Source organism: Nostoc mirabile CHAB5784 (genome assembly GCF_020829645.1).
In the GTDB taxonomy this organism is placed as follows: Bacteria; Cyanobacteriota; Cyanobacteriia; order Cyanobacteriales; family Nostocaceae; genus Nostoc; species Nostoc mirabile.
This window is the reverse complement of record NZ_JAIVFS010000049.1, coordinates 1-57,249: the sequence shown is the minus strand read 5'-3', so window position 1 is coordinate 57,249 and position 57,249 is coordinate 1. Positions and strand designations below refer to the sequence as shown.

Genomic DNA, 57,249 nt, shown 5'->3' with positions numbered 1-57,249 from the left:
TCTGTAGGAATGTCATCATAGTTAAGGTAAAAACATTCTGGAGATAAGACAACGGTTTACGCACGCCCTTTAGCACGGTTAATTGAGCAATTGCAACGCCTACCGGGAGTTGGCCCCAAATCTGCCCAACGACTGGCTTTGCATATTTTGAAGCGACCAGAAGCAGAAGTAGAAGCTTTGGCACAAGCGCTGATTGAGGCAAAAAAACAGATAGGCTTGTGTTCTGTTTGCTTTCACTTATCTGCTGAACCTGTTTGTGAAATTTGCCGCAATGCCAACCGTGACAATAATACTATTTGTGTCGTAGCAGATCCTCGTGATGTGATTGCGCTAGAAAAAACCCGCGAATACAAAGGGAAATATCACGTTTTGGGTGGGGTGATTTCGCCAATTGATGGAATTGGCCCAGAACAGTTGACTATACTGGCTTTGCAGCGCCGGGTGAATCAGCAAAAACCTCAAGAAGTTATTCTGGCAATTAGTCCGAGTGTAGAAGGGGAGACAACAACCCTGTATATCGGTCAGCTACTGAAACCATTTACCAAGGTGACGCGGATTGCCTTTGGTTTGCCTGTAGGTGGTGATTTGGAGTACGCCGACGAAGTGACCCTGGCAAGGGCATTGGAAGGACGCAGAGAGTTAGATTAGGCTTAATTAAGGTTATAAATTTTAGATTTAAGCCTTCTCCACTCCCATGCACTGTTAGCATCCCCACTACTTCGGCTTCGCTCAGTACAAGTCCCCACTCCCCAGCTTATTGACAATGATAAAGTTTATATTCGTAGCCATCTATGCTAGGCATTGATTGAGTATCAGAGATAACGCATGTTTTGGCGGCTTCTGCTACGGGTGCGTGAAAGTTTACCAGCCACAAGTCAAAAGGTCGTAGTAATTTCTTTAAAGTATTTTCCAGAGCAATGGTGGAAGTATTCGGGTTTTTGTCTTGATGGGCAAGGAGAAATAGAGGTTTTTGGAGTGAATTTGCAAGTTTAATCTCCCTAGCAACTCCCATCATTTCCCCAGTGTGTACATAAGTTTTGTGGGTGGTGGCAATCAGTACTGGTACTGGGGATGTTTGTTGAATTAGTTGCACAAACAGGTCAGGGCGATAATATTTTTGATAGCCGAGATTGCAGATTACTGTAACTGCACTGAAAAATCCCATTAGCCAAATTAACATCACGGCTTTTTTACCGTTTATTCCCCATTTACCTATGCTTTTTATGCCATTTTTCCCTTGTTCTCTTTCCATCAATTCCTTGGGGGGATTCCAACAAACTGCGAGACTTGCGCCTAGTAAAACAATGATCGCGGGAAAGTAAACAAAGTTATATCTAGCACCCCTAGTCAGGTCAATACCCAAAAAGTACGTAAACATAAAGAATAAAGCGATCGCACTGATCACTATTCCCATAAACACCTGAATCATAATCCGGTTTTCTGGGTGCTGTAGTTGAATCTTGATCCCACGCAGCAAAATTGGTACTGCCCAAATAAAGAAAGTCAGCATCACCACTCCAGAAGGAATCACAACCAATAGCTGTGAAGATTCAACTGGTAACAAGGAAATCATTGCAATCAATGTTCCTAAAGCTTGAAAAATTGGGCTTAACCAATCTAGCCCAACGCGCGAACCTCGAATCCACTCGGTCAAATTATCACGATTTCTATTCTCTAACAAGATTGGTATCCAAATTAAACCCGCCACACAAGTACCTATAGCAACGGCATAGATGCGCCGCCAGGGAGGAGAGAAGAAAAGAGAAAATTTGCTGCTAGTTTGCAATTGAAGCCAACCAAGAAAAATCAAAACTACAGCTTCTGTGCAGAGGGTGAGGGTAAAGAAATAATGAGAAGCAATACCTAAACCATTAATTCCTATCCATAAAAGTGTTACCCATATAGGTAAAGGTGTACGGTTTTGAATATGACGTGTGGCAATTACTAAGCAGGTGAGGGAACCAGTTACCCATAAGATTGCCAAAGTGTAATGACGCGCTTCTTGTGCTAAAAATACGCCATAGGGTGATACTGCCATCATGGCAGCAGTCAAGTGCCCCACCAAGTTAGAGCGAAACGCTACTCTACCTAATACGTAAAAACACGGTATTGAGGCAGCACCGATTATAGCTGGTAGCGATCGCGCTGCAAACAGCGATACTAATCCTCCGTCGCTAGAAAATAATTTCATCCACAGGTAAGCCAGCACAAAATACAGTGGTGGATGGCTATCTTGTGTAGCTAAGTTATGAACCACATCACCAATACTAGCCGCCGGGTTTGGTTGCAGTGGTTGTAATAGGATATCAGGTGCGATCGCTTGATCTAGCGGTACTGATAAAAAAGTATTCCCCAAGCTAAACACCAAGGTGGCAAACTCATCAGTCCAAGGAGGCTTTGCAGTCAAGTTGGTTAGGCGCAAACTGATGCCAATGATCAACCACATTAAGTTCAGCAAAGGGTGAAGCCAGGAAGGAGGGAGGCGAACCTGCCAATTATCCCAATGCTTGGGTTGTGAGGTAGAACTTGCATCTACTATGGGCACAAAACGGGAAGCATAGACAGCTAGCAACGAGATAATTTTTCTGTAAAAATAAAATGCACCTTGGAAAAAAACTCTCATTGCCGGGCCTCACACGAATGGATTTGTAGATTTGACGTTTTAGATTTGAGTTCGTTCTAAAGTCTAAGAACAAAAATCAAAATCTCAAATCCCTCGTTGTGATTATTTCACATCAGTGACGCGCCAGCTAAGTTTCAAATTAATCCAGAAATTCCAGATGGTAACGACTGCGATCGCTATAAAGTTCGCAATATAACGGTTAGGAATAACAAAATTTAATACCAAATTTAATATCAGTACATTCAATACCAGTCCAGCAAGACAAATGGCGTTGAATTTCACAAACCGCTTCAGGCGTTGCTGCCATTGTTGCTGTCTGGCGCTGACATCCGCAAATGTCCAAGCGTCATTCCAGAAGAAATTATTTAAAATTGCAATTTCACCAGCAATAATTTTGCTGGGCGTCACTGGCCAAGCCAAGGTAGTCGGATCACTGAGCAAGTAAAGCACTGCCATATCTACAAATACCCCACTAAAGCCAACCAACCCAAAGCGCAGGAATCGACGAACTGGGAAATTGACTTTTCTACTCAATTGTCCTACCTGTCCTGTGGAGAACCGCAACCGTACCAAGTGGTGGATGTAATCTATATATTGCTTCCATGTCACCTTACTCTCACCCTCTTTGCGTTCGCAGAATACATACCCAACTTCGGCAACTTGGTCTACTTTTCCCCGCCCGATTACTTCTAGGAGAATTTTATATCCTACTGGATTAAGTGTTGCATTTGCGATCGCACTCCGGCGTACCATAAAATAACCACTCATGGGGTCGGAAACTCTGCCTAGCACCCCCGGCAAAATCACCAAGCCTAACATCTGAGCGCCACGAGACAACACACGCCTGACAACACTCCAGCTACTGACACCGCCTCCGTCCACATGGCGACTTGCTACTGCCAAATCTGCTCCCTGATCAACACTACGCAACAGTTGCGTCAGCACCTCTGGTGGATGCTGCAAATCTCCATCAATCACCCCCAACACACTCCCGGTAGCTGCTTGCCACCCACGAATCACTGCTGAGGATAGCCCCCGTTCCTGTTGGCGTCGCATCACCCGCAACTGCGGATATTCTGTGAGCAAGGATTGTGCTATTTCCCAAGTTCGGTCTGGGCTATCATCGTCTACCACAATCAATTCATAGTTTCCTGGAATAGATTCATCCAGTAACTGACTCAATATGCTGACCACATTCTTGATGTTGTCACGTTCTTTATAAGTAGGAATTACTAGGGAAAGATGGATAGATTCACTACTTATACCCACACTGTTAGGGGGCAACTCTAAAATTTTTAGTGGCCCAGTTGGTACTGTTAACAGCGAGTGGGATGAGTTTGTCTTCATAATTTCACATTACAGAACGAGGATGTGTAAAAATCGAGAGAAACAAAGCCGAACATCTGCTGGCTTGATTGACTGAACGCTTACGTCAAAATTTGATGAATACTTTTTTTAGAGTTAGCTATTTTGAAAAGTTTAGTAATTTACGCGCCTCAATTCAAAATATTTTTCTCAATTTAATCTAAACTTTACATTTAGCCACTTAAATTTATGGTATAATGTTATTAATTATATATTTTTATACAAACAATCAATACTGTACGATTAAGTTATCTACGTCAGCAAATATACAGTTTATCCAGACTAAGTGAAGACTTTTTAGTATTAGTAGGTCTAATTTACCAATCCGAAATCATTCGTGAGAAAATAGTAGCTGTAAGGTGGGTTACGGAGACTGTAACGCAGCATTTAAGGTTTTCGGCGCGTTAGGCTAACTACACGAGCTTCTAATTATTTGCACTTACTTACTAAGTACTGGTTCACAAAATCTTAAATTAATAAAATAGGAAATAAGTATACTATTTAGCAGCCATTGGATAGTAAATATCTCGAAAGTCACAGCATAAAATCCCCCAAGAGGGCATTGCAAAAAAGGTGATAATTTTGTTTGTTATTAATTTAATGCTTTTGTTTTATTGCTTGTATTGAGTAAATAAACCTCTATTGTACAGGGTAGATCATGCATATTCCTGATGGATTTGTTTCTCTTCCAGTGGCAGGGGCTACTGGTTTAGCGAGTGTAGCAGCACTCTTTATTGCCTTCGAGCGATCGCAAGAGGCTTTTGGTATCCGTCGTGCGCCCATACTGGGGCTAACCACCGCCTTTATCTTTGCCGCCCAGATGATCAATTTTCCGGTAGCAGGGGGTACTAGTGGTCACTTGTTGGGGGGAACCTTAGCTGCGATCGTTTTGGGCAGCCCTTGGGCAGGAGCGTTGTGTATCGCCACAGTTTTAATTATTCAAGCTGTGCTGTTTGCTGATGGTGGTATTACAGCCTTGGGAGCGAATATTTTGAACATGGGAGTAGTTGGTGTTTGGGTTGGCTGGGTTTTAACCCAAACTTTGCAGCGACTGTTTGGGGGATCTACAGGGCGCTTACCTTTGGCTGCTGGCATTGCAGCTGGCGTAAGTGTAGTGGTAGCTGCTATTGCTTGTGCCATTGAGTTAGCCCTTTCAGGAACTGCACCCGTAGCCATAGTTTTACCAGCTATGACTGGTGTGCATATTCTGATTGGCATTGGCGAAGGGATAATTACTGGGGGTGTGCTGACTTATTTAGCCACAGCCCGACCAGATTTATTACCAGGGGAACAGCAGGAGTTTCGCGGTTGGTCTGTACCCATTGTGACCATTTTCTTGATTGCAGGAGTACTGTCACTCTTTGCCTCAGCATGGCCTGATGGTTTGGAGAAAGTTGCCGAAAACACGGGCTTCATCGACTTAGCCGAGAAAGTACGGGTAATTGTGCCGACTCCCTTAGCTGACTATGGTATTGAGGGTTTAGGGCCAATTGGCACGAGTATCGCTGGGCTTGTAGGAGCTACCGTTTGCTTTGCTGTTGCTTTTGGAATTGCCAAGGTAGTGAAAGCGAAGAATGCTTAAACTTTCCTTACCGTTACGTTTGCAGTTGTCACTAGTGATTGTAGTGGGAGCAGCTTTATTAAACCATCATGCTTGGTATTGCTTAGGTGTATATGGCGCGATCGCACTTTTGTGGGCTTGGCTGTTGCGCGTACCCATTCGCCGCTTGGGAGGATTACTCGGTACAGAATTGATTTTTTTGTCATTGCTGGCATTGCCCTTGGGATGGGAACGAGCCAGTTTTTTGCTAGTTCGTTCTCTGATTTGTTTGGTTACTATGAATAGTTTTTTGTTAACCTTACCGCCCCACAGTTTCGGTATCGCCCTTAAAGGTTTACCTGTACCAGCACCTTTAAAAGAAAATTTGTTACTAGCAGGGCAATATATGGAAATCTTGCTCTCAGAAGTGACGAGGATGCAACGCAGCGCTCAATTACGCGGTTTGAATGGAACTGCGGCATGGCTGCGCTACGCCAGTGCTGCCATGATTGGAGCCTTGTATCTCCGTAGTCTAGACAGGGCAGAGCGAGTCTATGCAGCAATGGTAACTCGTGGTTACAACGGGCAATTGCCCATAGATTCTACTCTCAGACCAAAAGAGCGTTTTGCCATACTAGCAGCTTGGGCGATCGCTGCTTGTGTAACTCTTACTTCTTACAGAATTTAGTGCAGTTGTGAATATTGAGTTTGTGAATCTTGAAATCTTTAACTTCTAATCCCCAATCACCAACCCATAACCCCCACGCAGCCGTAGTTGAGGTTGAGAACCTGGTGTATGCCTATTCCCGCCAAGAGCCAGTATTGCAAGAAATTTCTTTTACGTTAAATCCGGGCGATCGCGTGGCATTGATGGGAGCAACTGGTTCTGGAAAAAGCACCTTGCTGGAGAACCTAATCGGCTTAAAACAACCGCAAACTGGGAAAATTACGATTAATGGCATCCCGGTAGAACCAAAAACTCTAGCCCAAGTACGCCGTCAAATCGGCTTTAGCTTCCAAGACGCCAACGACCAACTATTTATGCCCACCATCTTGGAAGATATCACCTTTGGGCCACGCAACTATGGAATGTCACCAGCTAAAGCTTGCGATCGCGCCCGGCAGTTATTAGGTGATTTTGGACTCGAAGCCTACGCCAATCGTTCCGCCCACGAACTCTCTGGTGGACAAAGACGCCTGGCCGCCCTAGCCTCAATTTTAGCCCTAGACCCGACAATTTTAATTTTGGATGAGCCGACTAACGGTCTTGATCCAGCATGGCGGCGACATTTAGCGCAAGTGTTGTTAAAGTTACCCGTGCAGGTGATGTTAATTGCTTCTCATGACCTACATTGGTTAGGCAGAGTTACTCAACGCGCTTTAGTACTATCTAATGGTCGCATTCAAATAGATAGCAATATTCAGCCACTTTTGCAAGATGGTGCTACTTTAGACCAGTTGGGTTTGCCGATCGGTTGGTAATTCCAGATGAGAATGGGGAGCAGTGAGCAGAGGGATGGAGTTCAAAAAGACTCATTAACGAGTATCAAAGGTGGATTCATCCAGTTCAAAGACTCATTAACGAGTATCAAAGGTGGATTCATCCAGTTCAAAGACTCATTAACGAGTATCAAAGGTGGATTCATCCAGTTCAAAGACTCATTAACGAGTATCAAAGGTGGATTCATCCAGTTCAAAGGCTCATTAACGAGTATCAAAGGTGGATGAACCGACTTTTCTAACTCCTGCCCGCCCAATGCCCCCTACCTTAGTTACCTTATTTATTCGTAATATTGGATACTATATTCTCGGTTTTTTTGTTGGGGTGTTAATGGCTGTTTCACATAAATATACTGTTCTTGCTTGTGTTAGCCTAAGCATTGCTTTATTCATTACTAGTTGCAGCGAAAATAAAGTCTCCCAGTGCCAGCGACTGATTCGAGTTGTGAATGCCGGAACTTCTCTGATTGATAAAAATAAAGCAACGCAAGTGATCACCAGCGTACAGTTATCTAAAGATTTAGAATTTGTGACTAAATCGATTAAGGAACTGAATTTAAAAGATCCTAAGCTGAAAGAATTTCAAAGCGGTTTTGTCAAGATTTTTCAAAATCTTAGTCAAGCGGTAGCCATTGCAGGTAAGGCGCTTGGTGCGACCAAAACAGCAGATGCCTCAGCATCTGGTAGAGAAAAAATCCAAAAGGCGAGAGATGAGATTGATTCAGCACTGACAACAGCTACAACACTTGGCAAGCAGTCGGATACGTTAGTCAATCAGATGAATAAATACTGTAGCCAGCCAGAATAATCTAATTTGGCGCATCGGTTATTCTCCTCATCTTCCCCACTTTCGCAACGATAGTTGATGGTGGCGCTTCCTCAACACCTACAACATACACATCTGGCTGGGTCTAATTCTCCATCACTTTCCTCAGCCTCCTGCCGACGCTCGCGGACTCGCTACCGCTGCGCTATCCTGCCTCCTGCCTTCTTCAATTAACATCGTTAGTTTTCAAGGGATTGCACCATTATTCTAGTCCTCTTGGCAAAAACTTTAGGATGCTTCTGGAACTCTAGCAGGGCAAAATGAAATCAATATAATAGCTAGGACAGGAGCAACATTCCCATAAAAAAAGTCTACAAAAAGGTATTCAGCAGCATTTTTGCCGCTCAGACTTTCTTTGTGTGGTAGATTTTACCCTGATGATTTTCTGGCTATACTAGTGATTTCAGCTGATTGATAAATTTATCCCCCAGTATGAAAGACATAAAACTCTAAATTTCAGACATATAAGTGTGCATTTCCTTTTAAGTGACACAAAAGCCTTGTTTGGTCTTGGAGTAAATAAATTTCCTTGGGGGTACAAAAATTTTATCAGTCAATCACTAAGGTTAACACTAACACTACAGAGTGAATCTAGATCAATCAAACGTCTTCTGAGTTAGCACCTATGAAAGAAGAATTGATAGCCAGAGTTGTGCAGGTCTTACGAATTAATATGAGTTGGATGACTTGGAATTTATTTCTGGCTTTTATACCTTTAGCTTTGAGTGTGTGGCTATTTCGCTTTAGGCGTGGTGGCTCTTGGCTTTGGTGGCTAGGATTCTTAGTTTTCTATGCTTTCTTACCGAATGCACCATATTTGTTGACTGATGTAATTCACCTGATAGACGATATCCGCACGATTCAATCGGTGTGGATGATTACTTTAGTACTCATTCCTGTGTATTTGCTAGTAATTATCGGTGGATTTGAAGCTTATGTAATATCGTTAATTAATTGGGGTTACTACTTACATCGCATCGGTAAGAGCCAATGGATTTGGCGCGTTGAGTTAATTACCCATTTTCTGTGCGCTATTGGTGTCTATTGGGGACGATTTTTGCGTTTTAACAGTTGGGATTTGATTACTCAACCCGATGCCTTGCTTACCAAAGGGGTAGAAGAAATTCTAGGGAAACAACCCCTAGTAATTATTGCTATCACCTTTGTGGTACTTGCAGGTTTGTACTGGATTATGAAACGAGTAACTTTAGGTCTTAGCCAACGAGATAGTAAAATAGGCGTAAACTCAGGACGCGCAAACTCTAACACGCCAAATATTTGATGCTTGTGGCGATTTTGGCTTTTAAAGTTGGGTTTTAATTAGTAATTCCCTTGATGAATATTGCCTATCAAAAGAAAGATGCAACTAAACCCTCCTTGAGGTGAAATAAATTCAGAAGCAAACGGTTGGACTTCAACCGCCACCATCTGAGAATAACGTCCTATCAGATCATTGAATATCGATGGTCTGCTCTGATGTATTTGGTCACGTTGATAGGAGGAATATAATATGCAATTAATCTCTAGAGAGGAAATAAAGACATTAATAGAACAGCCAAAAGGAAATTGTGTTTCCATTTATATGCCAACGCACCCAGCCGGGCCAGAAGTGCGACAAAACCCAATTCGCTTTAAAAATTTGGTCAGGGAAGCAGAGACTCGTTTAATTGATGCGGGTTTGAAACAGGAAGATGCGATCGCATTGTTGGAAAAATCCCAGGAAATTGATACCCAAGAGTTTTGGGAGCAAATAGGACAAGGGCTGGCGATTTTTATTTCTGGAAATATTTTTCGCTATTATACCCTGCCAATTGATTTTCAAGAGTTGGTCGTAGTTACAGACCGATTTCACATCAAGCCACTGCTACCAATTTTAAATGGCAATGGTCGTTTTTATATACTGGCTTTGAGCCAACAAGATGTCAGGTTCTTTGAAGGAACACGCTACAGCGTCAAAGAGGTAGAAGTAGAAAATCTCCCTAAAAGTCTAGATGAAGCTCTGCAAAGAGACGATACTGCTAAAGAAGGTCAGTTTCGCATCGGAACATCAAAAGGAGGAACCGCCAATTCTTTTTCACAGCCAGGTACGTTTCACGGACAGGGAAGCCCTGACAGGGATAAACACCAAGAAGACATTATACAATTCTTTCAAATTGTCGATCGCGGATTACACGAGAAACTGAATTTGCAAAAAGCGCCTTTGGTGCTGGCTGGGGTAGAATATCTCTTGCCTTTATATAGACAAGCAAATACTTACCAGCATTTAATGGATGAAGCTATCACTGGTAATCCAGAAATTCTCAGCGCCCAAGAGTTACATAACCAAGCTTGGCCGATTGTTGAGGCTGATTTCCAAAAGTCACAGCAAGCAGTTTTGGAGCAATTTCACGAATTGTTTGGTGGTGATACTGGTAAAGCATCTAACAACCTCCAAGAAATTGTCTCAGCAGCTTATTACCAACGAGTGGATTCATTACTAGTTGCAGTTGGTCAGCAACAGTGGGGTTTATTCGATCCAACCTCAGAAACGGTTTATTTGCACCCAGAAAAAGAAACTGGTGATGAGGATTTATTGGATTTTGTTGCTGCTCATACTTTATTAAACGGTGGCACGGTTTACGCTGTTCCCTTTGAACAGATTCCATATAGCACAGCCGTTGCGGCGATTTACCGATATTGAACATTTTGATGGTGTTGTATAAATTTGTAAGGTTTTCCAAATTTTTTATTTGCAAAATCAAAATGATGCTCCCACTTCAACACATGGCTGTTACGCCTAGAATCATTGAATCACTCGTGACATACTCCCACACTGAACGGAGTACCGTTACAGTGTGGGCTTCTCGCCAAATCCAGCTATTGCTTCGGATACTCGACGAGCTTTAAGAACGGAATGCCCTACCGCCCTATTTTTTATAATTATCGCCGCATTGTGATCACGGTCTAGACTGCACCCACACTGACAAGAATGCCAGCGTTCGTGTAGTTTTTTAGGAACTTTCGCACCACAATTAGAGCAATCTTGACTAGTGCCAGACGCAATAACTTGGATAACCAACAGACCAGCGTTCTCGGCTTTGTTTGTCAGTATCGACAGAAAGCTTGACCATCCAGCATCAAGTACAGACTTAGCCAATCGTGTTCGTGCGAGTCCTTTTACGTTTAAATCTTCTACTGCTACAACGTCGTACTTTTTCAACAAGTTGTTAGCCGTCTTGAAATGAAAGTCTTTACGTTTATCGGCAACTTTTTTGTGTTGCCTACCTAGTTGTTTAACTGCTTTTTGTCTACGCTTACTACCTTTCTTTCTGCGTGAAACACGTTTTTGAATGACTCGTAAGCGTTTTTGAGACTTCCGATAATGTTGAGGAATAGCAACTATTTCATTTTCAGAAGTTGTTAAAAATTCCTTTAAACCAACATCAATCCCAGTTATAGACTCTGGATTGAAATCGGGCTTAATTGTTGGAACTGTTGCATCTTCCAGGCTTAAAGTTATATAGTAACCATCGGTTTTTTTGGTAACGGAGGCTGTCTTTACTTTGAAGCCCGTGGGTATTGAACGATGCAAAATAACTTTAACCTTTCCAAACATCGGAAGATTAATTAAATTACCTTGCAAGCACCCCTCTTTTATTTGAGGATAAGTAAAAGTCCGGTAACGGTCACGAGCCTTAAATCTAGGTCTACCGCTACGTTTCCCGTTACTATCACCCTTTAAAAAACGGTCAAAAGTTACTTTAACTCTCTTGACGATATCCTGTAAAACTTGTGAGTAAATTTCACCATAATGGGGATGAGTTTTTTTGAGGTTAGGTAGTGTTTTCTTTTGGCTGTAATAATCAGGATTATCTTTCAACTCTGGGAGATGGCAAACACTCTTGACAAGCGTCAATAGAACAGCGATTGCGCTCATTCCAATCAAACCTATCAGCTAATAAATAATTATATTGAGCGCAGAGCATAGATAGCCATCTATCTATTTCTCTGGCTTGTTGTTTTGTCGGTCGTAGCTTGTACTGGTATGCTGTCCTCATTTGTCATCACCTCCTTGCTGAATCTATAATAACATTAATGTAACGTTATCGTACTGGCATTAATGAAAAATAAAACATTGAACTTAAGAATATCTGAGCGTAGGTTAAATAAGTTGCGACTGTACTCAGCCTGGAAAGACAAAACTATGACTCAAATACTTGAAGACTTCATTGACTCGTTGCCAACTCCAGAGATAGGCAATTCGTCATCGACCAACATTACTCAGTGAACTGCGTTCACTTTTTCTCGTTGGTCAATTCCTCATTGCCCGGAATTCATCCCAACACTGACTCTTCGAGTACAGTGTGGGGCTTCTTCCGCTTCAAGCTAACTAATGCAGTTTTCGTCGTGCAGCTGCTAAAATTAAGCGTTGTTCAGCACGAGCGATCGCCTGATAGGTTCGCTCCACTGCTTCCGGCTCAACGGAAATGGAAGTTATACCCCATTCCACTAACTTATCGATGATTTCTGGATAGAGGGCTGGTGCTTGACCGCAGATTGAACAAGATATACCGGCACTTTTAGCCATTTGGATCAGTTGAGCGATCGCACTCATAACTGCCGGATGACGTTCATTAAATACTTTTGCTAGCTGTCCTTGCTCTCGATCCACTCCGAGCAATAATTGGGTCAGATCATTTGTACCAATAGAAATTCCGGCTGCACCTGCTTTGACATATTCTGGCAGTAAAAATAGGACGCTTGGCACTTCTGCCATCATCCACAATTGAAACTGTGACACCTCAGTTAAAAGGGCTTGCTCAACTTTACGACGGCAAAAGACAAATTCTTCCACAGTCCGCACAAAAGGCAACAGTAGATTTACATTGCTGTAACCAGCTTGCTGGACACTCGCTAAAGCTTGCAGTTCCAACTCAAAGACTGCGGGATTTCGTAAATAGCTAAAAGTCCCACGTTTACCCAACATCGATTGTGTTGAAGATTGTAAATTATCACTCAATGATGGTAAATCCTGCGGCCAATCTAAAGAACGATAAAAAACTGGTCTTGGTGCAAAAGCACGGGCAAACTGGATAATCTGCTCAGACCATAGCTCTAACAATTCTGCTTGCTGCCCTCTTAAAATCCAACTATTAGGATGTTGCCCGGACAATATATTTAGTACCATCAATTCTGAGCGCAACAATCCCACTCCATCCACAGGGAAGCTTTGTACTTGTTCTATTAAACTGGACTGACTCAAGTTAACCAGCAGTTGGGTAGCAATCATAGGTAGATGAGAAGTAACAGGATGGGATGGGGAAATAGGGGGATGGAGAGGATTTTCTGCCACTTTCCTCTTCTCCATCTCTCCCGCTCTCCCACTTTCCCCTTCTCCTGTGATCCGATAAACTTCTCCTCTGTCGCCATCGAGTAGCAGTCGTTCGCCAGTTTGGATTAAGGTTGTAGCAGATGTGGCGTTAACTACTGCTGCGATACCTAATTCTCTGGCAAGAATGGCAGCGTGGCTGGTTAATCCGCCTTGTTCAGTAATAATACCACCAACTTGGTGCAGTAATGGTAACCAATCAGGTGCGATCGCTGTTATTACTAAAATCGCTCCCTTGGGTAATTGTTCGGGTTTGTGTTGCGGATTAATAATTACTAGGGCAGTCGCCACAACACGTCCTCCTGCCGCCCCTATTCCCCTGATGAAGTGTCTGTGGTTAATCACAGATTGGGGAGAACTAACTTGTGTTATGTAGAGCTTGCCAGATGTACTTTGCCCGGCGATAGTCCATTTAATGGTAAAGCTTTTACCCAGTTCACTCACCAGTTGAGTTCCCAGAGCAATTATTTGTTGTAAGTATTCTTCTTGTAAAGCGTACTCTTTTTGTTGGGCTTCCTGAATGAGGTAGGTACTTAGACAAGTGTGATCTGGTGTTAGGGCTGACTTGGGCACGGGTTGCGAAAAAGCTCCAGGTGCTGCATCATCCACACCATAAGCGAGCATTTTATTGCCCAACTGTTGCTCAAGCACAATCCCGGTTGCCTGTTGAATGTAGTAAACATCTGGCTGGACTTCGCCAAGAGCTATCGCAATTCCTAATCCCCAAGTAGCTTCAATTTCCCATCCAGAGGAGTTGGCTTTCAGCAAGCCACTGGCGATCGCATTCTCAACAGGTTGAACCAAAACGGCTAAACTGATTTGTTGCAGGTTAATTCCTGAGTGCTGCCAATATAGTAGACTTCTGGCACGAAATATCTGGCTCCAGGTAAGCTTTAGGGCAAAAGCGATCGCTTCTGGTTCGCACTGGCAAAACACCGACTCCAGCAAACCAGATATATTCTTCATACTTGGAGTAGCATTTGATACTGCTAAGGTAGGTCGAAGAATCAAACAGCCAGTTTGCCATTCTCTAGCTGCTTGGAAAATTGTACTCACCCAATCCTCTGGCACAGTCGCAGTGAGAATTTCTTGGCGCAAGCGACCAGCTACCTGCTGAAGTTGGCGCCAATTAGCTACATCTAGATGTAACGAAGAATGGGGTAAGTCAGCCACTAATGACTCTGAACTATTGAGATTTTCGAGAAATTCTCGCAAAATTTCTGCCGAAACGACAAAACCAGGCACCACCGGATAGCCACGCTGCATGATTCTGCTCAAGTAAAACGCTTTGTCACCTACTTTGGCGCGGTCTTGTAGTTTAATTTGATCTAGCCAGTAGAGTTTGTCCACTCAATTTGTTAGTTGTCAGTAATCTATTCATAGCCACAGCCATTTCCTCCTAGTACGTTATCAGCCGTAAATTCACTGACTCCCTACTAAAAGAGGAGTTTCCAGCATTTACGTTTAATTTGCCGACCTTATTAGTGGTTAATTGCCAGTTACACGATGTATTGCTGTAATTCAACTCCTTTGTAAATCAAATATTTTCCTTCATTTAGCCTCTCTTCCCTGAAATCGGGGGTTTAGTTGTTTGAGCGAGTTGTAGATGGCGGTATTATATTTAATTATTGAGTGTATGGGTTAAATCTAGCAATTTGAGATAGAATTTTATAGTTTAGTCATTTTAAATAGTTAAAAACCTATTTAATAAACTTAAAATTTATCTAGTTTGCCCAAATTATGATCATTGCCATAATTTAACAATGCAAACATTAATTTATTTTTGACCAAAATAATATCTTATTGCGAAATAATCCTAACAAGGCAAAATATTAAGTTTTACCTAAAAAAGTATTTCCGAATTGATAGAATCTAAATATGATATAGGCAATTAAATTGCACTCGTTGAATTAAACTCCATCAATAAAAGATTAAAATATTTCTGCACGATTTTTGTAAAAATATTAATAATTAACCTAGTACAGGTCGGCGGAAATAAACCTACCATTTCATTACAGCCAGAAAGCCCAAAATTAAATAATTCGTAATTCGTAATTCGTAATGACGCTCTCTACGAGACGCTGCGCGAACGCGGACTCGCTAACGCAACGCTTTCGTAAATTTTGTTTTGTAATGGGGATTTAACCCCAACACAAAACTTGCTTTTTTATTGAACCGGGGGACTTAAACCCACGGAACTAGTTAAAGTGTGTGTGACTTTTGACACTTAGACTTCGCTCAGTGTTAACTTTTGACTTCCACCTTGTGGTACTAAGCTAATGAGCATTTAAGTTGCATAAAAGCAGGGCTGTAGTCCCTACTACAAGCGAATCAACCTGGAAAAATGAATGACGATTAGCTTAGTAGATGTGGCGAAAGTGTGCCAACCTTTAACAATGGGATTTTCCTCGAAGTCTTGTTAATTTATATATATAGTACCTAGATTTATGCCGTGCTGTACTAATATATAAAATTCTCTACACCAGATTAAGCATTGTCAAACACTTACTATCTTGCAACTAATGATTGGCTAAATATCAGCTTCAGGCTGTGCCTTGCATTGCTTATTGGAGCAATTATCGGCTTAGAACGCCAAATTAGACGTAAACCAGCCGGTTTAAGAACTCACATGCTGGTGAGTTTAGGTTCAGCCGTGTTTACTCTGATAATTATGCAAACAGATGGGTCACAGTTCAGTCGTGATGCACTTAGCCGCGTGATTCAGGGGATTGCAGCCGGTGTAGGATTTCTCGGTGCTGGAGAAATTGTGCGCCAATCTTCTCAAGAATCACAGCGACTTGAAATTCACGGACTGACATCAGCAGCAGCTATTTGGGTTTCGGCTGCTTTGGGAATTGCTGCTGGCTGTGGTTTGTGGCAGTTAGTATTAATCGGAGGTTTGCTTACTTTTTTGGTTCTCACCGTTTTTAAAAGGTTAGAAAAACGTGATTAGTCACAAATGACTAATTTGGGATTATCTCTCCTGCTTTCACAAAAAGAATTTGGGAGGACTTCAACCACTGAGAATCAAAAGAACCCAAGTGAGTAGTAGTAATTAGGGTCTGAAAGCGGTCTTGAATGGCATCGAGTAATTGATTTTGGCGGGATAAATCTAGTTCGGCAAGAACATCATCAAGTAATAGCAATGGTGGCTCTTTGACGACTTCTTCAATTAATTGTAATTCTGCTAATTTTAAGGCTAGAACCAGCGTTCGTTGTTGACCTTGAGAACCGTATTGACGAGCGGGTGTCTGGTTAATAGTTAATTCTATTTCGTCTCGATGGGGGCCGACAAGAGTAGTACCTTGGTGCATTTCGGCGATCGCTCGTTGCTGGATTTTTGCTAAAAAAGCTTGCTGCACTTCTTCTTTCTGGTTATCCTCTAAAGGAATATTCGGCAGGTACTTGATTTGTAGAGCTTCTGTACTGCCGCTAATGCTGGCGTGCCAAGCCGTAGCAATGGGAGCTAATCTTTGGATGGCGCGATCGCGTCGTCTAATGACTCTGGTTCCTGTAGTAGCTAACTGTGCATCCCACAACACCAGTTCTGAATGTAGAGACGTTGCATCTAACGTCTCTACATGGCGTTTTAAAAAGGCATTGCGCTGGCGTAACACATGGTTATACTGCTGCAAAATGTGAGCATAAACTGGTTCGAGTTGAATTAAGAGTGTATCTAACCAGTTACGGCGACCTTCCGGGCCGCCGCGTACCAGTTCTAAATCGAGGCTAGAAAATTGGACTGCATTGAGAACGCCGAGAAAATCCATTTGACGGCGGATCGATTCACCATTGAGGGCAACGCTACGGCGACCATTGCGGCGCAGGGTTAAAGTCAGGTCACTAACGCCTGTTTGTCGCTCAAGGGTGGCATTAATTTGGGCTACGGCTTCCCCTTCTTGAACCAAATCGCGATCGCGGGTCATTCGGTGCGATCGCAATGTCGCCAGCAACTCCACCGCCTCTAACAAATTTGACTTTCCCTGAGCATTGTTACCTACCAAAATTGTTTTGGCAGCATTAAACTCAACGTTCTGGTCTTGATAATTACGAAATTGTCGTAGATTTAGAGTTTTCAGGTACATAAGGAACACAAGGAAAGGAGAAATACGAGAAAGGAAGGAATAGATACTCTAATTTCAATCAGGGTTATCTCGGTTGTTATTATGAAACTTCCATAAAATATTTTTTTCCTTGTGTTGGCAGTAGACCCTTGCAAGTGATTCCTTGTGTTGGCAGTAAACCCTTGCAAGTGAGAGCTATCACTACGAAGGTTAGACACGGTTATAGAAGTAAAATTGTAGAAGTTCAACACAAGGAAAATGACTGACACATCTGAATACTTCCCTAACCGAATAGACCGTATTGAACAAATAATCTTGGGGTTGGCTCAAAGACAAACTAGTACACAAGAACAATTAGACAATTTAACTATTAGACAAGTTAATACTCAAGCACAACTGGATGAACTAAGCCAGGAAATGAGAGAGCTTACCAGTAACGTTGACCGTGTTCTGGGTCGTAGTGCGATTTTGGACGATGTGTTACTTGAGTTACGTGATAGCCATGAACAACATCAGCGTAATTTTGAAGAACATCAGCGCACTACAAATGCTGCATTACAAAGTCTTGAGTCTATATTGTTGCAGTTGATTAGAAATAATTCTTGAAATGCGATTGTTGGAGTTAAACCAATTCGCTTTTTCTTAATACTTCGGCTCCTTTCGACTTCGCTCAAGGCAAGACGCTCAGTACAAGTTCGCAATTACGTGAAAGTGACGGGGATTTAGACCCCGACACATAAACGTGCTGCCTATAGAGATAGGGGACTTAAACCCCCAAAGTCTGTTAACGACCGCATCTTAAAGACTACTCTAGAGTATCGTCTTTAGATTGTGGCAATGATGTACGCTCTGGCTTAATAAGCGTACTAATAGCCGCTATACCTCCCCCTACGCTTGCAGCCAGAGGTATATAAGCCGGGTCTTTTGCCGCCAGTGCGACCGAAGCTATCAGAGAGACTGTCAAAGAAGAAATGATAAGCTTGATATACATCTTAGTCCTTTTTTACATAAAGAAGGAATCAGGCTTAGTGATTACCAGTCACTAAGCTTTTATTAGCATTTAGGCAAAAACACTTCTAAATAACGGGACTTAAACTTTTTTTAGGCAGAAACAAGCCTCAAACCCATACAGAACAAGGAAAATACACCAAAGGCTCAAAAATGCTTGAAACCCAGATATATCAAGAAACTAGGCAGAACGATGTCAAAGTCTCTCTGTATATACATTTGAGTGTTTTTTCTGGCTACTTTTTGTCTAAGTCCCAATAATAGAAATGGTTGAACCTCTATTTAAAGCTTGCCGGAAAGCTTGTGTAGCCACAAGTATGCTCCGAAGTTCGACGTTGGTGGGTGTTGCAGCGTCTCAATCTCCATCATCCATGCTCTCACACAGCCTTCTTGCCCATAATCCGCAGAAATATTTTCTCCAATTCAATCCAGACAAACATTAAGGCACTGAAGCCAATACAAACCCCCAACTCTTGCAGATTCAGGTAGTGAGTACCAAAGAAATCTCGCAGGGGTGGGACGTAAACTAGCATCAACTGCAAAATCGTGGTGACAACAACAGCCGCTAGTACAAATATATTGGAAAAGGGATTCATTTCGATGGCCAGTCGGTTGTTGGAGCGAATGGCGATCGCATGACCCATTTGGGCGAGACACAAGGTAGTGAATACCATTGTCTTCCAAGCATCCCGATTGCCCTGATACTCAGGGGCATGGGTATGTTGATAAGCCCACCACATCAAGGCAATGCTGATAATGGCAAAAATGATCCCAATACGAATCATGTAAGAACCCAATCCCCTAGCGAAAATACTTTCGCGGGGACTAAAAGGCGGACGTTGCATCACATCAGGTTCTGGAGGTTCCACAGCTAATGCCAAGGCTGGTAAACCGTCTGTTACCAAGTTCATCCAGAGAATTTGCAAGGGAGTAAGGGGAACGCCTCCCAAACCAATTAAGGGTGCAGCTGCAATTGTGAGAACTTCGCCAATGTTACTGCCCAGAATGTATTTAATAAAGCGGCGAATATTGGTGTAAACAACTCTACCTTCCTTGGTGGCGCTGACAATGGTGGCAAAGTTGTCATCAAGTAACACCATGTCACTGGCTTCTTTACTTACATCAGTGCCAGTAATGCCCATTGCAATACCGATGTCGGCTTGTTTGAGGGCTGGGGCATCGTTAACACCATCGCCTGTCATCGCCACAAATCTACCCCGGCGTTGCAGTGCTTGGACAATTCGCAGTTTGTGTTCTGGGGAAACTCTGGCATAGATGCTGACCAAGTCAACATTTTGCTCTAATTCCTGGTCACTCATCCGTTGCAATTCTTGACCTGTGAGGACGCGGTCGCCTTCTTGGGCAATTCCCAAATCGGTAGCGATCGCTCGTGCTGTTAATTGGTGGTCACCAGTAATCATTACTGGGCGAATGCCTGCATCCCGACACTCTTGGACTGCTGCCCTTACCTCTGGACGTGGCGCATCTAACATTCCCACCAATCCCAACCATACCAAGCCTTGCTCGGATGTTTCGTCTGAACCTTCCGGTGGAATTTCTGCCAGGGGTTTGTAGGCAAAACCTAGCACCCGCAAACCTTTACTCGCCATAAGGTCATTTTCTGCCAAAATTCTCTGACGTTGTTCTTCGGTCAAGGGGGCTGAGTGATTGCCCAAATGAATCTGAGTAGAACGTGCCAAGGTTAACTCTGGAGAACCTTTGGTAAACATTAAGTAAGGTTCAGATTGGATAAAACTAGCGATCGCAGGGTCAATGCCTCTCGAAGACGCATCACCTGTAGCGACTCCCTCCACCTGAGAAATTACGCTCATCCGTTTCCGTTCTGAGGAGAAGGGGAACTCCGCAACGCGAGGTAATTTACTGTTCCACTGGTCTTTTTCAATTCCAGCTTTTCCCGCCAGTGTTAACAATGCCCCCTCTGTGGGATCTCCCAAAATCGCCCATTCCCCTTGTTCTTTTTGCAACACCGAATCATTACAAATAGCACAGGCGACTGATAACGCTGAGATTTCTGGAGACGCCTCTAGGGAAATTTTTTGGCCATCTAACTGAAAGTCCCCTGTGGGAGCGTAACCTTCGCCGATGACGCGAAAAGTTTTGTTATTGGTGAAAACCGATTGCACCACCATTTTATTTTGCGTCAACGTACCGGTTTTATCAGAACAGATGGTAGTTACAGAACCCAATGTTTCCACTGCTGGGAGTTTGCGAATCAAGGCATTCTGGCGCACCATTCGCTGGGTTCCCAGCGCCAAGGTGACGGTAATTACAGCAGGTAAACCTTCTGGCACCACAGCAACCGCCATACTCAAGGAAACTTCCAAGAGTTCTTGGATGTTGCTAAAACCTCTGTCCTTGATGACACCACCGATAACGACGATCGCCACGAGAATCAAGGAACCCGTAACCAGGACGTTGCCTAGTTGAGTCATCCGTTGCTGTAACGGCGTAGGTTCACTTTCCACCGCCTGCAACATGGTGGCAATTTTGCCGAGTTCTGTAGTCATTCCGGTGTTAGTCACCAGAACCTTGCCTCGTCCTTGGACTACTTCAGTTCCTTGAAATACGACATTTAGGCGATCGCCTAATGATGTTTCCTCTGGCAATTTTAATGATGCCTGTTTATTCACGGCTTCGGCTTCACCAGTCAATGCCGACTCACGCACTTGTAAATTAGACTGTTCTATCAAGCGTCCATCTGCGGCTATCTGCATCCCAGCTTCCAGCAGCATTACATCCCCTGGGACTAGTTCCTTGGCTGCTATCTCCACTAGTCTAGCGTCGCGGATGACGCGCACTAAGGGAGAGGTCATTTTTTTCAAGGCTGCCAAGGCTTTTTCGGCACGGCTTTCTTGGACGTAGCCAAGTATGCCATTCAGGATGACAATTGCTAAGATAGCGATCGTATCTTTAAATGGCACTTCACCAGGCTTCAAGCGACCCTCCCGCAAAGCCATCAGGTCTAAAAAGCCAGAAATCAGAGCTACACCAATCAGCATCAACAACATAATGTTCTTGAACTGATCCAGCAGGATTTCCCAAGTACTACGGCCAGCAGTTTCTTCAAGTTCGTTGGCCCCGTACTTTTGCAATCTCTGTTGAATTTCTTGGGGTGTTAAGCCACTGTCTGCATTACTATCGAGCAGGTCTAGCGCTTTATCAACTTCTAAACTATGCCAAACGGCGGCACCTTCAGGCAGAGAATTAGCAGACATCGTGTAGGTCACAGCAAATGGTTACAAAATTTGATCATAATTTAGTGATGGCAGGAATTCCATCTTCTAAAGTTACATTAAGGCGATCGCCCAGTTGCATGAGTGTATCTGTAATTCTTAACATTTGTAAATTTATTTTTTTTGAGATAGTGTTATCTCTCACGAAAGAGTTTTTCGGAATACATTGTACCGATAATTATGAGTAATAGAGCTTTGAGGCTTAGTTACAGAGCATCTGCGACAATTAATTTTAGGCTGCCATTGCTTTAATTTACATCTAGTCAATAGCCAAAATGCATGGCACGATTGCATTTTATTTTGAATTTTGTCCAAAGTTGAGCCAGTCGCTTTTGCGTATTTCCGCGCTCAAGTGAACTGGCGTGCCAGTAGGGTTACCCGAACTAGGAAACTTTTCAAGGCAAATTTTGAATTTTGAATTGCTTAAGCGTGCTAAACCGTTCAAGAAATATGATTAATTAATATGAGTTTTGCACTCCCCACTTTGACCGTTAGCCAGATGTTTGGGCAAAAAACAATTCGACCGCTTACTGCTGCTACCCTGTGTGGCATTACTTTCATCAAAGATAGACTGATTGCCATTGACAGTATTAAAGGGCATCTACTAGAAATTGATCCCACCTCTGACAACAGCAAAATTCTCAATCCCCATCAAGTTAAAGAATTTACCGATGTCACTGGTCTAGCTGCCTGGGAAGATACCCTGTGGGTGAGCCGAGAAAATAGTGTTTACTTGTGCAAGCTCAATGCTCTGGGTCTGGAACATTTTGTGACATTGCCTTATCCTGCTGACGGCGTTGCTGTTTGGGAAACAACAGTTTATGTCAGTTGCCAAAGGCTAGGCTACATTCTGATTTATGACCGCGAAACGCGAAAAGAGATTACCAGGTTTTATGCCCCAGGCGTTGGGATAGAGAATTTAGCAGTCACTCAGGAAATGCTGTGGATTTGCGATCGCACCGAACAATCAGTTTACGCGATGGATAGGGCCACAGGAGAACTTCAATTTAGTGTCCTGACACCCTTTGAATGTCCCACAGGCATAGCAATCCATAAAAATGCCGAAACAGGCAAAGAAAGTATTTACGTCGCTTACGCCTCAGAGGAGGCTTATATTCGGGATAACCCAAATGCTGATCCGAGTCATGAGCTAACATTCCGCGATCGCACTTTTATTCACCCTCTGTATTATCATTACCAACCAGATAAGCGTTACGCCCTCTCTAACGGCTATCTCATTGAAATGTCTTATGCTGAGGAAATTGCACCCCTAGACGAGGTTTATTTACCCGATGTCGAATGGCGCATCGCCCTACCATCGGAAACTGAGCGTCAAAAGGTGAAACACGTTGAACCCATTGGTATACCCTTCACCGAAGAAGTGATAGAGGGGCAACGTGTAGCAGTCTTTAAATTTGATTCTCTTGCCCCAGGTGAACGGCATATATTTGGCTGGAAAGCACTTTTGGAAGTTCGCGGCATTAAGTATCGCATCACACCCAGAGATGTGGAAAATATACCCGCTCTGTCCCCAGAATTACAAACACGCTACCTAGTGGATGACGACGATTTAGCAATGGATACTACCATTGTTCGCCGTGCCGCCAGAGAAGCGATTGGTTCTGAAACCAATGTGCTGCGGAAAATGCACAGCATCCGCAATTACGTTTATGATGAGTTATCCTACGGTATTAAACCTTACATTGACACACCAGATACAGTTTTAGAACGGGGCGTTGGTTCCTGTGGCGAATATGTCGGTGTCTTACTTGCCCTATCCCGTTTAAATGGCATCCCCTGCCGCACCGTAGGCAGGTACAAATGTCCTCCCCATAGTGACTTCGTAGGAGTACCGCTACAACCCGACTTTAATCATGTTTGGCTAGAATTCTACGTCCCAAATTTTGGCTGGTTGCCAATGGAATCAAATCCTGACGATATAGGTGAAGGTGGCCCTTATCCGACGCGCTTTTTTATGGGCTTATGCTGGTATCACATTGAAATTGGTAAAGGTATCACCTTTGAAACCGTGACAAGTCAAGGTGAGCGGCTAACCAAAGAAGATATCCCCATTGGCGATTTGGCGATTAATCATATTCGGTTCACAATTCTTAAAGAATTGCCGCCCTTTTAAATTTCTTCGATTTATTTACCCAAATTATGCTTTTTAATTAGCTCCTGGTTTTCAGGCTTATTGAGCCAGTCTTCTAGAGCCTCAGCGATCGTATCGCTGAGGTTTTTATCTTTAAGAGCTATCACAGCCCGAAACAATCGGTTTAACTCTGGAGAAACATAGCCCCGTAATTCCTTCTTTTCACTCATCAACCTTGCACAGCGTACAACCGCTTAATTTTTGCACAGCTTTTTAGGCTATGTTGATTTAGTAGTTTATCCTATTATCCGATTGTCCTATTTCGGCAGTATGATGGTGAGTGTTGGAATGCGATCGCCTTCCGGCTGGACACCAAGTAGAGCGATCGCTGATGTTTACCCCCATATTGGGAGATTAATAAATGATGACACAAGTGCAAGCCTTGGCTGAGTTTGAGCAATACTTTGCTCAACAAGCAAGAGCAATAGCATCAGAAGTAGGTACAAATTATTTTGTGCCATTTATGACTCAAGGCTTTTTGTCAGGGGCTGATTTTACCATCAATCAAATATCCTCTCAAGTGGCTTTTAATTTCAGTTCCCCTACTAGGCTTTTTATTTTCCTGGTTTTACCAAATGATTGTTCCAGTTTTTTGTTCGATAAAAAAAGGGCTATTTCTGGGCTGACTAGTTCTAATACTTGACTGCGAACTGTTTTTTCTATGCCTTCGAGGTCTGTCAGCTTACTTTTGTCTGCTTCTTCATACAGCAGTGTTGACAATTCTTGTAAGCAGGCTTTGATCCGTTCTTGTTTCTCTTGGTTCATTGTCAGCGATCGCACAGGGTTATTTCCCTTTACATTTTCCCAGAAAGGGTAAATCTTCCAAAACTGGATGCTCCCCCTTAACACTCTCTGCTTAACCACTCTTTTCGTCTACTTCTAAACTCTTGTTCCTATTCAAGTATTCTTCAAACAATTCAAAAAATTTCTGTAGTGCCTCATCCTCGTCTACAGAATAGAAAAGAATTATCTTAGACCATGACTGACCTGAGTTAATTCCATATTTTTCTTGAACCCATGATTGAAAACCTTCAAATTCCCTTTCTGGCTCAGTTGGAGGTACGCCAACTTCTCTTCTAGCAAAACTATATCCTCGCAAAAGCATATCTAGTCTAGTAATTGAACTAGTTCCTAAATACATTCCTGGTCTTTTCTTTATAGCACCTAGAATCTCCTTGTAAATATCAAACCGAGGAAACATCAAATCCTGACGAAGCCTTAAAATGTCTTCACTTTCTTGCCTTTTTGAATTATTTTTCTGCTTTATGAACTTTTCAAAGAGTTCAAAAAACATATAGAAAGCATCTTTTTCACTACTAGAAAGAAACAGAATTATCTCAAGCCAAGATTGAGTTATATTAGTTTTTGCTCTTTCTTGCATCCATTCATTAAATCCTTCCATTGGGTAGCCTTCGGGAGTTAATCCTAAGTTACTTAGTTGACTTAAATACCCCCCGACAAAGAAATCAAGACAAGTAATTGATGGCTTATCTATGTATATGACTGGGTTATCTTTAATCTCTTGGAGAAGTCTAGAGAGATTATTCATATTGATTACTCCAATTTAATTTAGCGAGTAGGGTGTATTATGCCTGAGAGTACGGCACCTTAACACTCTCTGCTTATATTTTCGTCTACTTCTAAACTCTTGTTCCTATTCAAGTATTCTTCAAATAATTCAAAAAAGTTCTGTAGTGCCTCATGCTCGTCTACAGAATAAAAAAGAATTATCTTAGCCCATGACTGACCTGACTTAATTCCATATTTTTCTTGAACCCATGATTGAAAACCTTCAAATTCCCTTTCTGGCTCGCTTGGAGGTATGCCAACTTCTCTTCGAGCCAGACTGTATCCTCGCAAAAGCATATCTAGTTCAGTGATTGGACTAGTTCTTAAGTATATACCCGGCCTTTTCTTTATGCCCTTTAGAATCTCGTTGTAAATATCAAATTGACGAAACTTTGAATTATCTTCAGTAGGGCTAGCTTTTTCTTCACTTTCTTGAATTTTGGAATCATCTTTGTGTTTTAGAAACTGCTCATATTCTTCAAAAAAACTATAGAATGCATTTCTCTCAGTCCGACAAAAAAACAGAATTATCTCAGCCCATGATTGTGAAACTGTAGTTTTTACTCTTTCTTTCATCCACTCGTCAAATCCTTCCATTGGGTAGCCTTGTGGATTTAATCCGAAATGCTCTATTCGACTTAAATACCACCCCCTTACAAAGGAATCAAGGTGAGTAATTGATGGCTTATCTATGTATTTGACTGGGTTATCTTTAATCTCTTGGAGAAGTCTAGAGAGATTATTCATATTGATTATCTACACTTTAAAACAAGTATCCTGAGTTACGAAAATCAGAGCGTCCAAATATCTTACTATGATATACCAGGTTATTCATCCACTGCTGCCTCGGAAGCCCCTCTGGGCGGTGATTATCGAAAACCCTTACTTCTCCATTGATCTTAATCGCAATTCCTTCATGATGACCATTGGTTGCAATTCTAAGCTCTAAGCTATCATCATATATGAAGTCATCGTCTCTCACTATTTTGACAGCATCAAGTTTAATGCGCTCTCCATGAATACCTTTCTCTCTCAAGTAAGCCTCAATTTCAGCAGCGCATGGAACACACTCTTCATTTTTATAGGGATCTACAATGTCGCGGATGTCTTGAAGAACTTCAGGAGTAACTTTTGCTGACTCATCAGGTAAACTACTTGCGAATGGAACATTAGGATTGTACGGTTCTGGATCATTCGTATTTACTATTCCGTCATTATCATTGTCTAGGTCAATTGAATCTGGAATGCCATCTTTATCAAAATCAGGAATTCCAGGAAAAGTAAAAAATCCAGACTCCTTTTTCAACAAACGCTCATCTGCTGGCGTAAGAGGGTCGTCTGTTTCTTGCCCTGGAATTACAATTGTAGGAGCATGAATCTTATCTCCAGGATTTAATATGCCTCCTGCTGGCATTGAACTAATTAAACCTTGCCAGTCAGAAGGATTAAGTAATCTAACTGCCGCATCACGCTTTTGTTGGGGCCAATCTTTCCAATCAACAGGCTGCTGAACTTCAGTAGGATATACCCCACGAGAATAAGGAGTACCGTTAATGGCGTAAACAGTAGTCGTTCCACACTGAGCATCAGGTGCTTGGATTAAATCAATAGTAAAGGGGTAAGAAAAACGCCGAGTAATATGGAACTTACAGGCATCAGGGTCGCCGTTTCCAGCATCGCCAGTTTGGTAGTGAAGCGCAACACAAACACCATCATGAGGATTAGCTTGACAATATCGTTCAGCAGCCTTTTTTTGAGCCTGCTGATTTTGACCGAGATTCCAGATATAAAAAGCAACAACGCCAGATAGGCGCATATCCCCAACAATTGTAGCGCCAGCAACAGTTTGAACAGAAGAAGTAGTAGTTCCAGCAGCTGTAGTAGTGGTAATGGTTGAAGCACCAACACCCGCAGAAGTGGGAGCAGCAACAGCAGGAGCTACTTCAGAGCCTATAGCAGCGGCACATTCAGGTTTAACAGCACAAGCATCCAATGACGACAGGAAGGCAAAAGCTGGTTTAGGAAAAACTCCCTTAAATATTAAAAGTAAAAGAAACGTCCAAATTCCTACTAATCTAGATACAGATTTATTTGTGGTTAATCGCACTAGTCTTAACTCCTCACAACCAAAGATAAAAATCGGTGTAGTTTACATCTAGGTTGTCTGACAGGAGTCGAGAATGAGGTCAGTAAAAGTACGAGGATTTAGCAGCTGTTTTTTGAAGATTGAACCAATATCAAGAGGTAAACCAATTAGCTATTAACTCTTAAACTTGGCAGTGGATACGATTGATGCTGCTTAAAATCGGCAAACTCACAGATGGAGTTAAATGGGCAAAAGCGGCAATGAGAGCCAGGATTGGGAGGGAATATTTTACTGAAATTACTAGTTTGTTCCTGATATTTTTGCAAATCGTGCTGGTGCTTGTGGGCAATATTAGCTAACTCAAATTTTAAGTATTCTAATTCACTATTATTGATACTGATTAACTCAGACTTTTTACATATTTCTAAATTATAAAATGATGCAACGGCTTCCCGTCCAGGGTAAAGATAACGAGCAGCTACTAAATAAACTAATGCCTGTCGTCGGTCAAAAGCCGACTTACCAGTTTTGAAATCCAAAATATGTAAAGTGCTATCAGATTCAATGAAAACGCAGTCCATAGCCGCATATAAGCGAAAGCAATAATCTTCTTGTTCAACTACTATCGGTTTAGGAAAGCCTTCATCACCCGGAGTTAATTGGATAATATCTTTATCCAAAAGCAACGGCGCATCGTGATATTTTTTCAGAATTTGCAGCACCCGTTGCTGGACTTGATCGCTTGAGTTGCCTAATTTAAGTAGCTGTGCAACTCTTTCTACACCATCTGCTTGCTTCAACAGATGCCTGTGATGATGAAACTCATAAATGCCTTTTTGGGCGAGTATGCCAATCCTCTGGGGCGCGGTGGCTTGCCCTAAAAGCGCTTTGACTTGTGGTTCGTGTTGCCGTGCTTTGATAAACCCCCGTCTCATCTGGCAATGCCAGCGTTCTTGCCCGGTTGCTGGGGCAACTAGAGACCAAAGGTGATAACTGGCAAAAGGTCGATCGGGGGTTGACATTGCTCAGAAACAGTGAGAGAAAATACGGTGGAGAGAAGTTTAAGCTAAGGCTTGCTTAGAAAAGAACTTCGGAGGATACTTGCTGCTACACACGCTTTGCGGGAAGCTTGAATAGTACTGATAATGTACGGGAGCAAGTGGCAAAAATGTCCAGCAAGATAAAATTTGGCACCGATGGATGGCGAGGAATTATTGCCGATGACTTTACTTTCCCCAATGTGCGGAAAGTAACAAGGGCGATCGCCATTTATTTAGACACAGCCTACACAAAAGATAGACCAGTACTTATTGCCTACGATACTCGCTTTTTAGCTGACCAGTTTGCCCAAACAGCGGCCCAAGTTTTGGCAGACTTGGGTTGGACTGTGAAAATTACTGATCGGGATTGTCCCACACCAGTAATTGCCTACAACGCCCGTCATCTAAATTCCGCTGGGGCGTTAATGTTTACTGCTAGTCATAATCCAGCACCCTACTGTGGAATTAAATATATACCCGATTATGCCGGGCCTGCCACTCCAGAGATTACTGATACTATTGTGGCAAATATAGAAAGCGCATCGGATGAGTTACCTGGAAGTAACCCATCAGGTTCAATTTCAATTTTCGATCCGAAACCTGATTACCTGCAATTTATCTACACTCTACTTGATGTAGAAAAGATTAAAAGCGCTAATTTAAAGGTAAAGTACGATGCTCTGTATTCTACCTCTCGCGGCTATTTAGATGAAGTTTTGCTTCATTGTGGCGTTCAGTTAGAAAGTTTCCACGATTGGAGGGATGTTTTATTTGGGGGTGGAATGCCAGAACCCAAAGGAGAACAATTAGTTGAGTTAGTGGAAGCAGTAGTTCGCGATCAAGCTGATTTGGGCTTGGCAACCGATGGAGATAGCGATCGCTTTGGTATTGTAGATGAACAAGGAAACGTCCTTACTCCTAATACTGTGCTGCTACTTCTAGCACGTCATTTAATCAAAAACAAAGGTAAAACCGGCGCCATAGTCCGCACTGTCGCTACAACCCACCTGCTGGATAATTTCGCTGCTAAAAATGGGCTGCAAATTTACGAAACAGCAGTTGGTTTTAAATACATCGGCGAAAAAATGCGGGAAACTGCCGTATTAATTGGTGGAGAGGAATCAGGTGGTTTGAGTATTATCGGGCATATTCCCGAAAAAGACGGGGTATTAGCCGATATGCTGGTGGCAGAAGCGATCGCCTATGAAGGCAAACCCTTAAGCCAGCTTGTTAAAGAAGCGATCGCTGAAGCCGATGGCCCACTTTACAACAACCGCCTAGACTTGCACCTCACAGAGGCGCACAAAACCGCCGTCATCGACTCCTTTACTAAAAATCCACCTACAGAGGTAGCAGGAATTAAAGTTAAGGAAGTCGGGCGTAAAGACGGTATTAAGCTGTATTTAGAAGAAGGTAGCTGGGTTTTACTGCGTCCTTCCGGTACAGAACCACTGGTACGCGTTTACCTAGAAACCAACACTCCCGAAAAACTCACCCAAATCGCCCAAGAGTTAGAGAGTGCCATTGCTAAACTAGAGGCAGTAGCAGTTTAATCTGTCAGAGTTAGGAATTAAAAGTTAAGAGTTATGAATTAGGAGTTAAGAGTTGTAAATTAACAATTCTTAACTCCTGATTTCTAATTTTGAGCAAAATATAACTTTTAACTTCTATCTCCTAACTCCTCATTTCAATCAAACTATGAAAACTCTGGCTCCTTTTTTGACATCTCTAGTTGTAACGGTTTGGGTAATCGCGATCGCAATTATTTCAGTCCAAAATGCCACACCCGTATCGTTAAAATTCTTAACATTCCAATCGATTCAGATACCAATGGGTTTAGTGCTGGCTTTTAGTGCCGGTGTAGGGTTAATTGGCATGGCACTGCTGCAACCTCTCTGGGGACTTGCTGGTATTGGGCAGCGTAATTCTCGATTAGAAGACGATGCGGAATTTTTTGTTGACGATGAAGATTTTTGAGGTTTGATAGCTGTGCAGTATCAAAACATTATTACAATCGAACCAGGAAAACGAGGTGGTAAGCCTTGTATTCGAGGAATGCGAATTACTGTATACGATGTTTTATCATATCTTGCCTCTGGTATGACCTACGAGGAATTGCTTGATGACTTTCCTTATTTGACACAAGAGGATATTTTGGCTTGCCTAAGCTATGCGGCTGATCGAGAACGGCAAATGCTGACAATGCAAGCATGAAGTTATTGTTTGACCATAACTTATCACCTCGGTTAGTTGATCGACTAGCTGATATGTACCCAAACTCTCAGCATCTTTTTCTTATAAGCTTAGATCAAGCAGATGATCTAACTGTTTGGGAGTATGCCCGACAAAGTGGATTTACTGTTGTAACCAGAGATGCTGATTTTAATGAGTTGAGCATTTTGCGAGGATTTCCTCCGAAAGTGATTTGGATTCGTTATGGCAATTGTTCAACCAAACAGATTGAAGAGATTTTGCGATCGCATGTAGAGGATATCCAAGTTTTTGACAAAAATCCAGATTTGGGAGTTTTGACATTGTATTAGATTTGGAAATTATGAAAACTGAGTATGATTTTAGCCAGGGTAAGCGGGGAGCGATTGAATCAACACCAACAGGCAAAACTCGAATTACAATTCGCCTAGATGATGAAGTACTAGCATGGTTTCGTGACCAAGTTGACGCAGCAGGTGGGGAAATTACCAAACTTTGATTAACGATGCCTTGCGTGAGTACATTCAGCAGATCGAGAACGGCTATGAGTGCAGCTTATAAAGCAGATTTTAATTTGTGGATTGAACAGACAACCCAACTATTGCGATCGCATCGCTGGCAAGAAGTTGATGTAGAACATTTGATTGAAGAGGTTGAAGGCTTGGGCAAAAGTGAACGGCGAAGTATTGCCAGTCAACTAACTCGCTTACTTTTGCATTTGCTCAAGTGGCAATATCAACCCCAGCGTCGCTCAGATAGTTGGCTTGATTCCATCACTGATTCTCGCACCCAAATTGAGTTAGCCATAGAAGATAGTCCTAGTCTTAAGAGCTATCCTACAGAGCAGCTTGAGGAAAGCTATCAAAGGGCACGTCGTCAAGCAGCCAAGCAAACAGGGATACTTTTATCCGTGTTTCCAGAAGAGTGCCCATATTCTTTAGAGTTAGTGTTGGATGAAGACTGGCTACCGGAAGCAAGCGATATTTGATAAGTTTATTTGTGACTGTGTGGAATGAAGCGCACTACGCAGCCACTTAATATGCATTGGTGAGTCTTGCAAAAGTCGCTTTTACTTCTTCATCACTGGCAAAGTCTTCAGCATTGGCTTCAGCAATTCCCTTTTGAATTTCCTCAATTTGCCACTGATATATCTCTAGATAAGCGGCTACCGCCTCATTAAGTACGTAGTTGCGATCGCGATTTATTCCAGCTGCGATCGCATCAAGTGCAGCCTTGCGATCGCTATCTATCCGAAACGTAATATTTTCTTTGCTCATCGTCCCGTCAAATAAAGCTGTATTGGATAATATAACATTGCACTATTATGTTCCAATGTAACATTCTTAAAGCTGAACGTTACACAACTTTGCTATAGAGCAATGGAAAGACTTATAGAAATACATTAGTACAATGACCTATCGCCAAAGCTTGACTTGAGGAAACCCAACAATTTATCTATCTTCAGCAATCACATTACTTGTGCGTGGACGGTTTTTAGAGGCTTGCCGCAGGCATTGCAACTGTTAGGATAAAGGGTAGGAGGATTAATTATGTCCAATAAAGCCCAAGAGATATACAGCCAAGTTGTTTGTAACTTGTCACCAACTGAGCGGCTACGCTTGGCAACCCTGATTCTAAATGAGCTAGTCGAGCAAAACTTGTCGATCATTGAGCAAAGTGATACTTGGACTGAGCAAGATCAGGTTGATTTAGCATCCTTCTCCTTACAGTACGCAGCTTCAATTTTTCCTGAAAGTGAGGAGACAGTTTAGTGACATTCAATCCCGGTGATGTAGTCACAGTTGATTTTTCCGGTGTCACTGGTATATTGAGTCCATGAAGTTTGAGTGGGATGAGCGTAAAAACCAAAGCAACATCACAAAGCATGGTTTCGACTTTGCTGATGCTTTCCGCATCTTTAATCTACCCATGCTTGTCTACCTAGATGAACGAGAAGACTATGGAGAGGATCGGTATCTCGGTATTGGACTACTCGATGGTCGAATTGTAGTAGTTATTTACACCGAGCCAGGTGAAGAAATGGTTCGGATCATCTCATTAAGAAAGGCACTGTCTCACGAACGAAAAAGCTATGAACAATACCTCAAGAACCGATTGGGTTAGAGTCGATGCAATGAGTGACGAAGACATCGACACCTCAGATATTCCACCCTTGTCAGAAGAATTTTTTGCTAAAGCACAATTGCGAATGCCCAAGTCACCTGTAACAATAACAGTTAAGGTAGATCCTGAAACTTTTGCTTGGTTCAAAGAGCAGGGAGAGACTGCCGAACAGCAGATGGCTGTAGCATTAAAGATTTACGCAGAAGCACACAAAGCTTATCCAGCGTCTGAGGCGAAGTCAACCTAAATTGAATCTCTTTAACAATAACCTCAATGCAACTGACAAGCGATGTCTACGATGGTCACTGAGCTTGTCGAAGTGCGGGCTATGACGCTCGTTGCGCTAAAGCGTCTCCCCTTGGGAGAAGACTCGCTAACGCAACTCTTGGAGACGCACTCGCGTTCGCTATCGGCGTCGCAATTATCCAAAGCTCACACAACAGCAGCTAAGTTGGACAGTTTTGGGTTAGTTTTGCTTGCAGGTAATCAATAAAGTCCAGAATTTCTCTATCAGTGAGTTGTAGACGCGATCGCTTGCCATATTTTTGCTGCAAATACTCCCTTCCCTGCTCTGGAGTCCAATTTAATTGGGCTAAATATGTGTCACTTTGAGCTATCAAAACTGCATGAATTTCTGATGTCGTTGTATTAGCAGATGTTTGTATTGGCTCTTGATTTAAATTTTGAATTCTATTAATTTTGAAACTAACTTTTTGCCCTAGAGCTTGCAAATCAATTTCATTATGTCCATCCCAACTAACATCTACAGCTCGAGAAGTTACCGGATTATAAATTGTACAAAATACAATTGTTTTATCTCCAGGACTCACTGCGATCGTAAGTGGATGATGCAATTGTTCAGAAGTCAGGGCATCAAGTGAAAGCAACAAACTCTTAGAAAAATAAGATTCACTTCCTGAGCGGATAACATAAGGTTTGTCTGCCAAAATATGCAAATCAATTTTTTCTGTTTCTCCATGTGAAGTTTCCACTTTTTTATTAACTTCTATCCCTGTTATCACCCCAGTCAAGGCTCTCTCATAAATTGGGATTTGTCTTGTATCGTCGGATAGCATATACCAGCAGTGATCCGATTCTTTGCTGACAAAAACATATTGAGGTTTTGGGACTGCTCCAAATCCTAATTTAACTTCTATATTTTTGATGCAGGTTTTGGTAAATTTATTTATTGAGCAACAAGCCTTACGATTTGTAGCGTCAAGCTATGAGTTGCTTTACAGATATAATTCCCTAACCAGGAAGCTAATTAACATTAAAGCAGCGAAAATTACAAAATTTGGTGAATCTATGACAAACTTTCTGGATCAACACCTAGCGCATTCAACCTTTCAATTAACATTTTCACTTGTTGTTCTGCTTCCACACGTCGCTGTTCTTCAAAAGCTGTGCGTTCTTCCGCTTCCCTGACGCGTTCTTCTGGTGTCAGCAATTTTTGCCCTTCCTCGTCATACCAGTACAGCCACTCCCGCACTATACCTTGATAAATTCCCCGTTCTCGCCCAATTCCTAAACCAATCTCTGGCAGCCAAACGGGATTTCCTGACATTAAGATATATTCCCCATCAACTAGGTGATAGACCTCCAAAGGTGTCTTTTTACGCCGAAGCGGACTATATACAACGTAGTACGAAATCCCTAATTCTTTGGCATAGAATTCTTTCTTAGTGCTATATTCTTCCCGATATATTTGAGAAACAACTTCTAGTGCTAAAATTGGCAGCTTCTTTTCTTCCCACAGCACATAACTTAGGCGCAAGTCCTCATCAATGAAGCGTTTAACTCCTAAGCTAAGAAACCCATCAGGGACAATGGCTGGTTTGTCGGGGTGATAATAAATACCCATGTCAATACCAAAGAACCAATCCCAGCGATCGCACCAAACCAAAGCCAGTGTCGTTTTCAGTAAGCCGGGAATTAAATTTTGGAGTTCATTATCCACAGCAGTATCATCTGAGTCGGGTAGTTCTTCGGAAGATGGCAAACAATGCAGTGGATTGTAGTTTAACATGAGCGGTTTTGCCAAATCTGATTCTAGATAGATTGTACGTAATCTATTGATGTGCGATCGCAGCGCAAAAATAAAGAACCATTTTTAGTGACGCCGATAGCGTTCGCGAGTGCGTCTCCAAGAGTTGCGTTAGCGAGTCTTCTCCCAAGGGGAGATGCCAAAGGCGAACGAGCGTCATAGCCCGTCCTAGACATCGCCTGTGGATGTTTTCTCAGTATTCACAGACTCGTGATTGCAAAATTTTACATTAAATTCATGGTTTTTCGATGCTTATTAACAGAATCTCTAACTGACAATAGCAAAAAAGCGCGGAATATTTTTCTTTTGGTATGTACCGTTCCAAAAGCGTACCAAAAAAGGGTCGGTACAAAACCCGCCCTCAAAGCAATAAATATTTAAACTAAAAAAGCGATCGCTATCTAATTAGCGATTTGGGGTGCATTCAAAAAAACATTTGGCGCTTATTTTTTTGTTTTGCTAATGTCGGCATAGTTTTTAACGCATAATTTATGAATGCTATAGTTGAGCAAAGCAAAACTGAATGTTAGGATTTTTTCAAAATTATTATCTGCAATCAATTCATGACTAATGTTAGCGATGTCTACGACGGGCTACGCCTACGCTCTGATTTTGATAGCCCTTGGAAAGAAATTATAGAAGCCTATTTTCCCCAAGCAATGCATTTCTTTTTTCCAGAAACTTCTGCATTAATTGATTGGGAACGTCCCTACGAATTTCTAGATAAAGAATTTCAACAAATAGCTCGTGAAGCTGAACAGGGTAAGAGATATGCCGATCAATTAGTCAAAGTTTGGCAAACCCAAGGGGAAGAACTTTGGTTATTAATCCATGTTGAAATTCAGGCACAAAAAGAAGATAACTTTGCCAAGCGGATGTTTACCTACAACTTTCGTATATTTGACCGCTTTGATCAACCAGCAACAAGTCTTGCAATTCTCTGCGACCCAAACCGCGAATGGCGACCAAGCAATTACAGCTACAATTATCCCAATACTCGCTTAATTTTTGAATTTGGCAGTATTAAACTTTTGGATTACGAAAATCGCTTTCACGAGTTAGAAAATAGCGATAATCCATTTGCAACTGTCGTCATGGCGCATTTGAAAACGCAGCAGACACGCTCATCACCCGAACAACGCAAAATATGGAAATTCAGCTTAATTCGCAGGCTATATGATTTGGGCTTAGGAGAGCAGGATATTCGCAACCTATATCGATTTATCGATTGGGTTATGATATTACCAAAGGCATTGGAAAATCAGTTTTGGGAAGAGTTTAAACAATTTGAGCAGGAGCGGACTATGAGATATATAACTACAGGTGAGCGCATCGGCTACGAGCGCGGAAAACAAGAAGGTAAACAAGAAGGTGAACAAGAAGGTGAACAACGGCTTATTTTAAGGTTACTACAAAGACGAGTGGGAGAATTATCACCACAATTACAAGAGCGTATCCAATCTCTTTCTTTAAATCAGTTAGAAAACCTTGGCGAAGCTTTGTTAGATTTTACTGCTATGGAAGATTTGCTTAACTGGTTGCAAACAAATCAATCAGCTTAAAATCTATTTTTATGAAAATTGAGCAGTAGCAGACTATGAGATATGTAACTACAGGTGAGCGCATCGGCTACGAGCGCGGAAAACAAGAAGGTGAACAACGGCTTATTTTAAGGTTACTACAAAGACGAGTGGGAGAATTATCACCAGAATTGCAAGAGCGCATCAAATCTCTTTCTTTAAATCAATTAGAAACCCTTGGCGAAGCTTTGTTGGATTTTACTGCTATGGAAGATTTACTTAACTGGTTGCAAACAAATCAATCAGCTTAAAATCTATTTTTATGAAAATTGTAAAAAATACATCTACTCACTTACCGATACAGAATTTTTTTAATTAAGTTCGATGATTTGTTTTTACTTTACCGAATCAAACGTTACGAGTGAGTAACAAAAAGGGCAGGTACAAAACCCGCCCTCAAAGCAATCAATATTTAAACTAAACTAGCGATCGCAACTTAATTAGCGATTTGGGGCGCACTCAAAGAAACCTTTAGTGCATCGTCTTTTTGCTGTGCTAATGTCGGCACGGAATCACGCAATCTTGCTGTCAATTGTACAGTTGTGGCGTCATACATCTGAGTCAGCAATTTCGGATAGAAACCAATACCAATAATTGGAATTAACAAACAGGCAATGATAAATACTTCACGGGGTTCAGCATCTATCAAAGCTTGGTGAGAAACTAATTCCTTGTTCTCTTCTCCGTAGAAAATTTCTCGCAACATCGACAGCAGATAAATCGGAGTTAAAATTACTCCCACTGCCATCAAGAACACCACAATTACTTTGAAGGTAGAGCTATAAGCATCGCTAGTAGCAAAGCCAACAAATACCATTAATTCTGCCACGAAACCGCTCATCCCTGGCAGTGCCAAAGAAGCCATCGAACAGGTGGTGAACATGGCGAAAATCTTCGGCATTCTCTTAGCAACACCGCCCATTTCATCCAACATTAGGGTGTGTGTGCGATCATAAGTTGCGCCAACCAGGAAGAACAAACTCGCCCCAATTAATCCGTGGGAAACCATTTGTAACACTGCCCCACTCAATCCCAAATCGGTGAAGGAGGCAATACCAATCATCACAAAGCCCATGTGGGAAATTGAGGAGTAAGCAATTTTCCGCTTCAGGTTGCGCTGGGCAAAGGATGTCAAGGCAGCGTAGATGATATTAACTACCCCCAAAACCACCAACACTGGTGCAAAAAGAGCGTGGGCATCGGGGAGCATTTGGGCATTCATCCGAATTAAGGCGTAACCGCCCATTTTCAGCAGAATACCTGCCAATAACATGTGTACGGGGGCTGTTGCTTCACCGTGGGCATCAGGTAGCCAGGTGTGCAAGGGAATAATCGGCAACTTGACGGCGTAGGCAATCAGGAAGCCAGCATAGGCGGCAAGTTGGAAATTGAGGGCGAAGTCTTTTAAGGCGAGCGATCGCATGTCAAACGTCACCGTATCGCCGTAAAATCCCATTGTCAGGGCAGACAGCAAAATAAACAGCGAACCGCCAGCAGTGTATAAAATAAATTTAGTCGCTGCGTATTGCCGCCTTTTGCCTCCCCAAATCGACAGCAGAAAGTATATCGGCACCAGTTCCAGTTCCCACACCAGGAAAAATAACAGCATATCCTGGACAGCGAACACGGCAATCTGACCGCCATACATCGCCAACATCAAGAAGTAAAATAGCTTCGGCTTGAAGGTAACAGGCCAAGCTGCTAAAATCGCCAGCGTGGTAATGAATCCAGTCAAAATAATTAGGGGCATAGATAAGCCATCTGCCCCTACTGACCAATTCAAATCTAGTTGGGGTACCCAGGGGTAACTTTCGACCAACTGCAAATCTGGATTGGAGAAATCATACCCAGTATAAAAAGCATAAACAATTAGTGCAAAATCTATCAGCCCTACGATGAGGGAGTACCAGCGCACTGTTTTGCCTTCTTTATCCGGGATGATGGGAATCAGTAGTGAAGCGGCTATCGGCAACAGAATAATCGTCGTCAGCCACGGAAAATTAGCTGTATTCATCACAATTCGTCTGCTATCAAAATCATGTTTGGCAAAAAGTCACTAGTTATTAACTAACAGCTTTTTGGGGATTTCGTCTTCCTCGTTAGGTTGATTTAATTAAATTGGCAATCCCCCATTTTTTCTCTTGGGAGTCTCTTTTGACAGTTGCGGGTGCGGAATGTGCGTTGTGATACTCCCAGTCAAGTCAAAGATTTACCCTAAAAAAGCCGCTAAAATTATAGTTTAGGGGTGTGATGTCTACGACAAGCCGCTCCGCGTCTACGCGTAGTCCAAGCCATCCCTAAAAATACAAGATGCTGTTTGATGGTTGTTGAAAAAAGCGATTTGGTACAAAAAATCATCACAGAAGAACTAACCATAATGATAATCGCACAAATTGAAAGTCAGATTCGTTATGTCACCAACGTAAATGGAGAAACAACAGATGTACTCGTCCCTGTAGAACTTTGGCAACAGCTTATAAGTTCCATAAATTCTGATAACGTCAGTGGTTTAGCTTGGATTGATGAACGAGAGCCAAAAGCACAAATGTTAGCCGATCTGCAAGAGTCCGTGCGACAAGCAGCAGCAGGACAAACTTTCCCCGCTTCAGAGCTTTGGGACAATATCGAAGCCTAGATTTATGGCAGAAGTTCGCTTTACATCTCCCTTCAAACATGTCTTCAAACTCTGACTAAACAATGTCTGTACCATCAGCTTCATGAATGGTAACAGATAAGCAAGTAATAACACTAAGCTGCATATCTAATAATCTCCAATTCTGCTCCATTATTAACAGCTAACTCTGCTTTTTCTAAAACCTGTTCCGTAACTGCATCACTTAAATAATATTCACCGCAGTTATCACAAACTTCTGCTGGAACTTTTTTTAATACAATAATAGATTCATCTCTTTCTAATGTCACAGTTACTAAACCAGGTTTAGTTTCTCCATGCTGACAAATTACGCATTTCATCATCTTTGTCTCCTAGTTGTAAAACCATCTAACCAAATATTAGTATCAGGAATATAAGCTGTTACTACATATCCTGTATCTGTAGCTTCATCGTAGGAAAATACAACATGAATCGGCTTACCTTCTATAAAATCCAATATTAAATAACTGGGGTAGGGTGTATCATCAGGATTTTCTTCTATCACTTCTCCATAATAAATCACAGTTTTTACATCTTTTTGACTGATGCGACGATAGAACATTTGTTGGATAGCATGACGGGAGAAAACTAGATTTTGACAATACATGAATTATTTTTTTTAATTGTAATTAGTGATAAATTTATTATTTTCCTAAATGTTGGGCTTCTATTGCCCGCGATCGCATGTAAACATACAGTAATTTATCGTCGTGACCTTGACTACCCACGCAAATTAGAAATAATTGGTGATTTACAGAAGAATGCAGATCTGCCATAGAGTATCCTGCTCAAAACCTACAAAAACCTGCTTGTGTACCCCTCACAAACCGATAAACTCTCATTGGTCACCGTGCTTTCATGTCGGCAACTAGCCGCATTAGTCTGGCTGTAACCAGTTAAGGGTTGAAACTGTTTTTCGGTACTTCACGCTGATCCGTTTTCAGCCGCAGGGAATAGCCCAAAGAGCGCGCTTTTCCTGCCATGTTTGACAGATTCGCTTGCCAAATGTTGTGGCAAATTGCCCAGTACATCTGATGGGAGGAACCGTTGTAGCCGTAGAACTCTCCACCAGGGTTGATGTAGTGGATGAAGACTTGATCTGTATCGAGTGCGGGTGGAATGAAGGCAACAAAGGGTTCTTTGGTAAAACACTGCACCCAACGTTGCTGCCGGTTCGTGCCACGGGAATCTTTACTCTCCAGATCCACCAGATAGACAGTTCGCTTGCTTCCGCCTAACTGATCCTGGCGGATCACACGCTTGCCAAGAACGTAGGTTTCCCAACAGAACCCTTGCCGACAACCGGAGTTGACCAATCTCTTGTTCTGAGCAAGAACCGGAAAGGGAGTAGCTAGAAACAAAATCAGCGTTGCGATCGCAAATAGCTGATTAGGGATTAAATGTCGATTTTGGTACTTCACGCCCACCTTTCTCCAAATGTAGGGAATATCCCAAATATCTCGCTTTTGTAGCCATATTGCTGATATCTGCTTGTAAGGTGTCGTCCCACGAGGGGTTTTGTTTTCTACTTGTACCTGGTAAACATTACGGGGCTTACCTTCCAGTTGATATTGGCGAATGACCTTTTTGCTGAGAAGGTATAGTTCCCAGCAACTGTTGTCTCGACATCGAGAACTGACTAATCGTTTGCTTTGAGCGAAAACTGGAAAAGAAGAGGCTATGAGAAGACTCATAAATGTTGCGATCGCGGTTGGTTGACGCATAAGAAAGCTCCACAACGAGGGTTACTAGAAACAGGTTTGATAGCCCCAGGGCAGTTTTCCGAGTCCAAGTTCGCCGGAGCGGGGATGGCATTCAAAGATGGCAAGATTGTTTCCAATGCGTCCGATGCTGATAAAGAAATCAGTTCTGTACTGCCCAAAAGTCATCAGGCTTACGACTGGGCATTGGGTGATGAGATCTTTGGTCAGAGATGACAAAAACTGGGGGGAGTTGCTGATAACGCTCTCGACGGCTGCGCCTTCCATACCAAAAACAAGTTCAAGGGGTGACTCTTTAGGGTAGACGCTATGGCTATCAGCAACATTCCGAACATTTACAGCAACAACTTTCAGCTTTCTACCTTTCTCCAAACGAGATTTGCTTTTATTTATGGAGCTGCGGCATTTTCTTTTAATCTCATCAGCTCGATTTTGAGCATATGCCGGAAATACTGTTAGAAGCAGTAGAAATAAAGCTTCTAAAAGGAGTAGCTGAGTCAACACTTTCGCAATTTTATTACTCATTTTTGTTCTTAAAAAGTAATCTTCGAGCTTAACTAAACCAAAAGCCCTCTTTCTCTCGCCTGATGGTAACGTATACCCAGACAGCCTAATTTGCTCCGGCATTATCCCCGGAGAACTCGACGGCAAACCCTGCCCCCATTCCCAAGCCTACGGTGTACACACAAGTCTGAAGTTGCTCAATGCCAATGGATGAAATACAATTCTTTTCATTGTAAAGATGCACGAACTCGTTGAAACAATTCTTCAGCCGGAATACCAGTAATTTGATTGGTGTTCATATCTTCATCACGCTTCTGGGCTTCTTCAGCCCAACTAGCCGCAATTTCTTGATCTATTCCACTTTCTTGACCCAATCTTTCCAGTAATCTTGCTAATAAAATCACTTGAGAATCTTTTGGAAGTGCAAGAACTTCGGCTTCAAGCTGTTCAAGGGTCATAGTGAGTACCTAAACTCTCTAGTACATTACCTCTTATTCTAAGCATTAGCCTGCTTCATCGTTAAGCATCTTAATAATATGTTTTGCAAGTTGCTCTTTGATTTCTCTATGTCTGGGAACAGCTTGATAAATTTTTGTTATTGGATTATGATACCAATCATGTTTGCCACCATGACGAACGAAGATACAACCCATTTCTTCAAGCTTACTGATTAAATCTCTTCGTTTTATGAAACTTTAAGTTCTGTAACTCTACGAATATTTTGGATATTTCCACTTGTTAATTCACTGTAAATATCGAGTAGATTTTCTCTTAGTTCCTCTTCGGTTTCACCCTGAGTCCAATAGTCAGGATATTCTTCGAGATAACCTAACCACATATCATCATCTTGCCAGTAAATGTATTTCTTCTTAATCATTTGCCTATTCACTGCCTTTTTCTGAACTATAGGAATCATATTTGATTATTGAAAAAATATAAGTATCTGTAGTGGCGTGTCAAGACTAAATTGTTGCAAAAAAATTGTAGGTTGGGTGGAGGCTTTGCGTAACCCAACATCCTGATATATGTTGGGTTGCGCTCCGCTCCACCCAACCTACGTCTAATGCACTATTTTAGCCTTGACACGCTAGTAGTAGCGTGTCAAGGCTAAAATGTTGCAATAAATTAGCGCTAAAAACATTGAATTTAAAAGTTCAAAGCCCATTTTATAATGCACAACTTTAGCCTTGACACGCTAGTAGGGTGTGTTAGACGGAACGTCGTAACGCACCAGAAGCTTGGGATGGTGCCGTACTCTCCTTGCTAACACACCCTACGTATATTTGAGAAATCAAATACTAAATCCTATAGGAGGTTTTTGAGTACTCTAGGAGACTGTATATTAAATTACTGAACTATCAGCCAAAAAAAGGAGTCTAATTTAGACTCTTAAAAAACTTAGGGGCGGACATTCGCCCACCCCTATGAAAATCAGGTAACACCAAAGACAATCACTAAGCCCAAAACAGCCCCAAATACAATCAAGGCATAGAATTGAGCGCGACCATTTTCTAGGTACTTCAGACCTTCACCACTTACAAGGGTGAAAAAGCCTGTGAGGTTAACAGCACCATCTACAACGCGGAAGTCAACTTCCATGACTTGTCTGGCTACGCGACGCAAGCCGAGGACAAAAACCCGATGGTAAATGTCATCAAAGTACCACTTGTTGAGGGATAACTCGTAAAGTGGTTGGATTTTAGCAGCGATCGCAGCCGGGTCAATTTTACGGCGCAAATACATCAGCGAAGCTAGGGTAATCGCAATCAAAGAAATTCCGACTGAGGCACCCGCCATGATGTAGAATTCCGTCGGATTGAACTCGGCAGCCTTTTCTATAACTTCGGAGAGGGTTTCGCTAGGAGGAAAGATAAACTCTTCAAAATAATTGGCATAGGGAGTTCCCACCAAACCAATCAAAATCGAAGGCACAGCCAACAGTGCCAACGGTAGCGTCATTGTCCACGGCGATTCGTGGGCGGAGTCGCTGTGATGCCCGTGGGAGTCATGGGAGTCATGCTGCTGACTAGTTGCCGCCAATTCTCCTTTCTTCATCGCCCCAGGCCCAAAATTCGGGACTGGTTCTTCTGACTCTAATTCCAGGACAATTGTCGCCGCAGCCTTCTTGAGTTTTTCCTTGATTTTCTCGTCAGTACCCCGGAATTTGCCTTCAAATGTCATGAAATACATTCTAAACATATAGAAAGCCGTAATACCGGCAGTTAGCCAGCCGATAAACCAGAGAAATGGGTTAGCCTCAAAAGCCTTACCCAGAATTTCATCTTTTGACCAGAAACCAGCAAAGGGTGGGATACCAGAAATTGCCAAGCAACCAATCAAAAAGGTAGTTGCTGTGACGGGCATATATTTTCGCAGTCCACCCATCAACCGCATATCTTGCGCTAGGGCGGGGTCGTGACCGACGACACCTTCCATACCGTGAATTACTGAACCTGAACCCAAGAACAGCATTGCCTTGAAATAGGCGTGGGTCATCAGGTGGAATAGTCCAGCACTGTAGGAACCTATTCCCATTGCCATCACCATGTAACCAAGTTGGGAAATGGTGGAGTAAGCCAAGCCCTTTTTGATGTCGTTTTGGGTAATGGCAATGCTAGCCCCCAAAAACGCCGTAAACGCCCCAGTAAAGGCAATGACATTCATTGCGGCTGGAACGTCTTCAAATACTGGGTACATCCGGGCAATAAGGAAAACACCCGCCGCCACCATTGTTGCCGCGTGAATCAAGGCAGAAATTGGGGTGGGGCCTTCCATTGCATCTGGTAGCCAGACGTGGAGGGGGAATTGGGCTGATTTCGCCACTGGCCCTAAGAAAACTAAAATCGCAAACAGGACAGCGAGAAAATTGCTGATAGTACCTGATTCGACAAGTTGGGCGAGGCGATCGCCCATGACATTAAAATCAAAGCTTCCCGTTGCCCAGAACAGCCCCAAAATACCGAGTAACAAACCAAAGTCGCCGACGCGGTTGGTCACAAACGCTTTTTGAGCGGCATCTGCTGCTGACTTGCGATCGTACCAAAAGCCGACCAGCAAATAGGAACACATCCCGACCAGTTCCCAGAATATATAAATCTGTACTAGGTTGGGGCTGACCACCAGACCTAACATTGAAGAGCCAAACAAACTGAGATAGGCGTAAAACCTCACGTAACCGGGATCGTGAGCCATGTAGCCATCGGTGTAAACCATGACTAACAACGCTACCGTTGTGACAATCACCAGCATTAGGGCTGTCAGGTGGTCAATAGTGTAGCCCATGCTCAGGTGAAAATTACCTGCCGCCGCCCACTCAAAGGTGCGTAAATAAGGCGCGTGTCCTTGAATTTGACTCCATAGCAAGGCAAACGACAGCCCCATAGCTGCTCCCATCATGGAGATAATCACCACAGCGTTAAGCTGCCGTAGGCGGTTTGTCACCTGATTCAACGAGATTAACCCTAGACCGACCAGCATTGCCCCAAAAAGAGGAAACACCGGAATCAGCCAGGCATACTGATAGATTACTTCCATCACTGACGCCTACTTTTAGAATTCTTGATTAGCGTGTCGAAACTGTTAATAATTGTGACACACACCCTTTAGGATAAAATAACCCACCCAAGACTGATTGGGTGGGGTATTAAGCATGGTTTTAGATTTGGTCATTGGTCATTGGTCATTGGTCATTGGTCATTAGTCATTAGTCATTGGTCATTAGCCCTATGCCCTATGCCCTATGCCCTATGCCCTATGACCTATGCCCTATGCCCCATACCCAATATCCATCAGGCTGACCTACACTCTAAGTCCACTGTCTTTGAACTTTTGTAGATTTTCGGGCAACTGCTGTACTTAGCTTTAATCTCTTCTAAAGCTAGACGTAAATCTTCTCTACCGCGAAAGCATTCCAAGCGATGGCGAATAGTGCCATTTTCAATCAATAGCAAAGTGGGTAGTGATTTGAGCCTATAACTAGTAGACAATTTAAAATTTTGATCGGCGTTAACCCCAACTAATTTAATTTCTTCCCCACATTGGGCTTGAAATTGCAATAACAGTGGGTGGATAATCCGACACAAGCCACACCAAGGTGCTTCAAAATTAACTAAAACAGGAATAGGTGATTCTAAAACTTCTTGAGTAAATGTCCGCTCACTAACCGACAATACCATGACGCCTCTTGGATTATAAGGTTTTTATATTAAACTACCTATCAGCATTGAAGTGAAGGATTGGCAAGTCAGTAACTGCCGATAGATGCTTTCAGGAACCAAATCTCAGGACACAGAATAATTAGGCAAAAATTGAGCGTGTTGATGTGTCTCTGACAAAAAAGCCACCGTGGAATTCGCGCTGGCTTTTTTGGACGTTAAGCTCCTGATTGCCGTGGCCACCTGGGGATCTGACTGAATCTGCCATTTTTTCCCAAGGAAAAGCAACTGACCAACAACTACCAATTTAAAATCTTAACTCGACTCAGACCACCCCCATCGATAGATGTTTGAACTTATCCTACATTGATTTAGGGCAATTGATTAGCTGAAATCCTCATCAATTTTGGATTTTATGCTGACACTGGGGATCGCCTAAATTTCCCATCTTATCTTACTAGTTGCTTCCAGCAACAGAGGATGCGATAACCAAAGCAAAACTATGAAAATGGCAACTCCCAAATAGGAAGGGCGAAGAAATTCCTGCCATTTGATAGATTGACGCCCGTCGAGAATTGCTTTAAAGGGAATAATTGAAGTCCTTTGTTTGGCAATTTCAAAGGCTTCTCCATAGCGATCGCTTAGACGACGATCGCCGTGCCAAACTCCAAACAAGTGATGCAACACCAATCCAATGGAAGTTACAAGGGTAAAGGTAGTACCCAGCCACAGAGTATGGGCAACACACCAAATTATTTGTCCTACCATCTGGGGATGACGGGTAATCCGAATAATTCCTGTTTCGTAGAGATGAACTTGGGGCTTTTGAATGGCAGCAATTTCTAGTAGATTGAAGGTAGCAGGATATAAAAATAAAAACGAGATAGCTGACAGCAGCCAAACAAATTCTCGCACTCCTGGCACTCCTTGTACCTGCCAAAGTTGCAAACCATCATAACGATGCCCAAAAAAGTAAATAATTAATATTACAGCCAACGGTAGGCTGACTAATGCAAAGAGAAGGCGATAAAGCCTTGGGCCAATATATTTTTCTGCCCAAGGACGCAAAGCAGCGCCTCCACTGTGAGCGATCGCAAAAACTATTTGTAGCCCCAGCATGACAAAATGACTGGGTGTCAACCAAGAAATCAACAGCATATACACGGGTGAAATAATTTAAAGAAAATGGAACTCAGTACAACCAATACCACAAAGTATTCAAAGGGAGACTTTAGTCAAGATGTTGTGCTACTGTCTTTTTCGAGTCAAGCCTTTAAGTTTAATATGCAACAAATCATGTCCGGCTAATTGCTGCCAAACCTGATTTGTTGTGTGCATTCGCTCCTTTCAAAGTTTGTGGTTTGAGCCTTATGTCTGACCTTCCTTTCACTTTAGATCAGTTACGTATACTCAAAGCGATCGCACAAGAAGGAAGCTTCAAGCGTGCCGCTGATAGTCTTTACGTTTCCCAACCTGCCGTCAGCTTGCAAGTGCAAAATCTCGAACGGCAGCTAGATGTCCCCCTATTTGATCGGGGAGGACGACGCGCCCAATTAACTGAAGCAGGGCATCTACTCCTAAGTTACGGTGAAAAAATCCTCAGTCTGTGTCAGGAAACCTGCCGCGCGATCGAGGATTTACAAAATCTCCAAGGTGGTACTTTAATTGTCGGTGCTTCTCAAACCACTGGCACTTATCTTTTGCCTAGAATGATCGGTATGTTCCGACAAAAATATCCAGATGTGGCAGTGCAATTACACGTCCACTCTACCCGGCGGACTGCTTGGAGTGTCGCTAACGGACAGGTTGATTTGGCAATTATCGGCGGTGAAATTCCTGGTGAACTATCAGAATCTTTGGAAGTTGTTTCTTACGCTGAAGACGAACTAGCGCTCATTCTACCTGTCTTTCATCCCTTTACCAAACTGGAAAAAATCCAAAAAGAAGACCTATACAAATTACAATTCATTGCCCTAGATTCCCAATCGACTATCCGCAAAGTAATTGACCAAGTGCTAGGACGCTGTGAAATTGATACCAGACGTTTTAAAGTTGAAATGGAATTAAATTCCATTGAAGCAATTAAAAATGCTGTGCAATCTGGTTTAGGGGCTGCCTTTGTTTCAACTAGTGCGATCGCTAAAGAGTTACAAATGGGTGTTCTGCACCGTACCCCTATTGAAGGCGTCGTCGTCAAACGGACACTGTGGCTGATTTTTAATCCTAATCGCTATAGATCCAAGGCCGCAGAAGCTTTTAGTCGGGAAATTTTGCCCCAGTTTGCTAATCCTGGATGGAGTCAAGATGTGTTAACATTGGCACAAAAAAGCATAGTGATATCTACATTGGATATAGCGACGTCCACCTCTGCCGCCGAAGACTAAAATCTGGTGATTAGTCCTACCCTTAGGGCGTCTACGTCATTTGTCCGATGTTCTTTGTAAATGACCAATGAGCAAATAATTTGTAATTCGTAATTCGTAATTCGTAATGATTATTTCATCGCTTTTCGCGTAGCCTAGCGTAGGCAAGCTAAGAATTTGACATCAGTAAAAAAGTTTCCTGTTCTTGAGAAAGAAGTTTAGTTTCTATGTAACCTGAATGAATTACGTTAGCGACGCGCTTTCTCGTGTCCGCGTTCGCTTTTAGCGTCTCGTAGAGAGCGTCATTACGCATTATCAATTACGAATTATTTTGACTAATGACTAATCACGAAAATGGAAGTTTACTGTACTCGTCCACATTGCCCACGCCCACAAAACTATTTTGCCGATTTAGATGATATTACGACGCTGAAAACAACGCAGCAAAAATACTGTACTACCTGTGGTATGCCATTGCTGCTAGATGGTCGATATGTCCCCGTGAAACTACTGGGAAGGGGAGGATTTGGAGCAGCCTTTTTGGCACGCGATCGCCGAATTCCAGGAATGCGTCAATGCGTAGTTAAGCAGTTTCAACCTGCGGGAAATTTAACCTTAAATCAACTGCAACAAGCACAGTTGATGTTTGAGAGAGAGGCAGAAGTTTTAGCACAACTTGGTAACGATCATGAGCAAATCCCTGACTTGTTTGCTTTCTTTCCAGTGATAGTTAATGGTTTGCAACCAGGACAGCAAGATCAGTTTTTTTACTTGGTACAAGAATACATTGATGGGCAAAACTTAGAGGAAGAATTAGTTCAACAAGGCAAATTTTCTGAACAGCAAGTGTTGGAGGTGCTGCAAGAAATCCTGAAGGTGCTAAAGTTTGTCCATCATAGAGGAATTATCCACAGAGATATTAAACCCTCTAACATCATGCGCCGTCGTGATGGTAGACTTTTTCTACTAGATTTTGGCGCAGTTAAGCAAGTAACAAATGTTGCACTTGGTTCTGCTGCTTCTTCCACAGGAATTTATTCTATGGGATTTGCACCGCCTGAGCAGATGGCTGGGGGTCAAGTATTCCCATCTACGGATTTATACGCTTTGGCTGTAACTCTTATTACTTTGTTGACAAATAAGGAAGCAGTTCAACTATTTGATGCCTATAGCAACCAGTGGAAATGGCGAATGCACGTAGTGCAGGCTTCGCCAACGCAAGTGACTGTCAACCCTCGGCTTGCTGACATATTAGATAAGATGCTGCTACCTGCTGCTAATCAGCGCTTCCAGTCAGCCCAAGAGGTTTTAGATGCACTTAACTCACAGCCGGCTCAAGCCCCTACACAACTTAATTCATCCTCTGTAACACTTCCGCCACAACCACCCCAAGGTTCTAGTCCCGTCGTCCCCCGCCGTTCACCAACTCAACCAGCGTTTTCGACAGTGGAATTGTTGGGTGGGGCGGCATTTAGTGGATTTGAAGGTGCATTAATTGCGATCGCACTCTTGAGTCTAGTAAAATCAACAATAGTTACTTTCACTGTTGCATGTGTGATTTTGGGAATACTGATATTTGCCCAAACCAGGCGGTGGATTGAAAAGTTCGATTTATTAATTATTCCGACAATTACTTTTGCTATTATTTTTTTTCTCCCTTTTTTACGGGGGGGTCTTAATATTCAGGCAGTAGTAATTTTATCAGTTGCAGCAGCCTTAGTAGCTATTTCACTGACAGCTATATTTCGACTTATTTATAAATTATTATCTCTCTTACTTTAAAAAACTTTTGGTGCTAACAGCTAACTATGTCTCAGAAAAACGAAACACTTAGCCTTTTTTTAGCTGCTATCATCACTATTGGCTTAATCTTTAGTGGTCTATGGTTTCTTATGGAACGGTGGGCGCACTTAAGTGGAAGTGTTCCTAAACCTTCGGGGAGTAGCAACACAGATAATCCCATAAACCAGTTTGTCAACAACAGATGTAACGTGCCAAATCTCCCAGAGGGAAGATTCAACTATGGTGGTAGCACAACCTGGGCACCCATCCGTAAAGACGTAGACTCTGTACTAGAAAGCCTGTGCCCTCAATTTACTTTACGCTATACTCAACCTGCTTCAGGTCAACCAGGATCTGGAACTGGCATTCGGATGTTGATAGATAATCAACTAGCTTTTTCTCAATCTTCTCGCTCAGTTAAAGCTGAAGAAAATGCCGAAGCTAAACAAAAAGGATTTAGTTTGAAAGAAATTCCGGTGGCAATTGATGGAATTGCGATCGCAGTTAATCATAATCTGAATATCCCTGGTTTAACTGTCGCCCAACTCAAAGACATCTACACGGGCAAAATTACTAATTGGCAACAGGTGGATGGCCCAAATTTACCAATTACAGTCTACTCTCGTAGTCAAGAAGCTGGCGGTACAGTGGAGTTTTTTGTCGAAAATGTTTTAAATAAAGAAAATTTTGGTGCCAACGTTAGTTACATTGGTACGACCACAGAAGCAGTACGAAAAGTAGCGGTGAATAGTGGCGCAATTTACTATGCTTCTGCCCCAGAGGTTGTACCCCAGTGTACAATTAAGTCCCTACCGCTAGGGCGAACAAGCGGTCAATTTGTGCCACCCTACCAAGAACCCTTTGTACCTCAATCTGAATGTCCCAGTAAGCGTAATCAGTTGAATAATCAAGCGTTTCGTAGTGGAGACTATGCAATTACCCGCAATTTATTTGTAATAGTTAAACAGAATGGTCAAACAGATCAGCAAGCAGGTGTTGCTTATGCAAATTGGCTGTTGACACCTCAGAGTCAAGAACTGATCGAAAAAGCTGGATTTGTCAGAATTAAATGATCAAAGCGGTTAGAGGATGTTTGAAAAGTATTGGGCGAATAGAATTCGCTACTACACAAACGAAGTCCACCTCCGTGGACTAAGAAAAAATCAAGGGTTTTAAACCTACGGAGGTGGGTTTTGCCTGTGTAGCCGCGATTTATAATCGCCAGCGCTAGTAATAAATTAGACTTTACAAACATCCTCTTAGATTTAGTCAAATAATCAAATAATAAACATTTTTTCTTTATTTAAATTTGTTCATGTCACAAAAGAATGAAACCACAATTTTAGCTTTGGCCCTGCTGCTGACAGTTGGCATAGTTGGCGGTGGATTTTGGTGGTTTACTAAAGGCTCTGGGGTCAAAATTGAGAATAATACCATCATTCCAGGTTCGGAAGCAGGCAGCAATCCATCCCTACAAGACCGGATTAGTTTTGGGGAAAAATCCTTTACTTCGGGTGAAATTTCTCCAGTTAAAAAAGAAGGAGTACAGGCGATCGCAGCTAAAAGTTATGATAAAGCGATCGCCAATTTCACAGCTGCCCTAAAACTCAGCCGTAACGATCCAGAAACGCTAATTTTTCTTAACAATGCCCGCATCGGTTCTTCCAAGAGCTACACAATTGTGGCTTCTGTACCATTCGGCACTGACCCCAATGCTTCTTTAGAAATTTTACGTGGCATCGCCCAAGCCCAAAATGAAATTAATACCTCTGGGGGAGTCAAGGGAGTACCGTTGAGGGTGGGGATAGCTAACGACGATGACAATCCAGAAATAGCCAAGCAAATCGCTTCCAACCTAGTCAGTAATTCAGAAGTATTAGGTGTAGTTGGGCCTAATACTAGCGATTCCACCTTAGCCGCAGGTACTATTTATACTTCAGGACAACTTGTAGCAATTTCCCCTACCAGTACATCTGTAAAAATTTCTAACTTTAGCCGCTACGTTTTTCGCACGGTTCCCAGTGATTTTATGGCTGCTAGAAGTTTAGCCAACTACATGGTGAGAACCTTGCAGAAAAAAAATGCAGTGGTTTTCTTTAATTCTCAGAGTAACTATAGCCAGTCTTTAAAGTCAGAGTTTGTTTCATCTGTTTCCCTAGAGGGTGGACAAGTATCCAGCGAATTTGACTTATCCAAGGCGGATTTTAGTGCGGCTAAAAGTATAGAACAAGCAACTAAGCAAGGTGCAGAAGTGTTGATGTTAGCTGCTAACACTGAAACTCTCGATAAAGCGCTGCAAGTAATTCAGATTAACCAGAAAAAGTTAACTCTGCTGGCGGGAGATGATGTTTACACCGCTAAAACTTTAGAAATTGGCAGAGAGCAAGCTGTGGGGATGGTATTGGCAGTTCCCTGGCATATTGAGGGCGATCCTAAGTCAGATTTTCCTCAAAAATCCCGGCAGTTATGGGGCGGTGATGTGAGTTGGCGAAGTGCCCTCAGCTATGATGCCACTGTTGCTCTGATTGAGGCATTAAAACGCAACCCCACACGTTCTGGAGTCCAACAAGCAGTCTTATCCTCTGACTTTTCTGCCACCGGCGCTTCTGGTACAATTCGGTTTTTAGCATCAGGCGATCGCAATGCCCCAGTCCAACTTGTAAAAATTGTTCCTGGTTCCCGCTCTCGCACGGGTTATGACTTTGAACCAGTCCGATAATCAGCAATAAAAAATTAAAAATTAACCAATACTTAACTTGGAAAAAGCCTCAAGATGAGAAATTGAGCTTTATGGGGAAAATTTTAGTGTCATAGGACTTACCCAAAACTACACGCGGTAGGGGCAATACCCTGCGGGAAACCGCTTTGCGTCTACATGAATTGCCCATACCCTAAAATCAGGGTTTCGGCTATTGCTTGCAATACAGTTCAGTTAAGCAATTTTTTCCTTCTCTTTCTTCTCTCTCTGTGTCGCGCCAGTTGCTTCAAGTCGGGGAACCGCAAGGGCGCACTGGCTTCCCTGCGCCTCTGTGGTTCGTTAAAAAAAACAACTTTGACAAAGAGTGCTAGCCTTAACTGAACCGTATTGCTATTGTTTGCGTCAGTACTATGTCAATTTATTCTCATTAGCACTCAAACCTTGAGATAGGAAATCAAATAATCCAGGGGAAATTTATTATACCTTGGCTTTTAAAGTAGTCAGAAGTTAGGATTTATCAGAATTTGCTAACAAAACACCCGTCCTCCAAATACAATCTCAAGTAGCAATCACCTATCAAGTCAAGCACTTATATTGAATGGACGCGCGGGTAATTATACTATGTCCCAAAAAAATGAAACAACTATTCTTGTATTATCCATCCTAATCACCGTCGGGCTAATAGCTGGCGGTTTTTGGTGGTTTACTAAAAAGTCTGGTGTTAACCTAAATACAATTAATTCTGCTAACACCAAAACGCCCCAAGCCGCATCAGAACAGCCTAGTGGCAATACTTTCACTTCAGTACAGGATGTTCCTACAGGATTATTCAATTACGGTGGCAGTACATCTTGGGCACCGATTCGGCTGGTAGTTGATCCAGCAATTCAAGCGGCGCGGCCAGAACTTCGGCTGCGCTATGTAGAACCCAGTAATGCATCTCCTGGTTCTGGTACTGGCATTCAATCTCTAATAGACGGTCAACTAGCCTTTGCCCAGTCCTCTCGACCAGTTCTAGATCAAGAATTAAGCCGTGCCCAGCAGCGTGGGTTCACTTTAAAACAAATTCCTGTGGCAATTGATGGTTTAGCAGTCGCAGTTAATCCCAACCTGAATATCTCAGGACTAACGGTAGACCAGTTAAAGTCAATTTACACAGGCAAAATCAATAATTGGAGCCAGGTGGGTGGCCCCAATATCCCTATTAAGCCCTATTCTCGCCGCATTGCTGATGGCGGTACGGTGGAACTTTTTGTCCAAGATATCTTGGGTGGTCAACCTTTCAGTTCCAATGTGGAATTTATCTCCACAACCACCCAAGCCTTGCAAAAATTGGCTGGTAGTCCTGGTAGCATTTACTACGCTTCTGCCCCAGAGGTGATTCCTCAATGCTCAATCAAAGCCTTGCCGTTGGGGCGGACGCAAGGGCAATATATTGCTCCATACCAAGAACCATCTGTCCTCCCGTCCGAATGTCCTGGTAAACGGAACAAATTGAACATTGAGGCTTTCCAATCAGGAAAATACCCGATTACCCGCAATCTGTTTGTGGTGGTCAAACAAAATGGTCAGACTGAGCAGCAAGCAGGTGTCGCTTACGCCAACTTACTGCTGACTGAGCAGGGACAGGAACTGATTAGCCAAGCTGGGTTTGTCAAAATTCGCTGACTCTTGCGATCGTCTCCGGCGGGGCGTAGCCCATCGCACTCAAGACAGAGTGGCGGAAATCGCCGCTCTGAACTGTGCTTTAACCAGCTCTATTAATCGACTCTGCTGGCAAGCAAATGAGATTATCGCCTTGAGTCAGGATTAAGCCACGTTGACGCAGCTTACCCATCAAGCGGGTGACGGTAACACGAGTGGAACCAATAGCGCTCCCAATTTGGGCATGGGTGAGGGGGAAGGGCAGACAATAGCCGCGAATCACATCAGGATCAGTGTCGCTCATTGCTGGCTCTCCATATTCCTCAATTAACAATGTGAGAAATCCTAAGAGTCGGTCAATTGTGCGGCGTTGTCCCAAGGCACTCAGCCACAGTAGCTTACGCTGGTGCTGATACCTAAAGGCATCCATAACTTCACGACGGAAGTGAGGCCAGTTGTCTAAGTCATGCCAGTACATCCACAGCACCGCAGTTTGGTCAACATGGGCGTAAGCCTGGAGTGTGAATGGTGATTGGGCAACAATTTCAAATGGCTGTCCCGCTCCCACAAAACCCAAAAACGCTTCTTCTGGGGTTCTGTTAATTCGTCGAGACGTTAGCTGGCTGGCAGTCGCACTAACTTGGGCGGTTCCTACCATACGGATCGCACCCCTTTGCACCAAATATAGCAATCCAGGTCGGGCTGGAATGCGCTCATCTTTGCTAAAGGTACGGCAGCGATAGTGTTCTTGAGCCCAGTCAAGAATGCGTTGCCAAGTTAAAAAAGGCCGTGATGCCTCAGAAAAGGAGGATGGAGATTGCATAGGTAACAAAGAGCGTTCGGCTGAAGACAAAGACGTAAATAAAAGGGTGCAAGGAGTGTCTTTGTGTTGGCGAGGCAGGCTTAACGCCTAACAGCGCCAGCCAATACAAAGAATAGAAAGCAAATTACTCTCTACTCTTTTGTTATACTTCCTACTGTACAATGATGGTAGTAAAGTTTACTTACTATTCATCGATTATTCATCAAATTTTATCCTCTTCTCATTTTTCTTTATCTAAATTAAATTTATACCGCAAGATAGATGACAAAAAAGTAACAAATATATCTTACATACTTTTTTAAGTAATATTACGTGCCTTATAAATTACAAGTTAGCAAATATACGTCAATCAAACAGTTAGTGTACAGTTGTTTAATAAAATCACTAAGCATTAATACTTATAAAACGCAAAATAAATGCATAAAAAACGAAAAAATTCCTCTACATAAAGGTAGAGATGATCAGAGAATTTTATACACCTCAAATGTGTCTCTGGGACTATCAAAATCTCAGAATCGAAAAGCGATGGAGCTTGCCAGTGCGATCGCCTCAGATATATCAGGGATTTGTAGCGACGTTTTTAGCATCCAAATAGTTCCCCCTGGTTTGATACATTTTGAATTAACTCACTCAACCTTAGCGACTTGGTTACAAAGTCTCGTAGAGGGGAGTGGGGAGTGGGGAGTGGGGAGTGGGGGAGATGAGGGAGAAATCAATTCAAAATTCAAAATTCAAAATTCAAAATTAAAGAACTTCTGCCTTCTGCCTCCTGCCTCACCTCGACTGCGCTCGGCGACCACCTGCCTCCTGCCTCCTCTTTCCCAATGCCCACTTGCCCTGAGCGTTCGCGTAGCGTCTCGTAGAGAAGCCGAAGGGATGCCCAATTTGTTTACTGTTCAGTACGCCCATGCACGCTGCTGTTCGCTAGTGCTTCTGGCTCATCGAGAGGGATTGATTAAACTTAGAGAACCAGTTCCAAATACTAGTCCAGCTTTTTGGAGTGTTATCTCTCCTAACCCCATACCTTGGCTTAATTGTGACGGAACATTGCGGCTAAATCATCCAGATGAGCGTCGTCTAATTGGTGAGTTAATACAAGTGGTAGACAACATAGAGTGCCCTGATGTTAGCGGTTCTGTGAAATGGGAAAAAGTAGCGCTGAGTTTGAGCCAAGCTTTTGAAAAGTTCTGGTGTAATTGCCGGATTTGGGGTGAGGTGAAAATTACCTCACCAGAGTTAGCCCAAGCCAGACTCGGATTGCTTATGGCTACTCAGTCAGTATTAAGATTTGTGCTAGAGGAAAACTTGGGTGTTTTTGCGCCCTTGGAGTTATGAATCGGTAATCTTGCTTAGGCAAAAATAAAAACTTTTATATATCTATTGACTCAATGCATCACCTCAGCTACATTAACAGGTGTGTGAGGAGCGAACCAGCTAGGACACCGAGACGAAACACGGCCAGTCGTCGGTGTCCTTTCTGATTTATATGGGTTAGGTTTGAAAAAGTACCCTCATTACAGCAAAAATTTTTCAATTGCTACTGCTGCTCCGTCTTCCTCTACGCTAGGAGCTACCCACTGCGCGATCGCTTGTACTCCTGCTGGTGCGTTGCCCATAGCTACACCAAGTCCAACATACTCCAGCATTTCTACATCATTGAAGTTATCGCCAATCGCCATAACGTTGGCTAACTCTAATCCCAACAATTCTTCGGCTAGGTAACGCACAGCAGTTCCCTTATTCACAGAGGCGTTAGTTGCTTCAAAGAAGGTAGCAACAGATGTTGTGAGATAAAGTTCAGCAGGTGTGTATTGACGGCGCAAATTCCCCAATAGCTTGTCGATCACATCAGTGTCATCACACAAAGCGAGAATTTTTGTTGGTTCATTCGTTAAGGCTTGACGCAAATCACCCACAGGAATCGGGGTAATACCAGAACGTTCTGCATAAATTTGGGTTTCTCTGGTTACTTCACGGACGTATAGTTGATCATTGATGTAAAAGTGGACAGATAGGAGCGATCGCAACTCAGGCTGTTCAAAATAGTCGAGTAACTGGTGGGCGATTTCCCTGGAAACAGCCCAATGGCGATGAATTTTTCGGGTGATCGGATCTTGAATCCAGGCTCCTTGATAGGCCATTAATGGTAGGGTAGAGCCGATATCTTGGTGAAAGCGCAAGGCTGAACGATACATCCTACCTGTAGCGATCGCCACTTGAATTCCTCTTGCTTGCGCTGCAACAATAGCTTGCTTTACAGGTTCGCTGATGGTGTTAGAGTGTCCAGCGATCGTGCCATCTATATCCAAAACTAGTAGTTTAATGTCTTTTGTAGCAGCCTGATGATCATTAGAGGCCAAATCTGTGGCAGATGCTTTCGGCATAATTTCCTAGATTTTAAGTTCCAGTAAGAGGTTAACTCAGAACCTGACTTTTCCCGTTAAGTCTGTTTTGCAAGCTGCCAACCTTCACAGAGGTCGTGTAATTTTAACCAACCTCGCCACAGTACCTGGATACCAATTGGTGTTTTGCTTCGATGTTCTAGGTAGC

General features: G+C 42.7%; 58 protein-coding genes and 2 pseudogenes. 29 read left to right on the top strand and 31 right to left on the bottom strand.

Features of this window, described 5'->3' with window-relative positions:
- Positions 1–90: 90 nt before the first annotated feature.
- A complete protein-coding gene (gene recR, locus LC653_RS26085; RefSeq protein WP_069073197.1) occupies positions 91–648 on the top strand; it encodes a recombination mediator RecR in 558 nt (185 codons plus the stop codon).
- A gap of 106 nt (positions 649–754) precedes the next feature.
- Here the strand turns inward: recR and LC653_RS26080 are convergent, their stop codons facing one another.
- Positions 755–2,623, bottom strand: coding sequence for a glycosyltransferase family 39 protein (locus LC653_RS26080; protein WP_229497608.1), 1,869 nt, complete (start codon positions 2,621–2,623; stop codon positions 755–757).
- A gap of 102 nt (positions 2,624–2,725) precedes the next feature.
- Positions 2,726–3,970: a glycosyltransferase gene (locus LC653_RS26075; protein ID WP_229497607.1), complete on the bottom strand. Its 1,245-nt coding sequence runs from the start codon at positions 3,968–3,970 to the stop codon at positions 2,726–2,728.
- Positions 3,971–4,646: 676 nt separating this feature from the next.
- Here LC653_RS26075 and LC653_RS26070 point away from each other — a divergent pair.
- The 6 genes from LC653_RS26070 (at position 4,647) to LC653_RS26045 (ending at position 10,534) form a co-directional block, all read left to right on the top strand.
- Complete coding sequence (locus tag LC653_RS26070; protein WP_229497606.1) at positions 4,647–5,570, top strand: energy-coupling factor ABC transporter permease; 924 nt, start codon at positions 4,647–4,649, stop codon at positions 5,568–5,570.
- Positions 5,563–6,216 (top strand): energy-coupling factor transporter transmembrane component T family protein, encoded by a 654-nt coding sequence (locus LC653_RS26065; RefSeq protein ID WP_229497605.1) that lies wholly within the window; start codon positions 5,563–5,565, stop codon positions 6,214–6,216. The genes LC653_RS26070 and LC653_RS26065 overlap by 8 nt, the downstream gene beginning before the upstream one ends.
- 29 nt (positions 6,217–6,245) lie before the next feature.
- Positions 6,246–7,010, top strand: coding sequence for an energy-coupling factor ABC transporter ATP-binding protein (locus LC653_RS26060; protein WP_229497604.1), 765 nt, complete (start codon positions 6,246–6,248; stop codon positions 7,008–7,010).
- A gap of 349 nt (positions 7,011–7,359) precedes the next feature.
- Positions 7,360–7,836 carry a hypothetical protein gene (locus tag LC653_RS26055; RefSeq protein WP_229497614.1) on the top strand — a complete coding sequence of 159 codons (477 nt, stop codon included), beginning with the start codon at positions 7,360–7,362 and terminating at the stop codon, positions 7,834–7,836.
- A 643-nt stretch (positions 7,837–8,479) separates the two neighbouring features.
- Positions 8,480–9,136, top strand: a complete 657-nt coding sequence (locus LC653_RS26050; protein WP_229497603.1) for a DUF1361 domain-containing protein — start codon at positions 8,480–8,482, stop codon at positions 9,134–9,136.
- Between the two features lie 228 nt (positions 9,137–9,364).
- On the top strand, positions 9,365–10,534 hold the full coding sequence (locus LC653_RS26045) for a baeRF7 domain-containing protein (protein WP_229497602.1): 1,170 nt from the start codon (positions 9,365–9,367) through the stop codon (positions 10,532–10,534).
- 76 nt (positions 10,535–10,610) lie between these two features.
- Here LC653_RS26045 and LC653_RS26040 read toward each other — a convergent pair.
- Positions 10,611–11,891, bottom strand: a pseudogene (locus LC653_RS26040) (RNA-guided endonuclease InsQ/TnpB family protein).
- Positions 11,892–12,223: 332 nt separating this feature from the next.
- Positions 12,224–14,572: a putative PEP-binding protein gene (locus LC653_RS26035; RefSeq protein WP_229497601.1), complete on the bottom strand. Its 2,349-nt coding sequence runs from the start codon at positions 14,570–14,572 to the stop codon at positions 12,224–12,226.
- Positions 14,573–15,716: 1,144 nt separating this feature from the next.
- Here LC653_RS26035 and LC653_RS26030 point away from each other — a divergent pair.
- Positions 15,717–16,175, top strand: coding sequence for an MgtC/SapB family protein (locus LC653_RS26030; protein ID WP_229497600.1), 459 nt, complete (start codon positions 15,717–15,719; stop codon positions 16,173–16,175).
- Positions 16,176–16,185: 10 nt separating this feature from the next.
- Here the strand turns inward: LC653_RS26030 and recF are convergent, their stop codons facing one another.
- Positions 16,186–17,307 (bottom strand): DNA replication/repair protein RecF, encoded by a 1,122-nt coding sequence (gene recF, locus LC653_RS26025; protein WP_229497599.1) that lies wholly within the window; start codon positions 17,305–17,307, stop codon positions 16,186–16,188.
- Positions 17,308–17,544: 237 nt separating this feature from the next.
- Here recF and LC653_RS26020 point away from each other — a divergent pair, with 237 nt between their 5' ends.
- Positions 17,545–17,892, top strand: coding sequence for a hypothetical protein (locus LC653_RS26020; protein WP_229497598.1), 348 nt, complete (start codon positions 17,545–17,547; stop codon positions 17,890–17,892).
- Between the two features lie 199 nt (positions 17,893–18,091).
- On the opposite strand, the gene LC653_RS26015 is transcribed toward LC653_RS26020, so the two are convergent.
- Both LC653_RS26015 and LC653_RS26010 read right to left on the bottom strand, forming a co-directional pair.
- Entirely contained in the window at positions 18,092–18,277 is a 186-nt protein-coding gene (locus tag LC653_RS26015; RefSeq protein WP_229497597.1) for a hypothetical protein, read from the bottom strand.
- A gap of 394 nt (positions 18,278–18,671) precedes the next feature.
- Positions 18,672–21,530 (bottom strand): cation-translocating P-type ATPase, encoded by a 2,859-nt coding sequence (locus LC653_RS26010; protein ID WP_229497596.1) that lies wholly within the window; start codon positions 21,528–21,530, stop codon positions 18,672–18,674.
- A gap of 481 nt (positions 21,531–22,011) precedes the next feature.
- Between LC653_RS26010 and LC653_RS26005 the strand changes: the two genes are divergently transcribed.
- Positions 22,012–23,682, top strand: coding sequence for a transglutaminase-like domain-containing protein (locus LC653_RS26005; RefSeq protein ID WP_229497595.1), 1,671 nt, complete (start codon positions 22,012–22,014; stop codon positions 23,680–23,682).
- Positions 23,683–23,693: 11 nt separating this feature from the next.
- Here LC653_RS26005 and LC653_RS26000 read toward each other — a convergent pair whose 3' ends face one another.
- Positions 23,694–23,870 (bottom strand): hypothetical protein, encoded by a 177-nt coding sequence (locus LC653_RS26000; protein ID WP_229497594.1) that lies wholly within the window; start codon positions 23,868–23,870, stop codon positions 23,694–23,696.
- Positions 23,871–23,901: 31 nt separating this feature from the next.
- Between LC653_RS26000 and LC653_RS25995 the strand changes: the two genes are divergently transcribed.
- Positions 23,902–24,090, top strand: a complete 189-nt coding sequence (locus LC653_RS25995; protein ID WP_229497593.1) for a hypothetical protein — start codon at positions 23,902–23,904, stop codon at positions 24,088–24,090.
- Positions 24,091–24,222: 132 nt separating this feature from the next.
- On the opposite strand, the pseudogene LC653_RS25990 reads toward LC653_RS25995, so the two are convergent.
- From LC653_RS25990 to LC653_RS25970, 5 genes and pseudogenes are all read right to left on the bottom strand, one after another.
- A pseudogene (locus LC653_RS25990) lies at positions 24,223–24,465 on the bottom strand (ISKra4 family transposase); the annotation flags it as partial.
- Positions 24,466–24,556: 91 nt separating this feature from the next.
- The gene (locus LC653_RS25985) at positions 24,557–25,249 is read right to left on the bottom strand and encodes a hypothetical protein (RefSeq protein ID WP_229497592.1); all 693 of its coding nucleotides are present in this window, start codon (positions 25,247–25,249) and stop codon (positions 24,557–24,559) included.
- A 59-nt stretch (positions 25,250–25,308) separates the two neighbouring features.
- Positions 25,309–26,016 carry a hypothetical protein gene (locus LC653_RS25980; RefSeq protein WP_229497591.1) on the bottom strand — a complete coding sequence of 236 codons (708 nt, stop codon included), beginning with the start codon at positions 26,014–26,016 and terminating at the stop codon, positions 25,309–25,311.
- Positions 26,017–26,032: 16 nt separating this feature from the next.
- Positions 26,033–27,376 (bottom strand): papain fold toxin domain-containing protein, encoded by a 1,344-nt coding sequence (locus tag LC653_RS46965; protein WP_229497590.1) that lies wholly within the window; start codon positions 27,374–27,376, stop codon positions 26,033–26,035.
- Between the two features lie 146 nt (positions 27,377–27,522).
- Complete coding sequence (locus LC653_RS25970; RefSeq protein ID WP_229497589.1) at positions 27,523–28,377, bottom strand: PD-(D/E)XK nuclease family protein; 855 nt, start codon at positions 28,375–28,377, stop codon at positions 27,523–27,525.
- A gap of 146 nt (positions 28,378–28,523) precedes the next feature.
- Between LC653_RS25970 and LC653_RS25965 the strand changes: the two genes are divergently transcribed.
- From LC653_RS25965 to LC653_RS25940, 6 genes are all read left to right on the top strand, one after another.
- Positions 28,524–29,948: a phosphoglucomutase/phosphomannomutase family protein gene (locus LC653_RS25965; protein WP_229497588.1), complete on the top strand. Its 1,425-nt coding sequence runs from the start codon at positions 28,524–28,526 to the stop codon at positions 29,946–29,948.
- Between the two features lie 145 nt (positions 29,949–30,093).
- Positions 30,094–30,372, top strand: coding sequence for a LapA family protein (locus tag LC653_RS25960; protein ID WP_229497587.1), 279 nt, complete (start codon positions 30,094–30,096; stop codon positions 30,370–30,372).
- 12 nt (positions 30,373–30,384) lie between these two features.
- On the top strand, positions 30,385–30,609 hold the full coding sequence (locus LC653_RS25955; RefSeq protein ID WP_012412401.1) for a DUF433 domain-containing protein: 225 nt from the start codon (positions 30,385–30,387) through the stop codon (positions 30,607–30,609).
- Positions 30,606–30,938, top strand: coding sequence for a DUF5615 family PIN-like protein (locus LC653_RS25950; RefSeq protein ID WP_229497586.1), 333 nt, complete (start codon positions 30,606–30,608; stop codon positions 30,936–30,938). The genes LC653_RS25955 and LC653_RS25950 overlap by 4 nt, the downstream gene beginning before the upstream one ends.
- 11 nt (positions 30,939–30,949) lie before the next feature.
- Complete coding sequence (locus LC653_RS25945; RefSeq protein ID WP_229497585.1) at positions 30,950–31,105, top strand: BrnA antitoxin family protein; 156 nt, start codon at positions 30,950–30,952, stop codon at positions 31,103–31,105.
- Positions 31,106–31,150: 45 nt separating this feature from the next.
- Positions 31,151–31,594, top strand: a complete 444-nt coding sequence (locus LC653_RS25940) for a DUF29 domain-containing protein (protein WP_229497584.1) — start codon at positions 31,151–31,153, stop codon at positions 31,592–31,594.
- Between the two features lie 46 nt (positions 31,595–31,640).
- Here LC653_RS25940 and LC653_RS25935 read toward each other — a convergent pair whose 3' ends face one another.
- Positions 31,641–31,883, bottom strand: a complete 243-nt coding sequence (locus tag LC653_RS25935) for a CopG family ribbon-helix-helix protein (protein WP_229497583.1) — start codon at positions 31,881–31,883, stop codon at positions 31,641–31,643.
- Between the two features lie 273 nt (positions 31,884–32,156).
- Here LC653_RS25935 and LC653_RS25930 point away from each other — a divergent pair, with 273 nt between their 5' ends.
- From LC653_RS25930 to LC653_RS25920, 3 genes are all read left to right on the top strand, one after another.
- Complete coding sequence (locus LC653_RS25930; RefSeq protein ID WP_229497582.1) at positions 32,157–32,378, top strand: hypothetical protein; 222 nt, start codon at positions 32,157–32,159, stop codon at positions 32,376–32,378.
- A 64-nt stretch (positions 32,379–32,442) separates the two neighbouring features.
- Positions 32,443–32,730, top strand: coding sequence for a BrnT family toxin (locus LC653_RS25925; RefSeq protein WP_229497581.1), 288 nt, complete (start codon positions 32,443–32,445; stop codon positions 32,728–32,730).
- Positions 32,699–32,977: a BrnA antitoxin family protein gene (locus tag LC653_RS25920; protein WP_229490262.1), complete on the top strand. Its 279-nt coding sequence runs from the start codon at positions 32,699–32,701 to the stop codon at positions 32,975–32,977. Before LC653_RS25925 ends, LC653_RS25920 begins: the two co-directional genes overlap by 32 nt.
- 199 nt (positions 32,978–33,176) lie before the next feature.
- On the opposite strand, the gene LC653_RS25915 is transcribed toward LC653_RS25920, so the two are convergent.
- Both LC653_RS25915 and LC653_RS25910 read right to left on the bottom strand, forming a co-directional pair.
- Positions 33,177–33,887 (bottom strand): hypothetical protein, encoded by a 711-nt coding sequence (locus LC653_RS25915; RefSeq protein ID WP_229497613.1) that lies wholly within the window; start codon positions 33,885–33,887, stop codon positions 33,177–33,179.
- Between the two features lie 149 nt (positions 33,888–34,036).
- Positions 34,037–34,759 (bottom strand): Uma2 family endonuclease, encoded by a 723-nt coding sequence (locus LC653_RS25910; RefSeq protein WP_229497580.1) that lies wholly within the window; start codon positions 34,757–34,759, stop codon positions 34,037–34,039.
- Positions 34,760–35,340: 581 nt separating this feature from the next.
- Here LC653_RS25910 and LC653_RS25905 point away from each other — a divergent pair.
- Positions 35,341–36,339 carry a DUF4351 domain-containing protein gene (locus tag LC653_RS25905; protein WP_229497579.1) on the top strand — a complete coding sequence of 333 codons (999 nt, stop codon included), beginning with the start codon at positions 35,341–35,343 and terminating at the stop codon, positions 36,337–36,339.
- A gap of 35 nt (positions 36,340–36,374) precedes the next feature.
- A complete protein-coding gene (locus LC653_RS25900) occupies positions 36,375–36,608 on the top strand; it encodes a DUF4351 domain-containing protein (protein ID WP_372478224.1) in 234 nt (77 codons plus the stop codon).
- Positions 36,609–36,793: 185 nt separating this feature from the next.
- On the opposite strand, the gene LC653_RS25895 is transcribed toward LC653_RS25900, so the two are convergent.
- Positions 36,794–38,371, bottom strand: a complete 1,578-nt coding sequence (locus LC653_RS25895; protein ID WP_229497578.1) for an NAD(P)H-quinone oxidoreductase subunit 4 — start codon at positions 38,369–38,371, stop codon at positions 36,794–36,796.
- Positions 38,372–38,677: 306 nt separating this feature from the next.
- On the opposite strand from LC653_RS25895, the gene LC653_RS25890 reads away from it, so the two are divergent.
- The gene (locus tag LC653_RS25890; protein ID WP_229497577.1) at positions 38,678–38,992 is read left to right on the top strand and encodes a hypothetical protein; all 315 of its coding nucleotides are present in this window, start codon (positions 38,678–38,680) and stop codon (positions 38,990–38,992) included.
- Between the two features lie 113 nt (positions 38,993–39,105).
- Here LC653_RS25890 and LC653_RS25885 read toward each other — a convergent pair whose 3' ends face one another.
- From LC653_RS25885 to LC653_RS25840, 12 genes are all read right to left on the bottom strand, one after another.
- A complete protein-coding gene (locus tag LC653_RS25885) occupies positions 39,106–39,333 on the bottom strand; it encodes a type II toxin-antitoxin system MqsA family antitoxin (RefSeq protein WP_229497576.1) in 228 nt (75 codons plus the stop codon).
- Positions 39,330–39,617: a DUF4258 domain-containing protein gene (locus LC653_RS25880; RefSeq protein WP_229497575.1), complete on the bottom strand. Its 288-nt coding sequence runs from the start codon at positions 39,615–39,617 to the stop codon at positions 39,330–39,332. Before LC653_RS25880 ends, LC653_RS25885 begins: the two co-directional genes overlap by 4 nt.
- Before the next feature lie 37 nt (positions 39,618–39,654).
- Positions 39,655–39,786, bottom strand: a complete 132-nt coding sequence (locus LC653_RS46375; protein ID WP_267923176.1) for a hypothetical protein — start codon at positions 39,784–39,786, stop codon at positions 39,655–39,657.
- A gap of 120 nt (positions 39,787–39,906) precedes the next feature.
- On the bottom strand, positions 39,907–40,734 hold the full coding sequence (locus tag LC653_RS25875) for a hypothetical protein (protein WP_229497574.1): 828 nt from the start codon (positions 40,732–40,734) through the stop codon (positions 39,907–39,909).
- Between the two features lie 24 nt (positions 40,735–40,758).
- Positions 40,759–41,358, bottom strand: coding sequence for a hypothetical protein (locus LC653_RS25870; protein ID WP_229497573.1), 600 nt, complete (start codon positions 41,356–41,358; stop codon positions 40,759–40,761).
- Positions 41,359–41,462: 104 nt separating this feature from the next.
- Positions 41,463–41,693 (bottom strand): addiction module protein, encoded by a 231-nt coding sequence (locus LC653_RS25865; RefSeq protein ID WP_229497572.1) that lies wholly within the window; start codon positions 41,691–41,693, stop codon positions 41,463–41,465.
- A 45-nt stretch (positions 41,694–41,738) separates the two neighbouring features.
- Positions 41,739–41,906, bottom strand: coding sequence for a type II toxin-antitoxin system HicA family toxin (locus tag LC653_RS25860; protein ID WP_308189142.1), 168 nt, complete (start codon positions 41,904–41,906; stop codon positions 41,739–41,741).
- Positions 41,907–41,920: 14 nt separating this feature from the next.
- Positions 41,921–42,124, bottom strand: coding sequence for a type II toxin-antitoxin system HicB family antitoxin (locus LC653_RS25855; protein WP_229497570.1), 204 nt, complete (start codon positions 42,122–42,124; stop codon positions 41,921–41,923).
- A 542-nt stretch (positions 42,125–42,666) separates the two neighbouring features.
- Positions 42,667–44,769, bottom strand: coding sequence for an NAD(P)H-quinone oxidoreductase subunit 5 (locus tag LC653_RS25850; RefSeq protein WP_229497612.1), 2,103 nt, complete (start codon positions 44,767–44,769; stop codon positions 42,667–42,669).
- A gap of 254 nt (positions 44,770–45,023) precedes the next feature.
- Positions 45,024–45,410: a thioredoxin family protein gene (locus LC653_RS25845; RefSeq protein ID WP_229497569.1), complete on the bottom strand. Its 387-nt coding sequence runs from the start codon at positions 45,408–45,410 to the stop codon at positions 45,024–45,026.
- A 121-nt stretch (positions 45,411–45,531) separates the two neighbouring features.
- Positions 45,532–45,657: a hypothetical protein gene (locus LC653_RS46370; RefSeq protein ID WP_267923175.1), complete on the bottom strand. Its 126-nt coding sequence runs from the start codon at positions 45,655–45,657 to the stop codon at positions 45,532–45,534.
- A 167-nt stretch (positions 45,658–45,824) separates the two neighbouring features.
- Positions 45,825–46,547 carry an NnrU family protein gene (locus LC653_RS25840; RefSeq protein ID WP_229497568.1) on the bottom strand — a complete coding sequence of 241 codons (723 nt, stop codon included), beginning with the start codon at positions 46,545–46,547 and terminating at the stop codon, positions 45,825–45,827.
- Between the two features lie 212 nt (positions 46,548–46,759).
- On the opposite strand from LC653_RS25840, the gene LC653_RS25835 reads away from it, so the two are divergent.
- The 5 genes from LC653_RS25835 (at position 46,760) to LC653_RS25815 (ending at position 53,900) form a co-directional block, all read left to right on the top strand.
- A complete protein-coding gene (locus LC653_RS25835) occupies positions 46,760–47,773 on the top strand; it encodes a LysR family transcriptional regulator (protein ID WP_229497567.1) in 1,014 nt (337 codons plus the stop codon).
- Between the two features lie 333 nt (positions 47,774–48,106).
- Positions 48,107–49,534, top strand: a complete 1,428-nt coding sequence (locus LC653_RS25830) for a serine/threonine-protein kinase (protein ID WP_229497566.1) — start codon at positions 48,107–48,109, stop codon at positions 49,532–49,534.
- Positions 49,535–49,560: 26 nt separating this feature from the next.
- Positions 49,561–50,607, top strand: a complete 1,047-nt coding sequence (locus tag LC653_RS25825; RefSeq protein ID WP_229497565.1) for a PstS family phosphate ABC transporter substrate-binding protein — start codon at positions 49,561–49,563, stop codon at positions 50,605–50,607.
- Between the two features lie 242 nt (positions 50,608–50,849).
- Positions 50,850–52,253 carry an ABC transporter substrate-binding protein gene (locus LC653_RS25820; RefSeq protein WP_229497564.1) on the top strand — a complete coding sequence of 468 codons (1,404 nt, stop codon included), beginning with the start codon at positions 50,850–50,852 and terminating at the stop codon, positions 52,251–52,253.
- 600 nt (positions 52,254–52,853) lie between these two features.
- Positions 52,854–53,900 (top strand): PstS family phosphate ABC transporter substrate-binding protein, encoded by a 1,047-nt coding sequence (locus tag LC653_RS25815; protein WP_229497563.1) that lies wholly within the window; start codon positions 52,854–52,856, stop codon positions 53,898–53,900.
- 79 nt (positions 53,901–53,979) lie between these two features.
- Here the strand turns inward: LC653_RS25815 and LC653_RS25810 are convergent, their stop codons facing one another.
- Positions 53,980–54,699 (bottom strand): Crp/Fnr family transcriptional regulator, encoded by a 720-nt coding sequence (locus LC653_RS25810; RefSeq protein WP_012412419.1) that lies wholly within the window; start codon positions 54,697–54,699, stop codon positions 53,980–53,982.
- A gap of 525 nt (positions 54,700–55,224) precedes the next feature.
- On the opposite strand from LC653_RS25810, the gene LC653_RS25805 reads away from it, so the two are divergent.
- Positions 55,225–56,034 (top strand): DALR anticodon-binding domain-containing protein, encoded by an 810-nt coding sequence (locus tag LC653_RS25805; RefSeq protein ID WP_233718532.1) that lies wholly within the window; start codon positions 55,225–55,227, stop codon positions 56,032–56,034.
- 179 nt (positions 56,035–56,213) lie between these two features.
- On the opposite strand, the gene LC653_RS25800 is transcribed toward LC653_RS25805, so the two are convergent.
- On the bottom strand, positions 56,214–57,083 hold the full coding sequence (locus tag LC653_RS25800) for a Cof-type HAD-IIB family hydrolase (RefSeq protein ID WP_229497561.1): 870 nt from the start codon (positions 57,081–57,083) through the stop codon (positions 56,214–56,216).
- Positions 57,084–57,249 lie beyond the last annotated feature (166 nt).

Excerpts from the sequence above, each read along its gene's own strand:
- LC653_RS26080 (WP_229497608.1), bottom strand. The coding sequence starts at position 2,623 with ATGAGAGTTTTTTTCCAAGGTGCATTTTATTTTTACAGAAAAATTATC.
- LC653_RS26075 (WP_229497607.1), bottom strand. The coding sequence starts at position 3,970 with ATGAAGACAAACTCATCCCACTCGCTGTTAACAGTACCAACTGGGCCA.
- LC653_RS26070 (WP_229497606.1), top strand. The coding sequence starts at position 4,647 with ATGCATATTCCTGATGGATTTGTTTCTCTTCCAGTGGCAGGGGCTACT.
- LC653_RS26065 (WP_229497605.1), top strand. The coding sequence starts at position 5,563 with ATGCTTAAACTTTCCTTACCGTTACGTTTGCAGTTGTCACTAGTGATT.
- LC653_RS26055 (WP_229497614.1), top strand. The coding sequence starts at position 7,360 with ATGGCTGTTTCACATAAATATACTGTTCTTGCTTGTGTTAGCCTAAGC.
- LC653_RS26050 (WP_229497603.1), top strand. The coding sequence starts at position 8,480 with ATGAAAGAAGAATTGATAGCCAGAGTTGTGCAGGTCTTACGAATTAAT.
- LC653_RS26045 (WP_229497602.1), top strand. The coding sequence starts at position 9,365 with ATGCAATTAATCTCTAGAGAGGAAATAAAGACATTAATAGAACAGCCA.
- recF (WP_229497599.1), bottom strand. The coding sequence starts at position 17,307 with ATGTACCTGAAAACTCTAAATCTACGACAATTTCGTAATTATCAAGAC.
- LC653_RS26020 (WP_229497598.1), top strand. The coding sequence starts at position 17,545 with ATGACTGACACATCTGAATACTTCCCTAACCGAATAGACCGTATTGAA.
- LC653_RS26015 (WP_229497597.1), bottom strand. The coding sequence starts at position 18,277 with ATGTATATCAAGCTTATCATTTCTTCTTTGACAGTCTCTCTGATAGCT.
- LC653_RS26010 (WP_229497596.1), bottom strand. The coding sequence starts at position 21,530 with ATGTCTGCTAATTCTCTGCCTGAAGGTGCCGCCGTTTGGCATAGTTTA.
- LC653_RS26005 (WP_229497595.1), top strand. The coding sequence starts at position 22,012 with ATGAGTTTTGCACTCCCCACTTTGACCGTTAGCCAGATGTTTGGGCAA.
- LC653_RS26000 (WP_229497594.1), bottom strand. The coding sequence starts at position 23,870 with ATGAGTGAAAAGAAGGAATTACGGGGCTATGTTTCTCCAGAGTTAAAC.
- LC653_RS25985 (WP_229497592.1), bottom strand. The coding sequence starts at position 25,249 with ATGAATAATCTCTCTAGACTTCTCCAAGAGATTAAAGATAACCCAGTC.
- LC653_RS25980 (WP_229497591.1), bottom strand. The coding sequence starts at position 26,016 with ATGAATAATCTCTCTAGACTTCTCCAAGAGATTAAAGATAACCCAGTC.
- LC653_RS25970 (WP_229497589.1), bottom strand. The coding sequence starts at position 28,377 with ATGTCAACCCCCGATCGACCTTTTGCCAGTTATCACCTTTGGTCTCTA.
- LC653_RS25965 (WP_229497588.1), top strand. The coding sequence starts at position 28,524 with ATGTCCAGCAAGATAAAATTTGGCACCGATGGATGGCGAGGAATTATT.
- LC653_RS25960 (WP_229497587.1), top strand. The coding sequence starts at position 30,094 with ATGAAAACTCTGGCTCCTTTTTTGACATCTCTAGTTGTAACGGTTTGG.
- LC653_RS25950 (WP_229497586.1), top strand. The coding sequence starts at position 30,606 with ATGAAGTTATTGTTTGACCATAACTTATCACCTCGGTTAGTTGATCGA.
- LC653_RS25945 (WP_229497585.1), top strand. The coding sequence starts at position 30,950 with ATGAAAACTGAGTATGATTTTAGCCAGGGTAAGCGGGGAGCGATTGAA.
- LC653_RS25940 (WP_229497584.1), top strand. The coding sequence starts at position 31,151 with ATGAGTGCAGCTTATAAAGCAGATTTTAATTTGTGGATTGAACAGACA.
- LC653_RS25935 (WP_229497583.1), bottom strand. The coding sequence starts at position 31,883 with ATGAGCAAAGAAAATATTACGTTTCGGATAGATAGCGATCGCAAGGCT.
- LC653_RS25930 (WP_229497582.1), top strand. The coding sequence starts at position 32,157 with ATGTCCAATAAAGCCCAAGAGATATACAGCCAAGTTGTTTGTAACTTG.
- LC653_RS25925 (WP_229497581.1), top strand. The coding sequence starts at position 32,443 with ATGAAGTTTGAGTGGGATGAGCGTAAAAACCAAAGCAACATCACAAAG.
- LC653_RS25920 (WP_229490262.1), top strand. The coding sequence starts at position 32,699 with ATGAACAATACCTCAAGAACCGATTGGGTTAGAGTCGATGCAATGAGT.
- LC653_RS25910 (WP_229497580.1), bottom strand. The coding sequence starts at position 34,759 with ATGTTAAACTACAATCCACTGCATTGTTTGCCATCTTCCGAAGAACTA.
- LC653_RS25905 (WP_229497579.1), top strand. The coding sequence starts at position 35,341 with ATGACTAATGTTAGCGATGTCTACGACGGGCTACGCCTACGCTCTGAT.
- LC653_RS25900 (WP_372478224.1), top strand. The coding sequence starts at position 36,375 with ATGAGATATGTAACTACAGGTGAGCGCATCGGCTACGAGCGCGGAAAA.
- LC653_RS25895 (WP_229497578.1), bottom strand. The coding sequence starts at position 38,371 with ATGAATACAGCTAATTTTCCGTGGCTGACGACGATTATTCTGTTGCCG.
- LC653_RS25890 (WP_229497577.1), top strand. The coding sequence starts at position 38,678 with ATGGTTGTTGAAAAAAGCGATTTGGTACAAAAAATCATCACAGAAGAA.
- LC653_RS25885 (WP_229497576.1), bottom strand. The coding sequence starts at position 39,333 with ATGATGAAATGCGTAATTTGTCAGCATGGAGAAACTAAACCTGGTTTA.
- LC653_RS25880 (WP_229497575.1), bottom strand. The coding sequence starts at position 39,617 with ATGTATTGTCAAAATCTAGTTTTCTCCCGTCATGCTATCCAACAAATG.
- LC653_RS46375 (WP_267923176.1), bottom strand. The coding sequence starts at position 39,786 with ATGGCAGATCTGCATTCTTCTGTAAATCACCAATTATTTCTAATTTGC.
- LC653_RS25875 (WP_229497574.1), bottom strand. The coding sequence starts at position 40,734 with ATGCGTCAACCAACCGCGATCGCAACATTTATGAGTCTTCTCATAGCC.
- LC653_RS25870 (WP_229497573.1), bottom strand. The coding sequence starts at position 41,358 with ATGCCGGAGCAAATTAGGCTGTCTGGGTATACGTTACCATCAGGCGAG.
- LC653_RS25865 (WP_229497572.1), bottom strand. The coding sequence starts at position 41,693 with ATGACCCTTGAACAGCTTGAAGCCGAAGTTCTTGCACTTCCAAAAGAT.
- LC653_RS25850 (WP_229497612.1), bottom strand. The coding sequence starts at position 44,769 with ATGGAAGTAATCTATCAGTATGCCTGGCTGATTCCGGTGTTTCCTCTT.
- LC653_RS25845 (WP_229497569.1), bottom strand. The coding sequence starts at position 45,410 with ATGGTATTGTCGGTTAGTGAGCGGACATTTACTCAAGAAGTTTTAGAA.
- LC653_RS46370 (WP_267923175.1), bottom strand. The coding sequence starts at position 45,657 with ATGGCAGATTCAGTCAGATCCCCAGGTGGCCACGGCAATCAGGAGCTT.
- LC653_RS25840 (WP_229497568.1), bottom strand. The coding sequence starts at position 46,547 with ATGCTGTTGATTTCTTGGTTGACACCCAGTCATTTTGTCATGCTGGGG.
- LC653_RS25835 (WP_229497567.1), top strand. The coding sequence starts at position 46,760 with ATGTCTGACCTTCCTTTCACTTTAGATCAGTTACGTATACTCAAAGCG.
- LC653_RS25830 (WP_229497566.1), top strand. The coding sequence starts at position 48,107 with ATGGAAGTTTACTGTACTCGTCCACATTGCCCACGCCCACAAAACTAT.
- LC653_RS25825 (WP_229497565.1), top strand. The coding sequence starts at position 49,561 with ATGTCTCAGAAAAACGAAACACTTAGCCTTTTTTTAGCTGCTATCATC.
- LC653_RS25820 (WP_229497564.1), top strand. The coding sequence starts at position 50,850 with ATGTCACAAAAGAATGAAACCACAATTTTAGCTTTGGCCCTGCTGCTG.
- LC653_RS25815 (WP_229497563.1), top strand. The coding sequence starts at position 52,854 with ATGTCCCAAAAAAATGAAACAACTATTCTTGTATTATCCATCCTAATC.
- LC653_RS25810 (WP_012412419.1), bottom strand. The coding sequence starts at position 54,699 with ATGCAATCTCCATCCTCCTTTTCTGAGGCATCACGGCCTTTTTTAACT.
- LC653_RS25805 (WP_233718532.1), top strand. The coding sequence starts at position 55,225 with ATGGAGCTTGCCAGTGCGATCGCCTCAGATATATCAGGGATTTGTAGC.
- LC653_RS25800 (WP_229497561.1), bottom strand. The coding sequence starts at position 57,083 with ATGCCGAAAGCATCTGCCACAGATTTGGCCTCTAATGATCATCAGGCT.